This is a genomic window from Streptomyces sp. NBC_01214 (assembly GCF_026340975.1).
Classification (GTDB): domain Bacteria; phylum Actinomycetota; class Actinomycetes; order Streptomycetales; family Streptomycetaceae; genus Streptomyces.
In genome coordinates this window covers 1,722,388-1,780,058 of the sequence record NZ_JAPEOS010000001.1, presented here as the reverse complement: position 1 = coordinate 1,780,058, position 57,671 = coordinate 1,722,388, and the positions used below count along the sequence as shown (strand labels likewise).

Below are 57,671 nucleotides of genomic sequence, written 5' to 3'. Positions count from 1 at the left end.
GAGGCCCTGCTGGACCTGGTCGCCCCCGAACTGGCCGCCGCCGGCGACCTCGACCACGCCGCGAAGACCCTGGCGGGCCTCCTGCGCGACGGCTCGGGCGCCCACCGCCAGCGGGTGGTGTTCGCCCGTCGGCAGGACCTGACGGACGTACTGCGCCACCTCACGGACGAGACGGAGGACTTCTGACCCACCCGGCTCCGGCTCCCGTACCCCCGGCACCCCTCGGCCGGGGGTACGGGTCCGCGGGCCCACGGGGGCACGGGGTCACGAGCCGTACCGCGGCACGTCCGGAGCCGCGAGCGCCACCCGCTCCCACCGAGCGCGACGGCAAAAACACCGAACGCAACAACAAAACAGTCATTCTCATGGCCCGAACCATCGGGTCGGCACACAATGGGCCAGCAGGAGGCATCTCCAGGCATCTCCGCCGAAAACGAACAGTGATTCGAGGGGTCCCGTACATGACGTTACCTATGGGGGGCGGCGGATCCGCTCAACGGCCGGGGCACGGTCACTGGCCAGCGGCGAGTCTTCTCGGCCGGCTCTCCGAGGAACCCCGCGAACAGCTGGTCCGGCTCGGTCGGGAAGTGCGTTTCGAGCGGGGCGAACGATTACTGCGGGAGGGCGAGTACGGCTCGTACGTGTTCCTCCTGCTCAGCGGCTGGTACAAGGTGCTGGCCCGGACGCAGGACGATCGCGAGGGGCTGTTGGCGGTCCGGGCCGGTGGGGACCTCGTCGGCGAGCTGGCCTGTTTCGATGCCCAGCCCCGGGTCGCCACGGTCGTGGCCGCCGGTACGGGCAGCGCGAAACTGATAGCCCGGCAGCCGTTCCTGGACCTCCTCGCGACGTACGAGGAGGCGGCGCAGGCCGTGATGTGCACGGTGGCCGGGAAGCTGCGCTGGGCGACACGGCGACGGCAGGATTTCGGCGGTTGCCCGGTGGGGACACGGGTGGCCCGGGTCCTGCTCGAGTTGGCCCGGGCGTACGGGCACCCCTGCGCGACCGGTGTCTCGATCGGGGTGTCGCTCACGCAGCCCGAGTTGGCGGAGCTCGTCGGCGCCTCCGAACCGAGTGTGCACCGGGAACTGCGTTCCCTGCGCGAGCGGGGCGTCGTCGAGACCGGCTACCGTCGGGTCCTGGTCAGAGACCTTTCGGTCCTGACGGTCGTCGCCGACGGGGACGCCCCTCAACGGAACGTCCCCGCGGGCATCGGCCACGGGCTCGCCGCGGCGACCACCGCACCCACCCGCCCGACGCCGCGGCCGGTGTAGACGCACTTCAGCCCGGCTCTCGGACAGCCGGGGCGCGTTCGGCCGTCAGTCAGTGCCCGCCGTGGTGGAAGTGGTGCCCGAGGTCGTGGTGACCGGGGTCGTGGTGACCGGGGTCGTGGTGGCCCGGATCGTCGTGATGTCCGTCCTGGTGGTACGGATCCTGGTGGTACGGATCGTCGTGATGCGGGTCCTGGTGGTACGGATCCGCATGGTGCGGGTCCTGGTGGTAAGGATCCGCATGGTGCGGGTCCTGGTGGTAAGGATCCGCATGGTGCGGGTCCTGGTGGTAAGGATCCGCGTGATGCGGATCGGCGTGATGCGGATCGGCGTGATGCGGATCGGCGTGATGCGGGTCCTGGTGGTGCGGGTCCTGGTGGTGCGGATCGGCGTGGTGCCCGTCCTGGTGGTGCGGATCGGCGTGATGGGGATCGTGGTGGTGCGGATCTCCGTGGTGCGCAGGGGCGTGGTGCGGGCCCGGGGGCCGGGGGGCTCCGGCGTGGCCGCTCGCGTGAGGCCCGCTCCCGTGGTGGGCGCCCGACCGGTGCCGCCCCGGGTGATGTCCTTCGGCCCGAACGTCATCGCGCACGTCCGTACCGTCCGTGCTGTCCGTGCCGTCCGTGCCGTCCGTGTCCTCGAAGTCCCGGTCCCCGCCCCCGTACGAGACGCCGGTGTCGGAGCCCCCCAGCACCCACTCCCGCAGCGCCGGACCGTGCGAAAACACCGTGGCCGCCAAGTGGGCGGCGCCCAGCGCCGGGACGACGAACTCGCGCATCGCCGTACGGGTCGGGGAATGTCCCCAGATCACCGGCTCCGGCCGGGGATCCCGGACGGGAGCCGAGGGCGGCACGTGGAGCCAGGCGCCGCTGGCGAATTCCTTCTTCTCGATGGCCACCTCGATCCGGCGGAACTCGGCGGCCAGCCCCCGCCCGTCGGGCAGGATCACGTCCCGGTACATGTCGTCCGGCACGGCCAGCGCCAGGTCGCTCCCCTCTTCGTCCTCGAGGGCGCCGCGCAGTCCGTCGGAGTCGACCAGCCGGTTGACCAGGACGACGGAGTCGCCCAGGTACCCGCGGTCGGCCCGGGAGACCGATCCCATCGCGAGGGCGGCCCGCATCCGCATCCGGCCGAAGGCGCCGGGCGTGCGGTTCGCTTGGTAGAGACCGTCCCGCAGGCCGTGGACCAGCGCGGGGACCACGCGTACAGCATCGATCCTGGCGGGGAAGAGGACGAGTTGGCCGTCTCCCTGCACCTGCTGCTGGGCACGGACGCGCAGCACCCGGGACCGGCGCAGCGCGTGCTCGACCACGAGTCGGAGCCGGTGCTGCGCGTCCTCCTGCGCGCGGTAGCCGTGACGGCTGTACTGGCGCAGGTCCACGGCCAGGCACAACCGCCTGCGGTACCGGGCCATCACATCCTCGTCAACTCGGCGATGAGGTCACCGGTCTCTTCGTCGACCCGGCTCAGGCGGTCATCCAGCCGGCTCAGTTCGGTGCGGCGCTGTTCGACTGCATCCTCGCCCTTGTCCAGGGCCGCCCGGGCGGAGACCACGCTGCGGGTGAGTTCCTCGATCCGGGAGGACATGGCGTGGCTGATCTGCCTCTCCAAGGGCTCCATCGTCTTCGCTGCGAAGGCCCGTGCGGCCTCCCGCGCCTGCGTGGGTGCCGCAATCCGCAGCTGGGTGGCCATCGCGCAACCGATCTCCTCCCGCATCTTCTTCTCCACGCGGTCACCGGCGAAATTGACCTGGAAGAAGCCTTGAGCGATCCAGGCCGCAACCAACGTCGGCAATCCGAACGGGGTGAACAACCAGGCCAGGGCGACGCCAAGAGAGGGCAGGACCGTACGCAACGCCTCCTTCGCCCCGAACTGTGTCCCGACCAGAACACCCGCCGGCCCGCCGATCGCCCACCCGCCCACGCCCGCCAGGAACCGGGTCAGGGGTTGGGCTTCCAGATCTCCCCCGACGGCCGCGCCGGACGCCCCCTGCAGTTCGATCCGCAGCTTGGCCAGTGACTCGTCGAAAGCGACGAGTTCGGCGTTCAGCCGCTTGGCGAGCCGCTCCCGCTCCTGCTCGATCACCAGTTTCAGCGACCCGGTCACCCAGAGGGCGACCTTCTCCTCCATGGCCTTCACCGTGCCGTTGGCGATCTCGTCCGCCACCTGCCCGGCGCGTTCCTTGGCCTTCAGGGGGTTCATGCCGAGCTTGGTCGTGATGTCGACGCTCTGTGCGATGGGGAGCGCCTCGTCGGCGATGCCCGTGAGGAAGCCCCCGAGCAGGCTCTCCACCCGGTCCTGCAGCTCACGGGTCTGGTTGCGGATGTCCAAGGAGATCTGGCGGGCCAGCGCCTCCAGCTCCTTGACGGGCTGCTGGGCCGCGGTCCAGTTCCGTTCGAGGTCAGCTTTCTCCGACTCGAGCATCTTCAGCTCGGAGGGGATGTTGTGGCGCAGTTCCTGGGCGACGTCGCGCAGGGTACGGGCCGGGGCGAGCAACTTGACCTTGTGGCGATCGGTCACGAGGTAACGCTCCAGCTGCCTCTCCACCGCGTCCACGCCGGTGCGGCGGAACGCCCCGTCGTCCTCGGCCATGCGGGCGCGCAGCGCCGACTTGGCGTCGACGAAGAAGAACCGGCCCTCGTCCCTGTCCTCGCCCCGCAGCGTGGTGATGCGTCGCCGGGCCGAGTGGACGACGTCGTCGCGCTCGTGATCGTCGATGGCGTCGAAGTAGGTGAACACGAAGAACGGGTCGTACGCACTCAGGTACTTCTCCAAAAAATCGGACTCGCTGATGCTCATCGGGGCGATCGCATGCTGCAGGAAGATCACCGCATCCGCTTTGCTGAGGTGAGTGAGGGTGATGCCGTCGTGGGTCGCGTACGCGTTGAGGCCGGGCGAGTCGATCAGTACGACGTTGTGGCGGCACAGCTCCAGCGGCCAGGACACTTCGGCCATGACGTACGGGCTGCGCTCGGCGCCCGTCGCGTTGTTCACCGTGATGAGTTCGATGAGCCGGGCCGGGTCGACCGCCTCGGGCTCGTCCGTGTCCTCGGTCCACAGCAGTGCGGCCGGCGATTCGCCGAACCTGACCTCGGTGATCACGGCCGTGGCGGGCACCGCCTTGACCGGCAGCACCCGGTCTCCCAGCAGGGCGTTGACGAAGGTGGACTTCCCCCGGTTGAAGTCCCCGACCACCATCACGTGGAAGACCTGGTTCTCGATCCGTTCGAGCAGCGCCGCCACGTCGTTGACGGCACCGTTGTTGCCGATCTGCTCGGCGGCCTTCTGCGCCCCGCGGCACATCTCGGCCAGCCGCTCCCGCTGTGCGTCGGCGGCAGCGTACCTGCCTTCTTCGGTCGTCATGGGCAAGCCGTCCTCTCCTTGGTTCATTCGTTTTCCTCCCCGACCCGCACGCCGCTGGCGAGTGCGGAACGGATGCGGCCGGCCAGCTCCGTCGCGGCGCTCGCCAGGCGCGGCCAGTCCGTACCGGATGCCGATGGTGCTTCGGCCGCCGCCCGCCGGGCGTCCGCCCAGGCCTCGTGGGACTCGCGGAGTCGGGCGAACACGTCCGCGTAGACCTCACCGAGTGCGTCGACGGCCCGCCGCTGGAAGGCTCCCGCACTCTCGTCGACCGCCCGCACGAGGACGGCGTCGACCTGGCGGCGCCGCTCCTCGGTGGCGTTCCTGATGTGCGTCTCGGCCAGCAGACCGCCGACCAGGCTCAGGACGCCGCTGTAGAGCATCGGCGGCGCTCCGGACCGGCCGGAGCCTGATCGCTGGCGCTGGCGGGCGTAGGCGATCAGAAAGCCGAGGATCGAACCGCCCTGGGCACCCAACCGGGTGGCCAAGCGGGTCTTGGACAGGCTGGAGACCTCGCCGGCGACGTCCGCCTCGGCGGACAGCTCCAACGCCCCGGGCAGTGGGCTGCGCGCCGCACCCGGCAGCCTGTGCGCCACTTCCCGGTCCAGCCAGTCGGTGTCCGCGGCCATGGCCGGCAGCAGGACCGTGCGTTCGGAGCTTCGGGCCAGCAGCGACAGTTCGTGCCCCAGCCGGACCGGCAGGTCGCGTTCCCACCAGGTGCCCGGGTCGGAGGCCCGCTCCAGGTCCCAGCGCAGCCGTTCGATGATGCCGTCACGCCCCTTCTGGACGTGTTCACGCAGACGGGTACCGAGCTGGAGTTGACGTGCCGTCAAATTGCCTTGGATACGGGCCCACTCCCCGTCTTCGCTCTCCCGCAGCGTTTGCGCCAGCCCGGCCCGCTCCGCAACCTCTTCTTTCGACAGCCGACCCGCCGCGTCGGCCTCGGCGGCGATCTGGGCCATCACCTCGCAGTGGTCCGCCACTTGGGCGGCGATCGCCCGGTCACGCCACAGCGCCCGTTCGCTGTCCCGCGCGAACCCCTCCAACAGCGAGCGCAGGGAGGCGAGCTCGGACTCGCCTCCGCCGGGCGCCGGGGCGATCAGCACGGGCAGGCCGGACAGCCGTGCCCTGAGGTCTCGCACGGCCTCCTCGCGGTCGTCATCGTCCACCAGGTCCAGCATGGTCACGACGACGGCCACGAAGGGTACGTGTCGGCACAGGACCTCCTCCTCGAGGAGGCGCCGCTCGGTGATGCTCACCGGGGAGAGGGCCGAGACGACGAACAGCACGGCGTCGCTGCCGGCCGTGGTTCGGCGCACCTGCTCGAACTGCTCCTCCGTACCGGAGTTGACCCCCGGCGTGTCGACCAGTTCGGCGTCCAGACCCGCGAGCCAGTCGTGGGCCACCGCCACGGTCATGGCAGGTTCCGGGGGCGCTGCGGGAGCACCCGGCTCCCGTTCCGCCGGGGGGCCGGTCAGCCCGTCCCAGAGGGTGTCGTCGTCGAGCTTGCGCAGTTCACGGCGGCCGTCCGGCCAGCCGAGGGTCAGTCCCTCCTCGTCGCAGGCCCGGATCACCACCGGTGCCCGCGAGGTTGGAAGGGGACCCGTAGGCAGCAGGTCGCGGTCCAGGAGCCGGTTGATCACCGTGGACTTGCCTCGGTTGAACTCGCCCACCACCGCGATCCGGAACGCGGGCCGGCCGCGCCCGGCGGCCAGCAGGTCCAGCGCCTCCCGGATGGAGTCCTGCCCGTGGTCCTCGGCGAGCTGACGGGCCTGCCGCAGCCAGCCGGGGGCGGCGCTGGCGACATCGGCCAAGCGGCTGGTGGGTTCGTCCTCCGGCGGGGAGCCCGCCGGAGGAGGGGGTGTACTGGTCACTGGTCACGGCTCCTCGGGGTTGGGGACGTTCCGGCTGGTGTGCCGGCGCAGGGCAGCGATTTCGTCGCGCCGTCGTCGGGCGGTCGCCGCGGTCTCCTCGGCGTGAGCGATGCCGGCGGCCAGTTCGGCCCGCCGCCCTTCATGGGCCGCGGTGAGCCGGGCGATCTCCTCGCGCCACTCGTCGTCGTACTGCCGCCGGATCGCGGCGACGCTCTCGGTGAGGCTCTCCTCGACGCGCGGCAGGCAGGCGGCGAGGGCGCCGATCTCTTCGTGCGCGGCAGCGATGACCGGGCTGACCTGCTGCAGGAACTGCTCCCGGGTCGCATCGGGGCCGCGGCGCCCGATGAGCGCGCCGAGCACGCCACCGACGACGGCGCCGATGCCCGGGACGACCAGACCGCCGGCCAGGGCACCGGCCATCGCCCCGCCGCCGGTGCGCCATTTGCCGCTGGTGGTCAGCTGGGTGCCGATCGCGCTGAGCGCACGGTCGATGCCGGACATGTCCGGGGCGGGCGGGTCCGGCCACACCACGGGTGGCACGGGGGCAGCCGTCCTGGTCTCGCCGGCCAGGTCGACCAGCGCGCTGTACTGGGCCGCGAAGTCACGGGCGAGTTCCGCGGCGGCGGTGGTCAGCACCTCGCCGGCCCGCTTCGCCGCCCTGCGGACGGCTTGCTGGGCATCTTGCCGCAGGTGGTTCCGGACCAGACGGGACACCTCTTCCGCGGCGCCGGCCAAGTCGTTGATCTTCTCGCCCGCCACCGCGTTGCCGACCTTCACCTCGAGCGTCGTACGGGACTGCGGTGACGTCCGGCTCAGGGCGGGATTCAGCTCGGTCGCGGCCCGGCGCCGCGTGCGCGCGGCCCAGGTGTCGAGGAAGGCGGGAAAGTCCGGCAGCGTCAGGGTCGCCAGCTCGCGCTCTCCCCGGCCGAGCGCGGTGCGCCGGGCCTCGGCCGTCGCCTCCACCGCCGACAGCAGTTCCGAGAGCAGCCCGAGCGTCGTGGCGGCGACGGCCGACCGGCGGCTGTCCGCGGCGAGCTGCGCGATCCTCGCCTCCACCTCGAGGAACGACGCGAGATGGCCCGACCCGCCCGGCCCGCCCAGCTCGCCCGGCCCACCCGGCCCGCGGACGCCGCCGGCCTCGACCTCGCCCAACGCCTTGCCCGGGGAGCAGGGCAGCAGCAGTGGATCCGCGCAGCCCAGATCCCGAAGCCGGCGCTCGACCACCGCAACGGCTTCGGACCGCTCGTCTTCGTCGAGCAGGTCGAGCTTGGTGAGGACGAACGCACACCGGTCGTGGTGGTCGCTCAGCGGACCGGTGAGGAAGTCCACCAGGGTCAGCGATAGCGCCGCGACGGCGGGCACCACCACGAGCGCCACGTCCGCCTGCCGCGCCGCGGCCTCGGCCAGCTCCCGGTGTCCCCGCTCGGTCACGTTGAACCCCGGGGTGTCGATCACCGTGACTCCGCCGCCCAGCAGCCGGACCGGCGAGAACACCCGCAAACTGGCCACCTCGTCGGCCAGTGTCGTGGTCAGCACGCGCTGTAGCGCCCGCTCCAACGTGTCCGGCCCGGACTCCCGCCTCCGCCCCGCCCACGTGGCGAACGGCACGGACGGCCACTCCAGCAAGGGGCCGTCCGCGGTTCTCACCATCAGCCCTTCGCCGCCCTCGCGGTATTCCAGCACCGTAGTCGTACGCGTCGTCACGAGGGCGGAGGAGGGCAGCAACCGGCGCCGCAGGAAGGCGTTGAGCAGCGTGCTCTTGCCACTGGACGCCTCGCCGAAGACGGCCACCCGCAACCGCGGGTCGGCTGCCCGTACCTGGACCGCAAGGAGCCGGGCCCTCAGCTCGTCGGAGCGTTCGGTCGGAAGACCGAGACCATCGAGCTGCCCCTCGATCCACCGCAGATGCCCGCTGACCACAGAGGTCCAGCCCGCTCCGGGACCGTCAACCACCAGCTGTTCCGTCACGGCGTCAGCGTATGAACGACTGGATGCTCAGCTCCTCGTCACATGATGGGATCGGCGGTGGCAGTTCCCGGTGCGACAAGAGCGTGCGTACGACCGCCCGTCCGCCGCGGCCCACGGCAGCAACCTCGTCCGGATTCCGCCGGAGATCGGCGCCATGACCAACCTGGAGGAGTTCAGCCCGTACGCCTCCCACCGGCCGCACTGGTTCCCGTACAAGATCACCCGGTGCTCGCAGCTGGTGCGGAGCGCGGTCAGCACCCGCGCACTGTTCGGCAACGTCAAGTACCGCCCGCCCTTCCCCCGGCTGCGGCGCCGGACGGGGCGCCGTCCGGCACGCCCTGCTGCCTCACTCGGGCGGACGTGCACCGGCCGAGCCGCCGGCCGAGGGGACCTGACGCCTTCCCTGCCCCTCCCGGCCCGAAGCGCGGGCGCAGGCACCTCCCACCGCAGACCCCCGTCCCGGCACCCCTCGTCACCATCGGATGAGTCCAAGGTGTCGGAGTTGCTGCACGCCAGCCCTTGCCGCCCAGTCCAACAATCACCAAGCCCAGTTCCCCAAGTGACCCAAACCGATTGTGTAACAAGCTACTTGAGGTCACCATTGATGGCACGCATGATGCTCTGCATCACAAGCCCAAACATCTCGATCAGGAGCCCCATTCCATGCCGCAAGCGCCCGATCCGGGTAGCAGAGACCTGCCTTCCCCTCTCCCGTGGGCAACCCGAGCCGGAGGGGCTCCGTATATCCCGGGGCACCACTCCGAGCTCCTGAACAACCTCACGGCACTGTTGAAGGACATCAACGCCAACCCCCTGGTCGACCGATCGTTCACGTGGCCGGGAGCCGCCTCGCCCGTCCCGATGCGCCAGGTGCTCCATTTCGTGGGCAGTTGCGGCCTGTTCACCCGGGAGGGCCGCCCGTCGCGTGTCCTTCTGACACCTGAAGCCAGGCACTTCCTCGAGACAGGTGACACCGACTACCTCATCGCCCTGCTACACGCCCATGTCCGCTTCTTCGGGGAGACGCTGGAGTCGATCGGCGAGGGGCTCACCTACAACGAGCTGCACCAGGTCGCCATCGCCGCCTACGGGTTGAACTGGAAGTCGCTCGACCAAGTCCGTCGACGGGTCCACTGGATGCGCGGCACGGGCCTGGTCGAGTGCTGGACCAACGGAAAGATCGTCCCGACGGACGACGGGCAGGCGCTGCTGCCCCGGCTGAGTCTTGTCCGTCCAAGCGACCTGGAGTCGCAGAGACAGGCCGCCGCGAACCTGCCCGCAGAGCTTCCGGAAGCACCACGTCTACTTGCCGAGCGTCTCGACTCGGTCACCGAGGAGGAGCTGCAGGCACGCAAGCGAGTGTTGGGATACCTCGCGGGTGGAGCGAGCATGGCAGCCCTCAGCCGCCTGGTCGATGCTGCGGCGGCCGGCCTGTCGCGCAACGAGATCATCCAGTTCTCCGCGGAGACGTTCGAGGTCAGCAAGTCGTCCGCCGAGCAGTCGCTCAACACCCTCCAGGGGCTAGATCTGTTGGCCCAGGTGGGGCAGGACCGGTTCGCGGCGACCGACCTCGCGGTGGAGTGGCTCACCTCCGGTGAGGCCGTGGACCTCATCCGCCACCTTCACCTCAGTCTCGCCCTACTCGGAGAGACTCTGGACGCTCTGGAATCCGAATCCGACTCGGGCACGTTGACCGCCGTCCTGGCCGAGAAGTACCCCACGTCGGATCTCACCCGGAAGGACGTGACGGCGCGCGTCGCCCTTCTCGTGGAGACGGGGCTTGCCGAGCGCCTCGGAAACGTGACGCGCAGAACCGCACTCGGTACGACGCTTGCCCGTTCACTGCCCCTTCAGAAGGGCCGGGACGTCCGACGAGACAGCGTGCAGGGTGGGGGGAGGGCGGCCGCGGCGGAGGTCGGCCAGGGCCATCCGCTACCCGGGCAACTGGCAGCTGAGGTAGTCAGCGCGTCCACGGACAGCGCCAACTATCAACGGTTCGAGTGCGCCCTGGCGGAGGCGTTCCGCTACCTCGCCATGGACGTCGAGGTGCACAGCGGCCCGGCCAAGACGGACCTGGTCGTCACCCTGTGGCTCTCTCCGACAAGCCGACGGCGCATTGCGGTGGAGGCCAAGACGGACGGTGCCGGTCTGGTGACCGACCAGGATGTGCGGTTCATGCGGCTCAGCGAACATCGCGCTCGCCATCAAGCCGACCACAGCGTGTTGATCGGCCCCGGGTTCGACGGCCGGGTATTTCGGGAGGCGAGCAAGGAGGACGTGGCCGTGCTGACGGCCAAGCAGCTCGCGGAGACGATCGTCCGCCACTCCGAGACTCCGCTGTATCCGCACGAACTCGCTGCTCTGCTGCTCACGGGCCACGCCGATGCGCTCGAGCAGACTTGGAGCGAGACGGAACGGCGGACCGAAGCACTCGCGCTCGTGGTGAACGCCATGTGGAACAGTGCGAACGATCCGGTCGACATCGAATTCGGTGCCGGCGCACTGGACGTGCGGGACATCTGGCGCGAGACGAAGGCGTTGGTGGAAACCCCGCTCGACAAGAAGGAGATCGAAGAGTCGCTGGCCTTCCTCAGCAGTCCATGCGTCGCAGGCGTGGTCAAACGGGGCACCGATCACACGATCACGGCACCACCGACACTGATCGCTTCACGGCTGCGCTCACTGGCTGCGGCGATCGAGGCGAAGGCGTTCGGCACAGAATCCCGCGGCGACGACGCGCCCGGTCCGATCGCAGGGCCCTCCGGCCCGTCGCATGCCGGCCCGCAGAAGACCGACCCGCCCTCGAACGACATCGAGCCGGCACAAGTACGCACCTGGGCCAAAGCCGAAGGGCGACCGGTGAACACTCGGGGGCGTCTCCCGGAGTCACTGATCAGACAGTACAAGCGGGCTCATGGCCTGCCAGCCGACTGAGCCGGCCGGGGCGGCGCAGGCTTCGTGGTGCGCATGGGGCGGGGCCTGCGGAGAGCGGGGGAGCCCGTAGCCGCCACCCGCGCCGCGCTTCCGCGATCGGGTGAGGCCTGCGGCAACGGCATGGCGGATGGCTCGAATTTCGACCGTGCGGGCGGCTGTGTCGCCAGAGTCTGCCTTCCGGACGGGGTCCATGCGCCGCTGGAGAAGCTCGGCGCGGCGTGAGGGCCGGGTGCTGACTGTGGTCGCCCACACACGCGACACGTGCCCAGGCGATACCCGCCCGCCGGACAGCACAACAGGCACACGGACGTCCCCGCAGCACCCTCGGAACGCGAAAGGCGGCCCCGAGGGGCCGCCAGGGTCACCGTAGTGACTCGCGCCGCCAGCAAAAGACGCTGGTAGATCGTTTCTGCACACCTGGTGTGCAGTGGGGCGGGTGGGACTCGAACCCACGGCCGACGGATTATGAGTCCGCTGCTCTAACCGGCTGAGCTACCGCCCCTTCACGGCGTGGCGCGTACACGTGTGCGCGCCGTCTGCCGCAGCATAGCCGCTCATACGATCTCCTGCCTCGGATGCCTCGCATGATCGGCTTCGCCTGCTCAGAGAGACCGCTCTGAGGGCTGTCCGGTTCCCGGACGCGGTGACAAAGAAAAGAAGAGGACCCCTCGGGGTCCTCTTCTTCTTCCTTGCTCCCCCGGCTGGACTCGAACCAGCAACCCTCCGGTTAACAGCCGAATGCTCTGCCAATTGAGCTACAGGGGACCGCGCTCCCCCGACTGGACTCGAACCAGTAACCTGCCGGTTAACAGCCGGCTGCTCTGCCAATTGAGCTACAGGGGATTGCTGCGGTGCATCGAACAGCCCACCTCCGGCGTTGCCGGGGGGCGAGTGCCCGTTGCGAGTCATAGATTAGCGCAAGCAGGGGGGTGCTCCGCCAATCGGTATCGACAGCGGGCCGGGCACCACACGACGAAGGGTGACAGGCATGCGGTACAAGGTCACGTTCGTGGTCGGACTGGCCCTCGGGTACGTGCTCGGAACCCGGGCCGGACGCGAGCGCTACGAGCAGCTGCGCAAGTCCGCACGGCAGCTCGCGCAGAACCCCGCGGTGCGCAATGCCGCCGAGACCGCGGGTCAGACCGGGCGCGAGTTCGCCGGGAAGGCCTTCACCGCGGTGAGCCAGAAGGTCGGCGACGCCGTCCCGGACTCGCTCTCCGGGCGGGTGCGCGGGCTGCGCGGCCGGGCCGGCGGCGCCGGCGAGGACGACTGGGGCACCAGCAACACCTGAGCGGCGCGGGTCCGCACGCTGGGGCCCACGGGATCCATGAGGTTCCGGGGGCTCCGGACCGGTCGACTCCGGCCCCGCGTGCGGCAGAATTCACCGCATGGGGATAGTCGCCGGGCTGGACAGCTCTTCCGCGTTCACACGCATCGTCGTCTGTGACACCGAGACCGGCGCCGTGCTGCGCCAGGGGTACGCACCCCATCCACAGCCCACGGGTGAACCGGACGGCGCGAATCCCCACGAGACCGACCCGCAGGCCTGGCTGCTCTCGCTCGGCGAGGCCGCCGGCGGCGGGCTCCTCGAAGGGGTCCAGGCCATAGGTGTCTCCGCGCAGCAGCACGGCCTGCTGCCGCTGGACCCGCAGGGCGCCCTGGTACGTCCCGCGCTCGTCGGCAACGACAAGCGCGGCCAGGTCGCCGCCGCCGACCTCATCGACGCCTACGGCGGCCGGCACGCCTGGGTCGAGGCGGTGGGCTCGGTCCCGCACTCCGCCCAGCCGGTCGCGAAGCTGGCCTGGCTGGCCCGCAACGAGCCCGAGGCCGCCCGCCGGATCGCCGTGCTGATGTCCCCGCACGACTGGCTCGTGTGGCAGCTGCTGGGCCGCCCGGCCCGGCGGACCACCGACCGCGGCGGTGCCTCCGGTACCGGGTACTGGTCGGCGGCCACCGGGACCTGGCGCCCCGACCTGGTCGAGCTGGCGCTCGGGCACCGGGCCCTGCTGCCCGAGGTGCTCGGCCCCGCCGATGCCGCCGGGACCACGCCCGAGGGGCTGCTGATCTCCGCCGGCACCGGCGAGACGATGGCCGCCGCGCTCGGGCTGGGGCTGGGCCCCGGCGACGCGGTGGTCTCCCTCGGCGCCTCCGGTTCGGTGATGGCGGTGCACCACGAGGCGGTGTCGGAGCCGGGCGGGCTGGTCACCTCGCTGGCCGACGCCAGCGGCATGCACCTGCCCGTGGTGAACACCTCCAATGCCGTACGGGCGCTGCGCGGCACCGCCGAACTGCTCGGCACCGATCTGGAGGGGCTGTCCGAGCTCGCGCTGAAGTCGACGCCGGGCGCGCACGGCCTCGTGCTCCTGCCGTACCTGGAGGGTGAGCGGACCCCGAACCTGCCGCACGCCGCCGGCACCCTGTCCGGGCTGCGCCGCGACTCGATGAAGCCCGAGCACCTGGCCCGGGCCGCCTTCGAGGGCATGCTGTGCGGGCTGGTGGACGCACTGGACGTGCTGCGCTCGCGCGGGGTCGAGATCCGCCGGGTGTTCCTGCTGGGCGCGGCGGCCGAGCTGCCCGCCGTGCAGGCCGCGGCTCCCGGATTGTTCGGGACGCAGGTCGTCGTACCGGCGCCGGCCGACTACGCGGCGCTGGGCGCGGCGCGCCAGGCGGCCTGGGCGCTCGGTGTGGCGCAGGGCACCCTGGCCCCGCACACCCCGCCGGTCTGGCCGGCCCCCGCGGCCCAGGTCTTCGAGCCGGGCGAGGAGTTCCCGGCGTGGCAGGGAGTGCGCCAGCAGTACCTCGCGACGCGGGAGCAGATCCACCCCGGGGCGTTCCCCGGGGCCTTCCCCGGGGCGTTCTAGCCGGGGCCCGGAGGTGTCCTAGGTACGCGGGTCGGGGGGCGCTGGTCCTTTTGACCGGCCTTTGCGAAATCCGGTGGGGATCACGGGGCCGGTTGGCCCAAGATGGGTTGAACCCCTCGATCTTGCCGACCGGAGCCTGCGCGTGCTCATACGACTTCTGCGGACCCATCTGGGTGCGTACCGGAAACCCATCGTGGTGCTGGTCCTGCTGCAACTGCTGCAGACCAGCGCCAGCCTCTACCTGCCCACACTCAACGCCGACATCATCGACAACGGTGTCGTCAACGGTGACACCGGCTACATCCTGCGCTTCGGCGCACTGATGCTCGGTGTCTCCCTCGTCCAGCTCGTCTGCAACGTCGGAGCCGTCTACTACGGCGCCCGTACGGCCGCGGCCTTCGGCCGGGACCTGCGCGCCGCGATCTTCGACCGCGTGCAGAGCTTCTCGGCGCGGGAGCTGGGCCAGTTCGGCGCCCCGTCGCTGATCACCCGTACGACGAACGACGTCCAGCAGGTCCAGATGCTGGTGCTGATGACCTTCACCCTGATGGTCTCGGCCCCGATCATGTGCGTCGGCGGCATCGCCATGGCGCTCTCGCTCGACGTGCAGCTGTCGGGCGTGCTGCTCGCCGTCGTCCCGGTGCTCGGGATCTCGGTCGGCGCGATCGTCTTCAAGACGCGGCCGCTGTTCCGCCAGATGCAGGTGCGCCTGGACACCGTGAACCGGGTCCTGCGCGAGCAGATCACCGGCAACCGGGTGATCCGCGCCTTCGTCCGCGACGACTACGAGAAGGACCGCTTCCGCGAGGCCAACGCCGACCTGACCGGCGTCTCGCTGTCCGCCGGCAAGCTCCTCGCCTACATGTTCCCCACGGTCATCGTGGTCGTGAACATCTCCAGCGTCGCCGTCATCTGGTTCGGTGCGATGCGCGTCGACAGCGGCGGCATGGAGATCGGGCAGCTGACGGCCTTCCTCGCCTACCTGATGCAGATCGTCATGGCCGTGATGATGGCCACCTTCATGTTCATGATGGTGCCGCGCGCCGAGGTCTGCGGGGAGCGCATCCAGGAGGTCCTGGACACCGAGTCCAGCGTGGTCCCGCCCAAGGACCCGGTGCGCGAACTCGCCCGCCGCGGCCGCCTGGAGCTGCGCGGCGCCGACTTCCGCTACCCGGGCGCCGAGGCCCCGGTCCTGCGCGGCGTGGACCTGGTGGCCCGGCCCGGCGAGACCACGGCGGTCATCGGCTCCACCGGAAGCGGCAAGTCCACACTGCTGGGCCTGGTACCGCGCCTGTTCGACGCGACCGGCGGCGAGGTCCTCGTCGACGGGGAGGACGTCCGCGTGCTCGACCCGGACCTGCTGGCCAAGACGGTCGGCATGGTGCCGCAGAAGCCGTACCTGTTCTCCGGGACCATCGCCTCCAACCTGCGCTACGGGCGCCCGGACGCGAGCGACGAAGAGCTCTGGCAGGCGTTGGAGGTGGCCCAGGCCAAGGAGTTCGTCTCCGCGCTGGAGGGTGGCCTTCAGGCGCCCGTCAGTCAGGGCGGGACCAATGTCTCCGGCGGCCAGCGCCAGCGTCTGGCCATCGCCCGCACGCTCGTGCAGCGCCCGGAGATCTACCTCTTCGACGACTCCTTCTCGGCCCTGGACTACGCGACGGACGCGGCGCTGCGCGCGGCGCTCGCCCGCGAGACGGAGGACGCGACTGTGGTGATCGTCGCCCAGCGGGTCTCCACGATCCGCGACGCCGACCGGATCATCGTTCTGGACGAGGGCCAGGTCGTGGGCGAGGGACGCCACCACGAGCTGATGGCCGGCAACGAGACCTACCGGGAGATCGTGCTCTCCCAGCTGACGGAGGCGGAGGCCGCATGAGCGGGCCCGGAGGACGGATGATGATGGGGCCGGCCCAGCGGTCCATGGACTTCAAGGGTTCGGGCAAGCGGCTGCTGCGCCAGCTCGCGTACGACCGGGCCAAGATCTGGGGCATGGTCGCGGCCGTCGTCGGCAGCGTCGGCTGCGCGGTGGTGGGCCCGAAGATCCTGGGTGAGGCCACCGACCTGGTGTTCGCGGGGATCGTCGGCCGGGAGATGCCGGCCGGGACCACCAAGCAGCAGGCGCTGGACGGGCTGCGCGCCCGGGGCCAGGACGGCATGGCGGACATGCTCGCCGGTACCGACTTCACCCCGGGGCAGGGCATCGACTTCGGTGCCGTCGGGGTCGTCGCGATCTGGGCGCTGGTGGTCTTCACCCTGGCCGGCCTGCTGATGCTGGTCGCGACGCGGCTGTCGAACCACGTCATGAACGGCACCGTCTACCGGATGCGCGAGGAGCTCCAGGCGAAGCTGTCGCGTTTGCCGCTGTCGTACTTCGACCAGCAGAAGCGCGGCGAGGTGCTGAGCCGGGCCACGAACGACATCGACAACATCGGCCAGACGCTCCAGCAGACGATGGGCCAGTTGCTGAATTCGCTGCTGACCATCGTCGGCGTGCTGGTGATGATGTTCTGGATCTCGCCCCTGTTGGCGCTGGTCGCGCTGGTGACCGTACCGCTGTCGGTCTTCGTCGCCGCGAAGATCGGCAAGAAGTCGCAGCCGCAGTTCGTGGCGCAGTGGAAGGCGACCGGCGCGCTCAACGCCCACATCGAGGAGATGTACTCGGGCCACGGCCTGGTCAAGGTCTTCGGCCGGCAGAAGGAGTCCGCGGCCGTCTTCGCCGAGCAGAACGAGGCGCTGTACCGGGCCTCCTTCAAGTCGCAGCTGGTCAGCGGCATCATGCAGCCGGTGATGTTCTTCATCTCGAACATCAACTACGTGCTGATAGCCGTCGTCGGCGGGCTCCGGGTCGCCTCCGGCACCCTGTCGATCGGTGACGTGCAGGCCTTCATCCAGTACTCGCGGCAGTTCTCGATGCCGCTGACGCAGGTCGCCTCGATGGCGAACCTCGTGCAGTCCGGCGTCGCCTCGGCGGAGCGGGTGTACGAGCTGCTGGACGCGCCGGAGCAGGAGCCGGACGCCGTGGTTCCGGAGCGGCCGGAGGAGCTGCGCGGTCAGGTCACCTTCGACAAGGTGGCCTTCCGCTACGAGCCGGACAAGCCGCTGATCGAGAACCTCTCGCTCACGGTCGAGCCGGGCCACACGGTCGCGATCGTCGGCCCGACCGGCGCCGGCAAGACCACGCTGGTCAACCTGCTGATGCGGTTCTACGAGGTCACGGGCGGGGAGATCGCCCTCGACGGGGTGGACATCGCGAAGATGACCCGCGAGGAACTGCGCGACGGCATCGGCATGGTGCTTCAGGACACCTGGCTGTTCGGCGGCACCATCGCGGAGAACATCGCCTACGGTGCTTCGCGCGAGGTCACGCGCGCCAAGATCGAAGGGGCGGCGCGGGCCGCCCACGCGGACCGGTTCATCCGCACCCTGCCGGACGGCTACGACACCGTGCTGGACGACGAGGGCGCGGGCGTCAGCGCGGGCGAGAAGCAGCTGATCACCATCGCCCGGGCGTTCCTGTCGGAGCCGGTGATCCTGGTGCTCGACGAGGCGACGAGCTCGGTGGACACCCGTACCGAGGTACTGATCCAGAAGGCGATGGCGCGCCTCGCGCGCGGCCGTACGTCCTTCGTGATCGCGCACCGGCTCTCCACGATCCGCGACGCGGACGTGATCCTGGTGATGGAGAGCGGATCGATCGTGGAGCAGGGCACGCACGAGGAGCTGCTGGCCTCGGGCGGCGCGTACGCACGGCTGTACGCGGCGCAGTTCGCGCAGGCGGTGGCCGAGGTCGACTAGTGCGCGGCGCAGGGGCACTCGCGTGCGGGACGCGCTCGGGTGCCCCTTTGCCGTCGTTAGCATGACGGCATGGCATCGGACGTGGTGGTACGCCCTGCTCGGGCGGAGGACGAAGGCGAAATACTGGAGCTGCTCCGCTCGGTGTGGTCGCGCGTGAGCGAACCCGGCCCCGAGCGCGCGGCCGACGCGGCCCTCTTCGACGAGCGGCATCCCGTGGAGGGCTTCCTCGTCGCGGAGCGTGGACAGCGGATCGTCGGGTACGTCACCCAGGCCCCGGCGAGCCCCCTCGAAACCAATCGGCACGTCCGTCACATCCAGGGACTGGCGGTCCTCGAATCCGCCCGCGGCAGCGGAGTCGGGCAGGCCCTCATCGAGGCCGCCTGCGCCGCCGCGCGGGCCGGTGGTGCCCGCCGGATGAACCTGCGCGTCCTCGGCCACAACGGGCCGGCGCAGCAGCTCTACCGCCGGTGCGGCTTCGCGGTGGTCGGTGTCCTGCCCGAGGAGTTCCTGCTGGACGGGGCCTATGTCGACGACGTCTGGATGAGCCGGAGCCTGTCCGACCTCCACGAGCCCGCGCGGCCGTAGCCGTAGCCGTAGCCGTAGCCGGGGCCGGGGCAACGGGTGGGGGCGCCTGGCGGGGCGCCCCCTCTTTTCCGTTGGTCCGTCAGTCCAGGTAGCCGCGGAGCTGGTCGGCGAAGGCGTGGTCGCGGAGTTTGTTGAGGGTCTTGGACTCGATCTGGCGGATGCGCTCGCGCGTCACGCCGAAGATCCGTCCGATCTCCTCCAGGGTGCGGGGCCGCCCGTCGGCGAGTCCGTACCGCAGCTGGACGACCTTGCGCTCGCGCTCGCCGAGGGTCGACAGGACGGCTTCCAGGTGCTCGCGCAGCAGGAAGAAGGCGGCCGACTCCACGGGCGAGGCGGCGTCCCCGTCCTCGATGAGGTCGCCGAGCGCGACGTCGTCCTCCTCGCCCACCGGGGCGTGCAGGGAGACCGGTTCCTGGGCGAGGCGGAGCACCTCCAGGACCCGCTCGGGGGTCAACTCCAGGTGGACGGCCACCTCTTCGGCCGTGGGCTCGTACCCGCGCTCCTGGAGCATCCGGCGCTGTACGCGGACGACCCGGTTGATCAGTTCGACGACGTGGACGGGCACCCGGATGGTCCGGGCCTGGTCGGCGAGGGCCCGTGACATCGCCTGCCGTATCCACCAGGTGGCGTAGGTGGAGAACTTGTACCCGCGGGCGTAGTCGAACTTCTCGACGGCGCGGATCAGCCCGAGGTTCCCCTCCTGCACGAGGTCGAGCATGGTGAGTCCGCGGCCCACGTACCGCTTGGCGACGGAGACGACGAGCCGCAGGTTCGACTCGATGAGCCGGCGTTTGGCCATCCGCCCCATGACGACGAGCTTGTCGAGGTCGAGGGCGAGCTGGGAGTCGAGGTCGGGGGTGCTGCCGAGCTTCTCCTCGGCGAACAGGCCGGCTTCGACGCGGCGCGCGAGGTCCACCTCCTCGGCGGCGGTGAGCAGCGGGATCCTGCCTATCTCGCGGAGGTACTGGCGGAACAGGTCGGCGGACGGGCCCGCTCCGCCTCCGCTGTCGCCGCTGCTGCGCCTGCGCGGCACGGGCACCGGCTCGATCAGCTCCAGTACCTCGGGCTCTTCGTCCACGGCCTTGGCCTCCGAGGACTCGCTCACGTTCACGTTCACGGTCAGGGTCCGGGTCTGCACGGGGGCGACCTCCAGGGCTCCGAGGACGGGGGCACCGAACCTCAGTGTGGGGTACGACACATCGCGGCCACGAGGGGCGTGCGAGCACTTTCTGAGTCCGGTGCGTGACCGGATGGTTACCCCCCGGCGGGAACCCCGATGCGGATCGGACGCATGTCCGAGATGATCGACTCCATGGCGGAGTACGAAACCCATGTGACGGTGCGCTGCACGGACGCGGCGGAGCTGGCGCGCCTCGACGCGTGGGCCGGGGCACGGGAGTTGAAGGTCACGCACATCCTGCTGGCCCGCGGCCGGATGGTGTCCCAGCCGATGCTGACCCTGCCGGACCGCACGGGCCACGAGCGGCTGGTGCCGCGGCTGCGGGCGGCCGGCTTCGACCCGGTCCGGGTCAAGGTGGAGACGGTCCCGTGGACCACGGACTCCCCCGGCCCGGGCGGCGGCTACTTCGAGCACCACCTGAAGCTGCTGCTGCCCGTGGACTTCGACCGCGCGGCCCTGGAGGCCCTGGTCGTCCCGCACGGGGCCCACCTGTCCTGGAACGCCCGCCGGGTCCTGGCCGGGGGCGCGCACGAGCGGTTCGTGACCCAGCGGTGGCGCGGTACGGCGGCGCAGGCGGGGGCGGCCTGCGACGCGCTGGTCGCCGCGCTCGGCGCGGCGGGGTACGGGATCCGTTCGCAGGAACGGGAGTTCGTGCTGTACGACAGCGACCTGTCGGTGGACGACGGGTGGATCGGCGAAGGGGTGACGGCATGATCGGAGAGCGGGAGGTCCGGAACCCGGTGCCGCCGACACCGGCCGGACGCCGGTACGAGGGCCGGGTGCCGGCGCTGTGGTCGAAGGCCCCCCAGGAGGAGGCGCGATGAGCTCGTGGCGGCAGTTCGGCATCGACAGCACGCACGTGCCGAGTGAGCCCCTGGACGAGGAGACGCGTGCGGCCCGGCACCTGCCGCGGACGCTGCGTCCGGTCGTCGGGGACGACGTACGTCAGCGGGCGGTCTTCGACCCGTCGCTGCGGCACAACTTCCAGGGCTACCGGGCCGGTGACCCGGTCTTCGACGCCCCGGAGCGAACCGTCGCCTGGGTGCGGGCGCGGCGGGCGGCGATGGACGCGGTCCTGCTGGCGGTCTCGGAGTCCGAGTGGGCGGGCTCGCTGGTGCTGCGGGGCAGCGTGCTGCTCGCCGACTGGTTCGGGGACACGGCCCGGGAACCCGGCGACCTGGACTTCGTGGTGGTCCCCGAGACGTGGCGGATGGAGGACGGCCGGACCGGCCGGATGCTGGACGGCATCGCGGCGGCGGCCGACGGGCGGGCCGGGATCAAGGCCTCGGGGGCGGTGTCGGAGGACATCTGGACGTACGACCGGGTGCCGGGGCGGCGCATGGTGCTGCCGTGGTCCGTGCCCGGCCTGCCGGACGGGCAGGTCCAGCTGGACTTCGTCTTCAACGAGCGTCTCCCGGTCCCGCCGGAGCCGGCCGAACTCGCCTGCGGGGCGGTGGTCCTCGCCGCGACTGCGGCGCTGTCGCTGGCCTGGAAGGTGCTGTGGCTCATCAGCGACCGGCACCCGCAGGGCAAGGACCTGTACGACGCGGTCCTGCTCGCCGAACGGCACCGGCTGCCGAACGCCCTGCTCCAGGAGGTGTTCCGGCAGGCGGGCGAGGCCCCGCAGCCGAACCGGGACGTGGAGCTGCTGGACATCGTGCACATCGCCCCCGAGGGCTACGTGGGCGCCGAGTGGGAGCACTTCGAGGCGGAGTACCCGGAGCTGGCCGTCCCGGGGGACGAGGCCTTCCTCGCCCGCCTGGTGGCGGCCCTGGCCCCGACCTTCGCGGAGGGCACCCGAGACCCCTAGGCCGGCTCGACGCGGACCGCGCAGACCTTGAATTCCGGCATGCGGGACGTGGGGTCCAGGGCCGGGTTGGTGAGGGTGTTGGCGCGGCCCTCGCCCGGCCAGTGGAACGGCATGAAGACCGTGTCCGCGCGGATGGTGTCGGTGATGCGGGCCGGGGCGACGGCCCGGCCGCGGCGGGAGGTCACGGCGAGGGGGCTGCCCTCGACCGCGCCGATCCGGGCGGCCAGCCGCGGGTGGAGTTCCACGAAGGGGCCGGGGGCCGCCGCGTTGAGCTCGTCCACCCGGCGGGTCTGGGCTCCGGACTGGTACTGGGCGACGACCCGGCCGGTGGTGAGCAGCAGCGGGTAGTCCGCGTCGGGGACCTCGGCGGCGTCCCGGTGGGAGACGGGGACGAAGCGGGCCCGGCCGTCGTCGGTGGCGAAGCGGTCCAGGAAGAGGCGTTCGGTGCCCGGGGAGCCCTCGGGGTCTGCGGAGCCTTCGGGGTCTGCGGGGTCTGCGGGGCAGGGCCAGAAGACGCCCTGTTCGGCTTCGATCCGGGCGTAGGTGATGCCCGAGTAGTCCGCGGGGCCGCCGGCCGAGGCGCGGCGCAGTTCCTCGAAGACCTCCTCCGGCTCGGTGGGGAAGCCCTTCTCGACGCCCAGGCGGGCGGCGAGTCCGTGCAGGACGTCCAGGTCGCTGCGGACCCCCGGCGGCGGGGTCAGCGCCCGGCGGCGCAGCAGGACGCGGCCCTCCAGGTTGGTGGTGGTGCCGGTCTCCTCCGCCCACTGGGTGACGGGGAGGACCACGTCCGCGAGGGCCGCGGTCTCGGAGAGGACGACGTCGGCGACCGCGAGGAAGTCCAGGGAGCGGATGCGGTCCTCGACGTGGGCGGCGCGCGGGGCGGACACCACCGGGTTCGAGCCCATCAGGAGCAGGGCCTTCACGTCCGTACCGAGGGCGTCGAGGAGTTCGTAGGCGCTGCGGCCCGGGCCGGGGAGGCTGTCGGGGTCGACGCCCCAGACGCCTGCGACGTGGGCGCGGGCCGCCGGGTCGGTGAGCTTGCGGTAGCCCGGGAGCTGGTCGGCCTTCTGCCCGTGCTCGCGGCCGCCCTGGCCGTTGCCCTGCCCGGTGAGGCAGCCGTAGCCGGACAGCGGTCGGCCGGCCCGGCCGGTGGCCAGGCACAGGTTGATCCAGGCGCCGACGGTGTCGGTGCCCTTGGACTGCTGCTCGGGGCCCCGGGCGGTGAGGACCATGGCGGACTCCGGGGCGCAGAACATCGCCACGGCCTCGCGGAGCCTGGGGACCGGGATCCCGGTGATGCGCTCCACCAGCTCCGGCCAGTGGGCCATCGCGGCGGCCCGGGCCTCCTGCCAGCCGGTGGTGCGGGCGGCGATGAACTCCTCGTCGGTCCGGCCTTCGGCGACGATCAGGTGCAGCAGGCCGAGCGCGAGGGCCAGGTCGGTGCCGGGGCGCGGGGCGAGGTGCAGGTCGGCCTGTTCGGCGGTGCGGGTGCGGCGCGGGTCGATGACGATGAGGGTGCCGCCGTTGGCCTTGAGCTCGGTGAGGTAGCGCAGGGCGGGCGGCATGGTCTCCGCCAGGTTCGAGCCGACGAGGATCACGCAGCCGGTGCGCGGGACGTCCGCCAGCGGGAAGGGCAGCCCGCGGTCGAGCCCGAAGGCCCGCTGGTGGGCGGCGGCGGCCGAGGACATGCAGAAGCGGCCGTTGTAGTCGATCTGTGAGGTGCGCAGGGCGACACGGGCGAACTTGCCGAGCGCGTAGGCCTTCTCGTTGGTGAGCCCGCCGCCGCCGAAGACCCCGACGGCGTCGGGGCCGTGCGCGCGGCCGGTGCGGGCGAGGCCCTCGGCGACGGCGTCGAGGGCCTCCTCCCAGGTGGCCGGCTCCAGCCGCCCGGCGTGGGTGCGGACGAGCGGCTCGGTCAGGCGCACCCGGGAGGAGAGCACGGCGGGCGCGGTGCGGCCCTTGCCGCACAGCGCACCCCGGTTGACGGGGAAGTCGGTCCGTTCCTCCACCACCACGGTGGCGCCGCCCGGTTCGGGGCGCAGCCTCATCCCGCACTGCAGGGCGCAGTACGGGCAGTGCGTGTCGGTGGCGGAATCGGAGGTGTGCATGCCCCCAGCGTGCGCCGCCGGTGTTACACGGGCCGCCGCCGCGCGTTACGGCCCGGAGTGCGACGCCTCAGCGCCGCCCACCACCCCCGGTGAGGCAGCGCCCCGCGCCGCGGTGGAAGGGGCGAAGGCCGCGTCGAGGGCCGGCCGGAGCTCGGGCCGGTCGAGGACCTCCACGAACATGATCCGTCCGTGGACGACGTCGAGGATCAGGTAGCCGCGCTCCGGGAAGAGCTGCACGTTGCGGTGGCCCGGGCCGTACGCGGTGCCGGGCGGGCGGGACTCGGTGGAGAAGCTCTGGCAGAAGTCGTCGCCGCAGCCGCAGTCCGCGACGATGCGGAGGTCGCGTGCGCAGACGGCGAGGTCCCGCTCGCCCTCCTCCTCCAGCAGCCGCACGAGCTCGGCCGCCAGGGCGGGGAGGACATCGCGTACGAGGGGTGCGGCGCGTCCCCGGTCGTCCCGCTCCTCCGGCTGCTGCTCCTGCTCTTGCTCCGGTTCTTCCTGTTCCACAGGTCGGACCGTAGCCCGGCGGCCCGCCCGCGGCACCCGAATATGAGGGCCGCCGGAGCGGGGCGCCGGGGGCTACTGGCCCGTCAGGTACTTCACCGTCAGGCCCGCGGTCCAGCCGCCGTCGACGGCGAGTTCGGCGCCCGTCACGTAGCCGGCCGCGTCGGAGAGCAGGAAGGCGATCGCGGCCGCGATCTCCTCGGGGACGCCGACGCGGCCGAGCGGGGCGCCGGGGTAGTTGCCCTCGCCCGCCCGGATGCCGATCGGGGCGGTCATCGGGGTCAGGGTCATGCCGGGGTGGACGGAGTTGACGCGGATCCCCGCCTCGGCGAGTTCCACCGCGCCGATCTTCGACAGGCCGCGCACGCCCCACTTGGAGGCCCCGTACCCGGCGGTGAGTGCGAGGCCGGTCAGGCCGGCGGCGGAGGAGATGTTGACGATGGACCCGCCGCCGTGCGCGCGCAGCAGCGGGATCGCGGTCTTGATGCCGATGAACACGCCGACCAGGTTGATCTCGATGACCTGGCGGAAGTGCTCGACGCTCTCGTGCTCCAGGAACTGGCCGGTGGAGATGCCCGCGTTGTTCACGAGGCCGTCGATGCGGCCGAACTCGGCGACCGCGTGGTCCAGGGCCGCCTGCCAGTCGGCCTCGCTGGTCACGTCGTGCCGCAGGAATCGCGCCGCGCCGCCGAGCTTCGCGGCCGTTTCGGCGCCCTCCGCCTCCAGCACGTCGGTGATCAGCACCCGGCCGCCGCCGTCCACGACGGCCTGCGCGGCCGCGGCGCCCAGGCCCCGGGCTCCACCGGTGATGACGACGACCTTGCCGCTCAGATCCACAACAGTCACGGTTCCACACCCCTGACGCTCTCGTACGGACTGACCGGCATATGACTAATCGGCATATCCGGCGCGGCCGTCAGTCTGCCAGAGCGGCCAGGGCCTGCGACACCCCTTCCTCCTTCGGCCCCAGGAAGCGCGGTGCGGGCTTGAAGGCCGCGTCCAGCGCGGCCTTGCCCGCCGCGAAGACCTCGCGGGCCTCGCCGTAGTACCAGGTGGCGTCGTGCACGTCGGCGACCCCGACGCCGTACGACTCCAGGCCCGCCGCCTGGCACAGGGCGACGGCCCGGCGGATGTGGAAGCCCTGGGTGACCAGCACGGCCCGCTCCACGCCGAAGATCTCCTTGGCCCGCACGCAGGAGTCCCAGGTGTCGAAGCCCGCGTAGTCACTGACGATCCGCCCGTCCGGCACCCCGTGCGCGGTGAGGTACCTGCGCATCGCGTCGGGCTCGTCGTAGTCGTGCCGGCCGTTGTCCCCGGTGACGAGGACGACCTTGACCTTGCCGGTGCGGTACAGCTCGGCGGCGGCGTCGAGCCGGTCGGCCAGGTAGGGCGTGGGCCGGCTCCCCAGCAGGCCCGCACCGAACACCACGGCCACCTCGGCGGCGGGTGCGTCGGCCGTGGTCCGCAGCCGGTCCGCGGCCACCGCGTGCATCCACGCCGAGGGCAGCAGCACCAGTACGCAGCCCGCCATGACGGCCTGCACCGCCCGCCGGCGGGTCCGTACGCTGCGCAGCGCCGCCACCGCCCGGCTCCACTCGACTCTCGGCAGGCGCGGTCGGCGCATCATCCATCCCCTGGTGTCTCGGCTGCTCGTCCGCTGGTCAGGACGCGTACCGGGGCCGCGCGGTTCGCCCGGACCCGACCTCCGGCGGATGCGCAGCCGGCCGGGCCGGCTCCGAACAGCCGCGCCGACCGCCCTGTGAGCACACGGCAAAGACCCGTCATCCCCGCGCAACGCACCGGCAACCTCCGGAGCGGAGGATCGGTTCATGACGGAGCCGGTGCACCCTCCCGAGTTTCCCGCCCTCCCCTTCGACAGCACGGCCGAGCTGCTCGGCCGCATCACCCTCCAGCTGGGCACCCAGCTCAGCGGCCTGCGCCGACCCGGAGTCCGCCCATGCAGCCCACCCTCGTCGCCGTGGCCCACGGCAGTCGTGACCCGCGCGCCCTGCACACCGCCCTCGCCCTCCTCGAACGGGTCCGCGAACTCCGCCCCCGGCTCGAGGTCCGGCTCGGCCACGTCGAGCTGAACGAGCCGCTGCTCGACGACACCCTGGACGGGCTGTCCGGCTCGGCCGTGCTCGTCCCGCTGCTGCTCGGCCGCGGGTACCACGTCAAGCGCGACCTCCCCGCGGCCGCCGCCCGGGCCGGCCACCTGCTCACCCACGTCGCCGCCCCGCTGGGCCCGCACCCGCTGCTCGTCGAGGCCCTGTACGAGCGGCTCCTGGAGACCGGCTGGACCCCGGCCCCCGGTTCGGCCGTCGTGCTGGCCGCCGCCGGTTCCCGCGACCCCGACTCGGCGGCCGACACCCGCCGCACCGCCGCCCTGCTCTCCGAACGCCTCGGCGGCGTCCCGGTGACCCCCGCCTACGCCTCCGCCGCCGCGCCGAGCACGCCCGAGGCGGTCCGGTCCCTCGCCGCCCGCGGTCACCACCGGATCGCCGTGGCCTCGTACTTCGCCGCGCCCGGCCGGTTCGCCACCCAGACCGCCGCGGCGGCGCCCGGCCCCGCCGCCGCCCCACTGGGCGATCACCCGGCGCTGGCCCGGCTGCTGCTGCACCGGTACGACGAGGCCCGCGCACTGCCCGTAGGGGGCATCGACCTGGTGCGGCCGGAACTCGTCTCCGCCTGATCCCGGTTTGTCAGTTGTTCCGGTTACCGTCTCTCCATGGAAGGCACCACGCACGCCCTCACCGACGACCACTGCGGCCGCTACGACGCGGCCGACACCGAACGCTGGGCCGCCGAGCCCGACAAACGGCCCGGCCGGACCGCCTTCCAGCGCGACCGCGCCCGCGTACTGCACTCGGCCGCGCTGCGCCGCCTCGCCGGCAAGACCCAGGTCGTCACCCCCGGCAGCCGCTCCTACGACTGGGACGCGAGCCCCCGCACCCGCCTGACCCACTCGCTGGAGTGCGCCCAGGTCGGGCGGGAGCTCGGCGCCGCGCTCGGCTGTGACCCCGACCTCGTCGAAGCCGCCTGCCTCTCCCACGACATGGGCCACCCGCCCTTCGGCCACAACGGCGAGGAGGCGCTCAACGAGTTCGCCAAGGACTGCGGCGGCTTCGAGGGCAACGCCCAGTCGCTGCGCCTGCTGACCCGTCTGGAGCCCAAGCGGTTCGTGCCCGATCCGGTGAGCGGGGAGCTCGTCAGCGTCGGCCTCAACCTCACCCGGGCCTGCCTGGACGCCGCCACCAAGTACCCGTGGGCCCGCGGGGACCACCCCACCGACCCCGACTCGGTGAAGTTCGGCGCGTACGAGGACGACCTGCCGGTCTTCGCCTGGCTGCGCCGCGGCGCGCCCGCGGACCGCAAGTGCTTCGAGGCCCAGGTCATGGACTGGGCGGACGACGTCGCGTACTCCGTCCACGACTTCGAGGACGGCCTGCACGCCGGCCACCTCGACCCCAACATGCTCTACGCCGAACCCGAGCGGACGGCGATCTGGCAGGTGGCCATCGGCCGGTACGTCCCCGCCGACACCGCGCCCGAGGAGCTGCGGGCCGCCCTCGACCGGCTGATGGAGCAGGAGTGGTGGCCGCACGGGTACGACGGTTCGGCCCTCGCCCAGTCCCGGCTGAAGGACGCGACGAGCCAGCTGATCGGCCGGTTCTGCCTGGCCGCCGAGGGAGCCACCCGTGAGGCGTACGGCTCCGGCCGCCTCACCCGGTACGGTGCCGAACTGGTGGTCCCGCGCGAGGCGCGCAACGAGTGCGCGGTCCTCAAGGCCGTCGCCGACCTGTACGTGATGCAGCGCGACGAGCAGGAGCGGATCCGCGCCGACCAGCGCATCGTCCTGGCCGAACTCGCGGAGGCGCTGAGCGCCCGCGCCCCCGAGGGGCTGGACCCGCAGTTCCGGGCGATCTTCGACGCGGCCCCGGACGACAAGGCCAGGAAGAGGGCGGTCATCGACCAGATCGCGTGCCTCACCGATGCATCCGCCCGTTCCCTTCACGCACGCCTCACCCGGCGCGGCCGACGCGCCGAAAGGTGAGCTGATCGAGCCACTCCCCCTTCACGCGGCAGGCTCGGTGCGGGACGCTCGCATGTGCTCGCATGTGGCGGAGAGGTTATGAGGAGGCATCAGGTGGTCGACGCACACCGGACGTTCGTCATCGTCGGCGCGGGGCTCGCCGGGGCGAAGGCGGCCGAAACGCTGAGGTCCGAGGGGTTCACGGGGCGGGTGATCCTGATCGGCGACGAGCGCGACCACCCCTACGAACGCCCCCCGCTGTCCAAGGGGTATCTGACCGGCAAGGACGACCGGGAGAGCGTCTTCGTCCACGAGCCGTCCTGGTACGCGGCCTCCGACATCGAGCTGCACCTCGGCCAGCCCGCCGTGCACCTCGACCGGGACGCCAAGAAGGTGGTCCTCGGCGACGGCACCGTCCTGTTCTACGACAAGCTGCTGCTGGCCACCGGGGCCGAGCCGCGCCGCCTGGACGTCCCCGGCACCGACCTGGCCGGAGTGCACCACCTGCGGCGCCTCGCGCACGCCGAACGGCTGAAGGGCGTACTGGCCGGACTCGGCCGGGACAACGGGCACCTGCTCATCGCCGGCGCCGGGTGGATCGGGCTGGAGGTGGCCGCCGCGGCCCGCGGCTACGGCGCCGAGGTCACCGTCGTCGAGCCGGAGGCCACGCCGTTGCACGCGGTGCTCGGCCCGGAGATCGGCCGGCTCTTCGCGGACCTGCACGCCGATCACGGGGTGCGGTTCCACTTCGGGGCGCGGCTGACCGAGATCGTGGGCCACGACGGCATGGTGCTGGCCGCCCGGACCGACGACGGGGAGGAGCACCCGGCGCACGCGGTGCTCTCCGCGATCGGGGCCGCCCCGCGGACCGCGCTCGCCGAGACCGCCGGGCTGGCCCTGGTCGACCGGGAGCACGGCGGCGGGATCGCGGTGGACTCCTCCCTGCGCACCTCCGATCCGGACGTCTACGCGGTCGGGGACGTGGCCGCCGCCCACCACCCGGTGCTCGGGACCCGGCTGCGGGTGGAGCACTGGGCCAACGCGTTGAACGGCGGGCCGGCCGCCGCGCGGGCCATGCTGGGCCAGGAGGTCGGCTACGACCGGGTGCCGTACTTCTTCTCGGACCAGTACGACGTGGGCCTGGAGTACTCGGGGTACGCGCCGGCCGGCGGCTACGACCAGGTGCTGATCCGCGGGGACGCGGGCAAGCGGGAGTTCATCGCCTTCTGGCTGTCGGAGGGGCGGGTCCTGGCCGGGATGAACGTGAACGTGTGGGACGTCACCGAACACATCCAGGCCCTGATCAGGTCGAAGACCCCGGTCAACCGCGAGGCGCTGGCGGACCCATCCATTCCGCTTGACTCCCTGGTGCAGGCCGAGGGGGCCTGACCGGATTGCCGGCGCCCGGCCGTAGACTTCACGGGTGGCAGGACGGATCAACGACGACGACGTGAAGGCGGTACGGGACGCGGTCCCGATCGACGCCGTGGTCTCCGAGTACCTCCAGTTGCGCAACGCGGGCGGCGGCAACCTCAAGGGCCTCTGTCCCTTCCACGACGAGAAGTCCCCTTCCTTCCAGGTCAGCCCCAGCAAGGGGCTCTACCACTGCTTCGGCTGCCAGGCGGGCGGGGACACCCTCGACTTCGTCATGAAGATCGACCACCTCTCCTTCTCGGAGGCGGTCGAACGCCTGGCCGGCCTGGCCGGCATCACCCTGCGGTACGAGGAGGGCGGCTACACCGCGGGCACCAGCGGCCGCGGTGACCGCATCCGGCTGGTCGAGGCGCACAAGGCCGCCGCCCAGTTCTACGTGGACCAGCTGGGCAGCCCCGAGGCCGAGATCGGCCGCAAGTTCCTGGCGGAGCGCGGCTTCGACCAGGCCGCGGCCGCGCACTTCAGCGTGGGATACAGCCCGGCCGGGTGGGACCACCTGACCCGCTTCCTGCGCGGCAAGGGCTTCACCGACAAGGAGCTGATCACCTCCGGGCTCGCCCAGGACAGCCGCAGCGGCAAGCCGATCGACCGCTTCCGCGGCCGGCTGATGTGGCCGATCCGCGACATCAGCGGCGAGGTGGTCGGCTTCGGCGCGCGCAAGCTGCGCGACGACGACAACGGCCCGAAGTACCTGAACACCCCCGAGACCGCGATCTACAAGAAGTCCCAGGTGCTGTACGGCATCGACCTGGCGAAGAAGGAGATCGCGAAGACCTCCCGGGCCGTGGTCGTCGAGGGCTACACGGACGTGATGGCCTGCCACATGGCCGGGGTCACCACCGCGATCGCGACCTGTGGCACCGCCTTCGGCGGGGACCACATCAAGATCCTGCGCCGGCTGTTGATGGACAACGCCACCGCCGAGGTGATCTTCACCTTCGACGGCGACGCGGCGGGCCAGAAGGCCGCCCTGCGGGCGTTCGAGGACGACCAGAAGTTCGCCGCGGAGACCTCGATCACCATCGCCCCCGGCGGCATGGACCCCTGCGACCTGCGCCTCGCGCAGGGCGACGCGGCCGTGGCCGGCCTGGTGGAGGCCCGCACGCCGCTGTTCGAGTTCGCGCTGCGACACATCGTCGCCCGGCACAACCTGGAGAACCCGGCGGGCCGGGCGGCCGCCCTGGACGAGGCCGCGCCCGTCGTCGCCCACATCAAGAACATCGCGATCCAGCACGAGTCGGCGGTCCAGCTGGCGGGCATGCTGGGCATCCGCGACGAGCAGTTCGTGGTCAAGCGGGTCGCACAGCTGGCGCGCTGGGCCCGCGAGCGCGGCCAGGGCGACGGACCGCAGGGCGGCCGGCCCGGCGGGAAGCCGCAGCGGGGCCGCCCGTCCTACGAGGACGCCCCCGCGGCCCCCGCCCAGCCGGCCGGGGGCCCCGCGCTGAACCTGCGGAGCCCGGCCCACCGCACCGAGCGCGAGCTGCTGAAGCTCGCCCTCCAGCGGCCCGCCCTGGTCTCCCCGGCCTTCGACGCGTACGGGATGGACGAGTTCACCGCCCCGCCCTACGCGGCCGTGCGCCAGGCGATCCTGGACGCGGGCGGCGCCTCGCTCGGCACGGAGGACTACCTGGCCCGCGTCCGCGGGGCCGCCCCGAACGACACCGTGCGCGCGCTCGTCACGGAGCTGGCGGTCGAGGCCATCCACGCGAAGACGGTGGACGAGATGTACGCGGGGGTCCAGCTGGTCCAGGTGCGGCTGCGCGCCGTCGACCGCCGGGTCCACGAGATCCAGGGCACGCTGTCGCGGCTGGGCCCGCAGGCCCCGCCGGAACAACTGGCGGCCGTCCAGGAGGAGCTGTGGGTGCTCCAGCAGTACGGCCAGCGGTTGCGCAACCGCGGCGCCGAGGGCCTGTAGGCCGCGGTTCAGCGACGCTTGAACCAGTCGCCGCCGGGGATCTCGGTGCCCGATTCCCGCAGGTCGCGGGCGATCAGCGGGGCCGCCAGGTAGACCCAGGCGCGGACCGTGGTGCCGTCGGGGCGTAGGGCCGGGCGGGCGATCCGGTCGTAGACGTTCCCCGGGCGGCCCGGGCCCCCGTACTCCTCCAGCTGGTCCAGCGCGGCCAGCAGCTTCCCGTAGGCGCCCGGCACCGCCGTGATCAGCTCGCCGACGACCGCCGTGCCGGGATGGTGGACCGCGTACGGATATCCGGGACCGTCGTAGAGCGCCGCGTCCGGGAGGACGGCCGGCTCCTCCGAGGCCGTGCGGCCGCGCAGGAAGAGGTCGTGGTTGACCTCGCCCGGGCGCAGGGTCCCGTAGACGAAGAACGGGAGCGGATCGCTCGGGTCCGGTAGCCGTTCGACCGATGTCACGGGGCCCTCCCTCGGCAATGGCGCGGCGGTGCGCGGGCCGGCCGAAGGTCCCGGCCTCCCCGCGCCCCACAACCGTACGCACCGCCGGAGTCACCCGGACGGCGCGGGGTGCACCGATGGCCGCCATACACGTGTTGACCTGCGAGGACGACCCCCGGTCGGGCCACAGGCAGGCACACCTGACGGAACATCAGCAGGCGCACGGCGGGCGGGCCGGGTTTCCTCGGAAGCACGACCCCGTGTCTCCAGGAGAGTCCCATGCGCCGACGTACCGCACACCTGTTGACCGCGACCGCGCTGACCGCCGCCGCGTTCACCGGGCCGGTCGCCGGCGCGGTCGCCGCCGCTGACCTCGGCGTGGTGGGCTTCGCACCCGGGGACTTCGCGCCGCTGGAGGTGTGGCCCAAGTCCGCCGCCCCCGGCGCCACCGTCACCGCGAACACCACGGCCTGCGGCAGTGGCAGCCACGCGGACGGCGATGCGACCACCGTGGGCGGCGGCCGGTTCAAGCTGGTCCCCGGCACCCACAAGGAGGTGGTCGTGGGGCAGTTCCAGATCGCCCGCGGCACCCGTGGCGGCACCTACGCCATCGGCGCGACCTGCGCGAACGGCAAGTTCGCCACCGGCAATCTGATCGTCACCGAGCGCGGCCCGCAGGGCCACGTCAACACCGGGGTGGGCGGTGGCACGACCACCACCACCGACCCCGCCAAGATCGCGGCGGGGGCGGCCGTTCTGGCCGCTGCCGCCGTCGGCGGTACCTGGCTCCTGCGTCGCCGGGCGAGCGGCACGCGGAGCTGACGGACGCCCACCGCGGCTCCGGCCGCGGTCCGACCGGTACCGTCCCCTGTCGCCCGCCCCGCGAGGTCCCCCCGTTCGCGGGGCCGGGCGACGGCCAGTCACCCCGAAACGGAAGCCGAGGGGGTACGCATGGGTGGCGATTTCGGTGGCGCGCGGAACCGTTTCCCCCGCACCCCCACCGCCCGCCACGGTGGACTCGTCGCGCTCGCCGCCTGCGTCGGCATCTGGCTCGTGACCAGCGGTTCGCGCGAGCCCGTCGGACCGCCGCTGCCCTCCCCCGCCGAGTCCCTGACCGCCGCCGGCGTGGTGGGTCCGGGGATCGCCCCGCTCCCCGGTTCCCCGCCGGCCCGGATCCGGATCCCCTCCATCCGGGTCGACGCCCCGCTGACCGGGCTCGGCCTGGATCCGCGCGGCAGCCTCGAAGTGCCGCCGCCGGACCGGCGCGACCTGGCCGGCTGGTACCGCGACGGCACCACCCCGGGCGCCACCGGCACCGCCGTCATCGCCGGGCACGTGGACGACGCCGCCGGGCCGGGGGTCTTCTACCACCTGGGCGCACTGCGCCGCGGGGCCTCCATCGAGATCCCGCGCGCGGACGGCCGTACGGCGGTGTTCACGGTGCACGCGGTCGAGGTCTACGACGCCAAGGCCTTCCCCGACACCCGCGTGTACGGGCCTTCGGCGCGCGCCGAACTGCGGGTGATCACCTGCGGCGGCGGCTTCTCGCCGCGCACGGGCTACCGCGGCAACGTGGTGGTCTTCGCGCACCTCACCGGGACGTACTAGGTCCTGTCAGGGCCTAGCGGCCTCCTGGGCCGTCTAGCCCCACTGCTCGAGGCCGAGCTTGAGCACCAGCGCGCCCACCACCGTCAGCAGCACGCCGCGGACGAAGCCGCTGCCCTTCTTGAGCGCCATACCGGCCCCGATCATGCCGCCGGCCAGGTTGAACACCGCCATGAGCGCGGCCAGCTGCCACAGCACCATGCCCTGGTAGGCGAACATCGCGAGCGCCCCGGCGTTGGTGCAGCAGTTCACGATCTTGGCGGTGGCGGAGGCGGTGACCAGGTCGAGGTGGAGCAGTGCCGTGAGCGCGAGTACCAGGAAGGTGCCGGTGCCGGGCCCGATGAGGCCGTCGTAGAAGCCGATGCCCAGGCCCGCGAGTCCGATGGCGAGCAGCACCCGCTGCCGGCTGACGGGCGCGGTCGAGGGGGCGGTGCCGAAGCCCGGCTTGAAGATCACGACGCCCGCAACGATCACGAGGACCACCATGATCAGCGGGCGGAGGGCGTCCTTGCTGATGCCGCCCGCCAGCGCCGCGCCGCCCATCGAGCCGGCGAGCGCGGCCAGGCCGATGCGGACGGCCAGCTTCACGTTCACCGGGGCCTTGCGGGCGTAGGTCACGGCCGCCCCGGCTGTGCCGACGATGGCCACGGCCTTGTTGGTACCGAGGACGGTGGCGGGGTGGGCGTTCGGCAGACCGAGGAGGAGCGCGGGCAGAAGCAGCAGGCCGCCGCCGCCCACCACCGCATCGATCCAGCCGGCCGCAGCCGCGGCCACGCACAACACGATGATCATGGTCGTTGATATGTCAGGCACGAACCGACCTTATGGAGCTGTCGGTGCAGCGACCATTCAATTCCCTGAAACTTGCGCAAAGGTTGAGCTTTGCCGGGCCGGGACCCGGTCCGGGGCCACCGGAGCGGCCGGGTCCACGGCCGTCGTCAGCACGGTCGCGGCCAACACGCTGACCGCCCCCAGCCCCGCCGCCAGCCGCTGCGCGGGCGGTACGGAGGCCAGCGCGGCCAGTACGGCCCGCACCGGCGAGGGGCGCCGCGGCTTGCGGTGCCGGGCCGCGGCCACGGCCGCCGCGGGAGCCTCGGCGCCGACGGGTACGGAGAGGGCGACGTGCAGCGGGTGACGCATGGGGCGGTGACTCCTCGGGGGAACGCGGGAACGCAGGGATCGCAGGACGCAGGGACGGCAGGGACGCAGGACGCGGTACGCAGGGACGCGAGGATCGCGGGGATCGCGGGCAGTGGCGCGCGGCTCAGAAGCTGAAGCACTCCGAATGGATACGGCCGGCCGGCACCCCGGCCCGCAGCAGCGCGGTCCGGGTCGCCCCGGCCATCCCCGGCGGCCCGCACAGGTACACGTCGTGCTCGGCCAGGTCGGGCACCAGCGCGGCCAGCGCCTGCGGGGCCAGCGGGTCGTAGGCCGCGCCGGACGGCCCGAGCAGGTAGTGCAGACCGGCCCGCCGCTCGGCGGCGATGGACTCCAGCTCGGCCCGCAGCACGAGGTGCTCCTCGGCCCCGGCCCGGTAGAGCAGGGTGATGTCCCCGGGGCCCCCGGGCAGCGTCTCGAACAGGGCCCGCATCGGGGTGATCCCGACCCCGCCCGCGATCAGCAGCACCTTGGGCCGGGTCCGCCGGGCGGCGGTGAGCGCGCCGAACGGCCCGGTGGCCAGCACCCGCGTCCCGGGGCGCAGCCGGCGGATCCGGCGGGAGTGGCCGCCGAGCCCCTTCACGGTGATCCGCAGGGCGTTCCCCCGGACGGGCGCGGACAGCGAGAACGGCAGGGCGGTGTGCCACAGCCGCCGCTGGAGGAACCGCCAGCGCAGGAACTGGCCCGGCTCCGCGCGCAGTTCCGCGAGGTGCTGTCCGTAGACGACGACGGAGACCACCCCGGGGCCCTCGACCCGGACGTCCGCGACCCGCAGCGCGTGCCGCAGGGCCTGCCGTACGGGAACCACGGCGCGGTACCAGAGCAGCAGGACGGCGACCACGGTGTGGGCGAGCGCCCAGAACCAGGCGGCCGCGGCCAGATCGGGCCCGGCGAGCTGGTGCCCGAAGGCCAGGGCGGCGGCGAGGTAGACGAGCAGGTGCACCCCGCGCCAGGTTTCGTGCGGCACCCGGCGGCGTACCGCCCGGGCGGAGGTCACGCCGACCGCGGCCAGGAGGACGGTCCCGGCCGCGGCGGCGGCGAGCGCGGGGTAGCCGAGCAGCTCCGAGGCGGCGGAGACCACGTCGATTCCCTCGTGCACGGCGTACCCGAGCAGGGCGAAGAGCCCGTGCCCGAAGACGAGCAGCAGGACGTACCGGCCGCCGAACGCGTGCCAGCGCGCGAGCCGGTCGGCGCCGACCCCGTGCTCGACGGCGGGTACCCGGGCCATCAGGAACAGCAGCACGAGCACCCCGTACCCGGCGAGCAGACCGGACAGGTGCGCGGCGGTGGCGAACAGCGCGTCGGGCCGGGCCGAGGGCCGCACCTGCGCCGCCCAGAGCAGGGTCACCACCCCCGTACCGCCCAGCATCCCGCCCCTCACCCGCACCACCGCATTCCGCATACGGATCACGCTAAGGGCGCAGGTGGCGGCCCTGATGGTGCTTAAGCCGGCCTTGAGGAAGGCCTCACCGACCCTTAACCCCGGCGCTGAGGTCGGCGTTCCGTCCGGGTAACAGGGGCGATGCCGTGGGGAAACAGCGGCCGCGCACGCTCATGGCATGACCTCGGACCAGCGTGTGGTGGTGATCGGCGGCGGCCTCGCGGGCCTGCGGCTCGCGCAGCGGCTCGGCCCGGCCGCGGCCGTGACCGTCCTCGGCGAGGAGACCCACGTGCCGTACAACCGGGTCCTGCTCGCCGAGGTCCTCGCGGGCCGGTACGCGCCGGAAGTGACGGCCCTGCCGGCACCCGGCCCGGCGCTGCGGCGCGGGGTGCGGGCGGTGCGCGTGGACCGCGCGGAGCAGGCCGTGCACTGCGACGACGGCACGGTGGCCCGGTACGACACGCTGGTGCTGGCCACCGGTTCGAACGCGGTGCTCCCGCCGCTGCGCGGGCTGTTCGAACCCGAAGGGCGGGACCTCCCGGACGGGGTGCACGCCTTCCGCACGATGGACGACTGCCTGGCGCTCTCGGCGGCCGTGCGGCCCGGGGTCCGCGTGGTGGTGATCGGCGGGGGCCTGCTGGGCGTCTCGGCGGCCCGTGCGCTGGCCGCCCGGGGGGCGCAGGTGGTCCTCGCCCAGCAGGGCGAGCGGCTGATGGAGCGCCAGCTGGACGCGGACGCCTCCGCCCTGCTGCACGCGCACCTGACCTCGCTCGGCGTCGAGATCCACACGGAATGCCGGGTCCGCGGCCTGCTCACGACGGGGTCGCCCGCGGCTCCGCTGCCGGGTCTCCGCCCCGGGCCCCGCGCCTCAAACGACGGCGGGGCCGATTCTTCAGCCCGTCCGGCGTTCGAGGACCGGGTCCGGGCGGAGCCCGGGAAACGGCGGGGCGGAACGGAAACTCCGCGCAAGGTGACCGGGGTCGAGCTCGCCGACGGCTACCGGCTCGACGCCGATGTCGTCGTGCTCGCCTGCGGCGTACGCCCCCGCACCGGCCTGGCCCGGGCCGCCGGACTGGAAGTCCGCACCGGCATCGTGGTCGACGACCACCTCCGCACCACCGACCCCCGCATCCACGCCATCGGCGACTGCGCCGAACACGCCGGCCAGGTGTACGGCCTCGCGGGCGCCGCCCTGGAGCAAGCCGACGCCCTGGCCGCGCTCCTCACCGGCGTCACCGGCGTCACCGGCGAGCCCGCGCAGTACACCGGCACCCGCGCCCTCACCCGCCTCACCCTCACCACCGACGGGGACCGCTCCCTCGATCTCGCCGCCTTCGGCGAGACCACCCCCCTGCCCGGCGACGACGTGGTCCGCCTCGCCGACGCCACCCGCCGCACCTACCGCAAGGTCGTCCTGCGGGGCGACCGCCTCGTCGGCGGCGTCCTGCTCGGCGAGCTCTCCACCGTGGGGGCCCTCGCCCGCACCTGGGAGGGCGAGGAAGCACCGCACGACCTGTTCCACCTGCTCACCGACGACGGAGGCCACTGACATGACCGAGCCCCTGCCCACGATCGTGCTCATCGGGCACGGCATGGTCGGCCAGCGCTACCTCGAAGCACTCGCCGAGCGCGGGGTCACCGCCACGCACCGGATCACCGTGCTCTGCGAGGAGCCCCGGCCCGCCTACGACCGCGTGCACCTGACCTCGTACTTCTCCGGCAGCACCGCCGAGGACCTGTCCATGACGCCCGCCGGGTTCATGGAGGAGCACGGCATCGCCCTCCACCTCGGCGACCCCGCCGAGCACATCGACCGGGCCGCCCGCAGGGTCACCTCCCGGTCCGGGCAGGTGTTCCCGTACGACGTCCTGGTGCTGGCCACCGGCAGCTATCCCTTCGTGCCGCCGGTCCCCGGCAAGGACGCCCCCGGCTGCTTCGTCTACCGCACGATCGAGGACCTCCTCGCGATCGAGGAGTACGCGAAGGGCCGCGTCTGCGGCGCCGTCGTCGGCGGCGGTCTCCTCGGCCTGGAGGCCGCCGGCGCACTCCAGGGGCTGGGCCTGGCCACCCGCATCGTCGAGTTCGCCCCGCGCCTGATGCCCGTACAGGTCGACGAGGGCGGCGGCGCGGCCCTGCTGCGCACCATCGAGTCCATGGGGCTGACCGTCCACACCGGCGTCGGCACCCAGGAGGTGGTGACCGGCGAGGACGGCCACGTCAGCGGAATGCGGCTCTCCGACGGCTCCACCGTCGACACCGACCTCGTCGTCTTCTCCGCCGGCGTCCGTCCCCGCGACCAGCTGGCCCGCGACTCGGGCCTGGACGTCGGCGAGCGCGGCGGCATCGCGGTCGACGCCCGCTGCCGCACCTCCGACGCGCACGTCTACGCCATCGGCGAGTGCGCCCTCGCCGTCGACGGCCGGGTCTACGGACTGGTCGCCCCCGGCTACGAGATGGCCGAGACGGCCGCCGACGACCTGCTGGGCCGCGCGAAGGAGTTCACCGGGGCCGACCTCTCCACCAAGCTCAAGCTCCTCGGCGTGGACGTGGCCTCCTTCGGCGACGCCCACGGCGCCACCCCGGACAGCCTCGACGTCGTCTGGTCGGACTCCCGCTCCGGGGTCTACAAGAAGCTGGTCGTCTCCCCCGACGGCGTCCTCCTCGGCGGGGTGCTGGTCGGCGACGCGGACTCCTACGGGCTGCTGCGCCCGCTCACCGGAAGCGTCCCGCCCGTGGCCCCCGAGCAGCTGGTGCTGCCGGCAGGAGTCGGCGCCCCGGTGGCGCTCGGTCCGTCCGCGCTCCCCGACCACGCGGTGATCTGCTCCTGCCACAACGTCACCAAGAAGGCCATCGCCGCCTGTGACACCCTCGCCGAGGTCAAGAAGTGCACCAAGGCGGGCACCGGCTGCGGCAGCTGCGTCAAGGTGATCGGACAGCTGCTGCCCGCCGCCACCGACAAGGGGCTGTGCGGCTGCTTCTCCTTCACCCGGGCCGAGCTCTACGAGATCGTCCGCACCCGCCGGCTGACCTCGTACGAAGAGATCCTCGACGGCCACGGCCGCCCGGAGGCCCGCGGCGGCGACGGCTGCGAGGTCTGCAAGCCCACCGTCGGCTCGATCATCGCCTCGCTCGCCCCGACCCTCGGCGCGAGCGGCTACGTCCTGGACGGGGAACAGGCCGCCCTCCAGGACACCAACGACCACTTCCTCGCGAACATGCAGCGCAACGGCTCCTACTCGGTCGTCCCGCGCATCCCCGGCGGTGAGATCACCCCCGACAAGCTGATCGTGATCGGCGAGGTGGCCCGTGACTTCGGGCTCTACACGAAGATCACCGGTGGTCAGCGGATCGACCTCTTCGGCGCGAGCGTGGACCAGCTCCCGCGGATCTGGGCGCGGCTCGTCGACGCCGGGTTCGAGTCCGGGCACGCGTACGGGAAGGCCCTGCGCACGGTGAAGTCCTGCGTGGGGCAGACCTGGTGCCGCTACGGGGTCCAGGACAGCGTGCGGATGGCCATCGACCTGGAGCTCCGCTACCGGGGACTGCGCGCGCCGCACAAGCTCAAGTCGGCGGTCTCCGGCTGCGCCCGCGAGTGCGCGGAGGCACAGAGCAAGGACTTCGGCGTCATCGCGACGGCGAGTGGCTGGAACCTGTACGTGGGCGGCAACGGCGGGGCCACCCCGCGCCACGCCGACCTGCTGGCCCAGGACCTGTCGGACGCGGAACTGGTCCGGCTGATCGACCGGTTCCTGATGTTCTACATCCGCACCGCCGACCGGCTGGAGCGGACCTCCACCTGGCTCGAGCGGCTGGAGGGGGGCCTGGACCACCTGCGGGACGTGGTCGTGCACGACTCGCTGGGACTGTGCGCGGAGCTGGAGGCCCTGATGGCCGACCACGTGGCGCACTACCGCGACGAATGGGCCGAGACGCTCCAGGACCCGGAGCGGCTGCGCCGGTTCGTGTCCTTCGTCAACGCGCCCGGCGCCCCCGACCCGACCGTGAAGTTCGTTCCCGAGCGCGACCAGGTCAAGCCCGACCTGGCCGTCCTGACCATAGGAGGACCCGTCCGATGACCGTGGAACTGCAGGTTGCGCAGGGCTGGCTGACGGTGTGCGAGCTGTCCTCGCTCATCCCCGGGCGCGGGGTGGCGGCGCTGCTGCCCGACGGGAGCCAGGCCGCGGTGTTCGTCGACCGCGCGGGGCGCCCGTACGCCATCGGCAACCAGGACCCCTTCACCGGGGCGCAGGTGCTCTCGCGCGGGCTGGTGGGGACGGCGGGGGGCCGGCCCTTCGTGGCTTCGCCGCTGCTCAAGCAGCGCTTCGACCTGGAGTCGGGGCGCTGTCTGGACGACGAGGAGACGGTGGTCCGGACCTACCCGGTGCGGACCGCCGTGACCTCGTGAGCGCCTGACCTCGTGACCGTGGGGTGGGAGGTGGCCGGGGAGGTGCTCGGGAAGGTGGTCAGCCCTGGACCATCGACGGGTCCATCCACATGATCTCCCAGGTGTGACCGTCGAGGTCGTCGAAGGCACGGCCGTACATGACGCCGTGGTCCTGGGCCGGCCGGGGCTCGGTGGCGCCGGCCGCCAGGGCCCCGTCCACGAGCTCGTCGACCGCGGTGCGGCTCTCGGCGCTCAGACAGAGCAGCACCTCGGACGTCTTCGTGGCGTCCGCGATCTCCTTGTGGGTGAAGTCCTTGTAGCGGGCCTCGGTCAGGAGCATCGCGACGATGGTGTCGCTGATGACCATCGAGGCGCAGTTCTCGTCGGTGAACTGGGCGTTGAAGGAGTAGCCCAGCTTGCTCCAGAAGGCCTTGCTGGCGTCCAGGTCCTTGACCGGCAGGTTGACGAAGATCATGGTGGCGGACATCGAGGTCCCTCTTCTCTCGTGTGTGGTGCTCGGCGCTTTCGAAAGGTAGACCTCGGGTCCCCGGGAAACTCATCGCTCCCCGCGAAGTTTCTTCGAATTTTCTTACCGGGCCTGCGAAATCGCAGGTCAGGCCACTGCTACGAGGCGCAGCTCGAGCACCGCCAGCGGGACGAACCCGGCGGCGTCCTCGCCCTGCAGCGAGGCCCCGGGCCCGGCGAGGCGCTGGTGGAGGGTCAGCGCGATCCGCTCCCCCTGCACCTTGGCCCGCTCCGCGTTCGGCCCCCGGTGCAGTCCGTCGATCGCGGCCCTCCACAGCTGCACCCAGCGGCCGAAGTCGGCGGCGGTCAGCTCGCGCACCGCGTGCAGGGCGGCGTGCGGGGCGAAGGCGTCGCGCCGGTAGTCCGCGGTGCGGAAGAGGGCCCGCTCCCAGAAATCGGTGATCCGGGGCAGGTGGGCGTCCAGGTCCGTACCCGCGAGTTCGGTGAAGAAGGGCCCTATCCTCCGGTCGGCGAAGGCGGCCGTGTAGAAGCGGCGCAGCACGACGTCGAGGTCGGCACGGCCCGAGATGTCGGCGGCGGCGAAGTAGTCCATTGCTGCACCATCCTCCCCCACCGGGAGCCCACCCGGGGCGGAAAGTCCCGCGGCGCGCCGCGCCGCGCAGGGGCCGGCGGAATGCACGTCGGGCGGTCGCTCGTGCGTCACGGGGAGTTGGCGCCACGGCAACGGGCACGTCCTAGGTTCCTCCACGCGTGCGACCCCGTGTCCGACCGGCCGCGGGGCCTTCCTCCCACAGGAGTGACCGTGGAACGTCGTACCTTCCTGCGCGGCGCAGTGATCGGTTCGTCGGCCGCCGCCTTCGGCGGCACGTTGATGCACGGGGCCGCCTACGCCGCCCCCGCCCAGCCCGGTGCCGGACCCTACGGGGCGCTCGGCGCGGCCGACGCCAACGGCATCATGCTCCCCAGCGGCTTCACCAGCCGGGTCGTCGCCCGCTCGGGCCAGACCGTCAGCGGCACCTCGTACACCTGGCACAGCGCCCCCGACGGCGGCGCCTGCTACACCGACGGCTCGGGCTGGATCTACGTGTCCAACTCGGAGATCAACCCCTCCGGCGGCGCGAGCGCAGTGAAGTTCAACTCCTCCGGCACCGTCACCGGCGCCTACCGGATCCTCTCCAACACCCGGCAGAACTGCGCGGGCGGCAAGACCCCCTGGAACACCTGGCTGTCCTGCGAGGAGGTCGACCGCGGCTTCGTCTACGAGACCGACCCGTACGGGGTGAACGCGGCCGTGCAGCGTCCTGCGATGGGCCGGTTCAAGCACGAGGCGGCCGCCGCCGACCCGGTGCGCCAGGTGATCTACCTGACCGAGGACGAGACCAACGGCTGTTTCTACCGCTTCATCCCGACCACCTGGGGCAACCTCTCCTCCGGCACCCTCCAGGTCCTGAAGGCCGGCACTGCCACCTCCGGCTCCTTCACCTGGCAGAACGTCCCGGACCCGGACGGCTCGCCGACCGCGACCCGCAGCCAGGTCTCGGGCTCGAAGAAGTTCAACGGCGGCGAGGGCTGCCACTACGCCAACAACACGGTCTGGTTCACCACCAAGGGCGACAACCGGGTCTGGCAGCTGAACCTCACGAACAACACGTACGAGCTGGCCTACGACGACTCGCTCGTGCCCGGCGGAGCGGCCCCGCTGACCGGTGTCGACAACGTCACCGGGTCCTCGTACGGCGACCTGTACGTCGCGGAGGACGGCGGCAACATGGAGATCTGCGTGATCACCCCGGACGACGTGGTGGCGCCCTTCCTGCGGATCACCGGCCAGTCCTCCTCCGAGATCACCGGCCCGGCCTTCTCGCCCGCCGGCAACCGGCTCTACTTCTCCAGCCAGCGCGGTACGAGCGGCAGCTCGTCCGGCGGCATCACCTACGAGGTCACGGGCCCCTTCCGCATCTAAGCCCCGCCAGCACCCCCTCCCAACCCCGCCGGCACCCCTCCCAGCCCCGCCAGCGCTCCCTCCCAGCCCCGCCGGCGTTTGAGGCGCGGGGGCTCGGGGGCAGCGCCCCCGCAACGGCGCCGCACCCGCACGACCGGCCGCACCCCGACGGGTTCACCCCGCCGAGGTGCGGCCACCGTCAAGACGCCACCGCCCCACCCTTCAGCAGCGCAGCCCCCAACGGCGTCACCGTGTGCAGCACCGCGTTCCCCCGCCGCAGCGTGGTCACCAGCCCCGCCTCCCGCATCACGCAGGCGTGCTGGCTCGCGGAGGCCAGCGAGACCCCGGCCCGGCGGGCCAGCTCGCTGGTGGTCGCTCCGTCCCCTATGGCCCGCAGCACCACCGAGCGGGTGTGCCCGACCAGCTTGCCCAGGGTGCGCTGGCGCTGCTCCTCCACGGGCCGGGCCGCCTCGCCCCCCGCCGGCGCCGAGGCCAACTGCGCCGCGGCCGGGTAGACGAGCACGGGCGGTAGCTCCGGATCGTGCAGGGTCACCGCGGTGCGCCGGCAGAAGAAGGACGGCTGGAGCAGCAGCCCGCGCCCCCGCAGCCGTACGTCACGGTCCACCGGGTAGTCGCACTCCAGCACCGGAGCCCGCCAGCGCAGCATCGGCGGCAGCGAGTCCAGCAGTTCGTCCGCGCCGCCGTCCAGCAGGGCCCGGCCGCGCGCCGCGCGCTCGGCTTCTATCTGGGCCTGTATGTGCGTCCAGTACGGCTCCACGGCGGCCCGGTGGTACGCGCGGAGCTCGCCCATGAGCCGCGGCAGCTGCTTGTCACCGCCGTCCATGAACTCCCGTAGCCGCGGCGTCATCGGCGCACCGGCGGCCAGCAGTTGCAGCTCGCTCCGCATGCGCTCGGGACGGATCCCGCGCAACGCGTCGAGGCCCACGTCCCACCCGTACTGCCCCTCCACAGGGGTCAAGAAATCGGGGAAATAGCCACGACTCGGTATGAGCATACCGAGCGTGCGTGTTTCACTATTCAACCTGCTCCGGGTTTCCGTACGCCATTCACCGAACAACCGGGCATCACGCCGGTCCCTTAAGCGGTGAAAGCTCAGAATCGTTTCCCACAACGCATCGGGACGCCCTGCCATCCGTACGCGTGCCAGGTCCACTCCAGTGAAATGGATACGCAGCACCGAACCCCCACCTGTGCAACCGCAATCCCCCCGCTCCATGAGTATGCATGCCGTCACACGTTGTCACCACGCCCTTTCGGCCACAGTTGAAACCCCTTTCGGCGGGGGCGTGACAACCGAAATCCTGTACTCCGCCGGGCACACTCCGGTGCGACCGAAACGCTCCGCGAAGGCCGTGGGGGGCTTTGCGGGGCCTGGCGGTCGGTCGCACCGGGAAGCGCCGACGTGCCCGGCAGAATGACAGCGGCGGTGGACGGGTGGGGATCCGTCCACCGCCTGCTGGCGTAAAGATTTGTGTTGAACAACAAAAATAGGCGCGCCCGCCCCCGGGCAGTCAGGGAACCCGGGGACAGGCGCGGTCTATGGGGCCCTTGGCGGCCCGTGGGTCAGCGGCTGTCGCTGCCCTTCGCCTCGGCGGCCGCACGGCCGGCCTCAAGGCGCGCCACCGGGATCCGGAAGGGCGAGCAGGAGACGTAGTCGAGGCCGACCTCGTGGAAGAAGTGGACGGACTCGGGGTCGCCGCCGTGCTCACCGCAGACGCCGAGCTTGAGGTCGGGGCGGGTGGCCCGGCCCTGCTTGACCGCGTGGCGGACGAGGGAGCCGACGCCGTCCTTGTCGATGGTCTCGAAGGGCGAGACCCCGAAGATGCCCTTCTCCAGGTAGGCCGTGAAGAAGCTGGCCTCGACGTCGTCGCGGGAGAAGCCCCACACCGTCTGGGTCAGGTCGTTCGTGCCGAAGGAGAAGAACTGCGCGGCCTCGGCGATCTGGGCGGCCGTCAGGGCGGCGCGCGGCAGCTCGATCATCGTGCCGATGCTCAGCTTGAGGTTGGTGCCGGTCGCGGCCTCGACCTCGGCGATGACCTGGACGGCCTCGTCGCGGACGATCTCCAGCTCCTGGACGGTGCCGACGAGCGGGACCATGATCTCGGCGCGCGGGTCGCCCTTGGCGTTCTTGCGCTCGGCGGCGGCCTCGGCGATCGCCCGGACCTGCATCTTGAACAGGCCGGGGATGACCAGGCCGAGGCGGACGCCGCGCAGACCCAGCATCGGGTTCTGCTCGTGCAGCTTGTGCACGGCCTGGAGCAGGCGCAGGTCGTTCTCGTTGTGGTCCTTGCGGGACTCGGCGAGGGCGACGCGCACCGACAGCTCGGTGATGTCGGGCAGGAACTCGTGCAGCGGCGGGTCCAGGAGGCGGACGGTGACGGGCAGGCCGTCCATCGCCTCGAACAGCTCGACGAAGTCCTTCTTCTGCAGCGGCAGGAGGGCACTGAGTGCCTCCTCGCGCTCTCCGTCGGTGTCCGCGAGGATCAGTCGCTCCACGAGTTCACGGCGCTCGCCGAGGAACATGTGCTCGGTGCGGCACAGGCCGATGCCCTGGGCGCCGAAGCGGCGGGCGCGCAGCGCGTCCTCGGCGTTGTCGGCGTTGGCGCGCACGCGCAGGCGGCGGACGCGGTCCGCGTAGGCCATGATCCGGTGCACGGCGGCGACGAGCTCGTCGGCGTCGTCGGCGCCGGCGTGCATGCGGCCCTCGAAGTACTCGACGACCGGGGACGGTACGACGGGTACCTCACCGAGGTAGACCTTGCCGGTGGAGCCGTCGATGGAGACGACGTCGCCCTCTTCGATGACCGTGTCGCCGACCGTCATGCGGCGGCGCTTGGTGTCGACGTCGAGCTCCTCGGCGCCGCAGACACAGGTCTTGCCCATGCCGCGGGCGACGACGGCGGCGTGGGAGGTCTTGCCGCCGCGCGAGGTCAGGATGCCCTCGGAGGCGATCATGCCGTCCAGGTCGTCCGGGTTGGTCTCGCGGCGGATCAGGATGACCTTCTCGCCGGAGCGGGACCACTTGACGGCCGTGTACGAGTCGAAGACGGCCTTGCCGACCGCCGCGCCCGGGGAGGCGGCGATGCCGCGGCCGAGCAGGGTGGTCTTGGCGCCCTCGTCGAAGCGCGGGAACATCAGCTGGGCCAGCTGGTGGCCGCTGACGCGCTGGAGGGCCTCGGCCTCGTCGATCAGGCCCTGGTCCACGAGCTGCGTGGCGATGCGGAAGGCCGCGCCCGCGGTGCGCTTGCCGACGCGGGTCTGGAGCATCCACAGCTGGCCGCGCTCGATGGTGAACTCGATGTCGCAGAGATCCTTGTAGTGGGTCTCCAGCGTCGTCATGATCGTCATGAGCTGGTCGTACGAGGCCTTGTCGATGGCCTCCAGGTCCGCGAGCGGCACGGTGTTGCGGATGCCCGCGACGACGTCCTCGCCCTGGGCGTTCTGCAGGTAGTCGCCGTAGACGCCCGCGTGGCCGCTGGCGGGGTCACGGGTGAAGGCGACGCCGGTGCCGGAGTCGGGGCCGAGGTTGCCGAAGACCATGGAGCAGATGTTGACCGCGGTGCCCAGGTCGCTCGGGATGCGCTCCTGGCGGCGGTAGAGCTTGGCGCGGTCGGTGTTCCACGAGTTGAAGACGGCCTCGACGGCGAGGTCGAGCTGCTCGCGGGCGTCCTGCGGGAACTCGCGGCCGGCCTGCTTGGCGACGATCTTCTTGAAGCGGGTGACCAGCTTCTTCAGGTCGGCGGCGTCGAGGTCGGTGTCGACGGTGACCTTCTTGGCGGCCTTGGCCTCGTCGAGGGCTTCCTCGAAGAGCTCGCCGTCCACGCCCAGCACGGTCTTGCCGAACATCTGGATGAGGCGGCGGTACGAGTCCCACGCGAAGCGGTCGTTACCGGCCTGGGAGGCGAGGCCGGTCACGGACTCGTCGGAGAGGCCGATGTTCAGGACGGTGTCCATCATGCCGGGCATCGAGAACTTCGCACCGGAACGCACGGAGACCAGCAGCGGGTCGTCCGACTGTCCGAGCTTCTTGCCCATCTTCGCCTCGAGGGCGGCAAGGTGGGCGCTGACCTCTTCGCGCAGCTCGGCCGGGGCCGTGCCGCTCTCGAGGTAGACCTTGCAGGCCTCGGTGGTGATGGTGAAGCCGGGAGGGACCGGCAGACCCAGGTTGGTCATCTCGGCGAGGTTGGCACCCTTGCCGCCGAGAAGGTCCTTGAGGTCGCGGTTGCCCTCGGTGAAGTCGTAGACGAACTTCTGATCTTTGTTTTCCGACACGGGTCTCGACTCCTCGAGGCTCGGTGGCTGCCCTGACGGCCAGGAACATACCCAGATCGAAGGCTTCTGGGTACGTCCACTTGGTCGTCATACGGCTGTAACCACCCGTGCGCCAGCAGATCGAAAGTAACTCATGGGTAATCAGAAAGTAGGAAGAGCGTTCACATGCCGAAGGGTGAGGGGGATCCTGAGGCCTGATCACGCTCGGATGAGCGATCATCGATACATTTGCCTTCAAGTGTTGAACGCACAAAGGGTGGCACCCAGTGCCACCCTTTGAAAGTCTTACCCGTGACTTCTGTGCTCATCTGAGCGAAACCCTTCCCATGCGTGGCGTATATCACGCACCACGGAGGGCGATTTGTCAGCCTCCGGAGGTGTCCAGTTCAGCGTCCTCGCTCACACCCGCGCAGTCGTACGGGTCCTTCAGCCAGCCGTCCGGCAGGACAACTCGGTTGTTTCCGGACGTCCGACCGCGAGGCCCGTCCGCGCTCTCCGGCCATGCTTGATCCAGATCGAGCTCGCTCAGATGAGCGTCGAGCTCGGCCAGGGAAGAGGTGACCGCGAGCTTCTTGCGCATCTCGGAGCCCACCGAGAAGCCCTTGAGGTACCAAGCCACGTGCTTACGGAAGTCGATCACCCCGCGCGCCTCGTCGCCGATCCACTCCCCCAGCAGTTGCGCGTGCCGGTGCATGGTGGTCGCCACCTCGCGCAGGGTGGGCTTGTGGAAGTCCTCGGGGCGCCCTTCGAAGGCCGCCACCAGGTCGTTGAACAGCCACGGCCGCCCCAGGCAGCCGCGTCCCACGACCACCCCGTCGCAGCCGGTCTCGCGGACCATGCGCAGCGCGTCCTCCGCGCACCAGATGTCGCCGTTGCCGAGCACCGGGATCTCCGGCACGTGTTCCTTCAGCCGCGCGATGGCGTCCCAGTCGGCGGTGCCTCCGTAGTGCTGGGCGGTGGTCCGGCCGTGCAGGGCTATGGCGGTGACCCCCTCCTCGACGGCGATCCGGCCCGCGTCGAGGTAGGTGAGGTGCTCGTCGTTGATGCCCTTGCGCATCTTCATGGTGACCGGCAGGTCGCCGGCGCCGGCGACGGCCTCGCGCAGGATCGCGCGCAGCAGGTTGCGCTTGTACGGGAGGGCCGAGCCGCCGCCCTTGCGGGTCACCTTGGGGACCGGGCAGCCGAAGTTGAGGTCGATGTGGTCGGCGCGGTCCTCTTCGACGATCATGCGGACCGCCTTGCCGACCGTGGCCGGGTCCACCCCGTACAGCTGAATCGAGCGGGGCTTCTCGGTCTCGTCGAAGTGGATCAGCTGCATGGTCTTCTCGTTGCGCTCGACCAGGGCCCGGGTCGTGATCATCTCGCTCACGAACAGCCCCTTGCCGCCCGAGAACTCCCGGCAGAGGGTGCGGAACGGGGCGTTGGTGATACCGGCCATGGGTGCGAGCACCACCGGGGGCTGCACGGTGTGCGGGCCGATCGCGAGGGGCGGAGGGAGCGTGGTCATCCGCCCATTGTCCCGCATGCCGAGGGGGTGGGGGGGACGTAGCATCGGCGCATGATCGAGCCGAGTCCCCGGCAGCGCACGCTCGTCCTCGCGATCTGCTGCATGAGCCTGCTGATCGTGAGCCTCGACAACACCGTGCTCAACGTCGCTCTGCCCTCGATGCGCCGTGACCTGGACGCCTCGGTCTCGGGGCTGCAGTGGAGCATCGACGCCTACACCCTCGTGCTGGCCTCGCTGCTGATGCTCGCGGGGTCCACGGCCGACCGGATCGGGCGCCGGAAGGTGTTCGTGGCCGGTCTGGTGGCCTTCACGGGCGGCTCGCTGCTCTGCTCGCTCGCTCCCAGCCTCGACTGGCTCATCGTCTTCCGGATGGTGCAGGCGGTGGGCGGCGCGATGCTCAACCCGGTGGCGATGTCGATCATCACCAACACCTTCACCGATCCCGCCGAGCGGGCCCGGGCCATCGGTGTGTGGGGTGCGGTCGGGGGCGTCTCCATGGCGGCGGGGCCCCTGATCGGCGGGGTGCTGGTGGACTCCGTGGGCTGGCGCTCGATCTTCCTGATCAATCTGCCGATCGGGCTGGCGGCGTTCGCGCTGACCCTGCGGCACATCCCCGAGTCCCGGGCGGCCCGGCCGCGCCGCCCGGATCCGCTGGGACAGGTGCTGGTCATCGCCCTGCTGGGCAGTCTGACGTACGGGATCATCGAAGCGCCGGCCGCCGGCTGGCGCTCGCCGCTGATCATGGGGTGTGCGGTGGTGGCCGTCGCCTCGTTCGTGGGGCTGCTGATCCACGAGCCCCGCCGCGAGGAGCCGCTGATCGATCTCCGGTTCTTCCGGAGCGCGCCCTTCAGCGGGTCGACCGTGATCGCGATCAGCGCCTTCGCCGGGCTGGCCGGTTTCCTCTTCCTGAACACGCTGTACCTACAGGACGTACGGGGGCTCAGCGCCCTGCACGCGGGGCTCTACATGCTGCCGATGGCCGGCCTGACCGTCCTGTTCGCGCCGCTGGCCGGGCGGCTGGTGGGCAGCCGTGGGCCGCGGCTCTGCCTGCTGATCGCGGGGGTGGCGATGGCGTCGAGCGGGCTGCTGTTCGCCCTGTTCGAGGCCGAGACGTCCAACCCGCTGCTGTTCACCGGATACATGCTGTTCGGGCTCGGCTTCGGCATGGTGAACGCGCCGATCACCAATACGGCGGTGTCCGGGATGCCGCGCTCCCAGGCCGGGGTCGCGGCCGCCATCGCCTCCACCAGCCGGCAGACCGGCGGCACCCTGGGCGTCGCGGTGATCGGCTCGGTGCTGGCGGCCGGGCTGGCGAACGGCTCGGACTTCTCGGCCGCGGCCCAGCCGGCCTGGTGGATCATCACGGTCTGCGGGCTGCTCGTCCTGGTCGTGGGCGCGGCGACGAGCGGTGCGTGGGCCCGGGCGACGGCGGAACGGACCGCCCGCACCCTGGAGGACGCGGTCGGCGCCGCTGCCGTGACGGGTTCCCCGCGGGCCTGAGGGTGCTCCGCCCGGCGGCTACTCGCCGCAGTTGAAGTCCTCGGCCGAGGTGTTGACCCGGTCGAGGAGGCCGCGCAGGAGCTCGCGCTCCGCGGCCGACAGGCCCGCGAAGATGCCGCTCTCGACCTCGTCGAGGGCGGCGTTCGTCTTGTGGAGGGCCGCTCCGCCGGCTTCGGTGATGGCCACGTTGTGACGGCGGCGGTCGGCTGGGTCCCGGCGGCGTTCGGCCAGGCCCTCGCCCTCCAGGTCGTTCAGGATCCCGACGAGCACGCTCGGGTCCACCTCCAGCCGCTCGGCGAGCGCCCGCTGGCTGATGGGGCCGCCCTCCAGGTGCATCAGCGTCATCGCGTGCCGGGGGGTGAGCCCGGCCGCGCCGAGCGCCCGCTTCATCCGCGTCTGGGTGACCGATCCGTGCCAGGCCAGCAGCAGGCCCAGCCGCTGCGGAGGGTGCGGTCCGTCCTGATCTGCCGTCATGGTCCACATCGTAGCAACCGGGAAATGATTGCGTTCAAGATATCGTTGATGCTATTCAATGGTTTCACATCACCGACCGTTGGAGATCTTCATGTTCATCGCCTACGCCGTCGTCGGCGTCCTGCTCGCCCTCGTCCTCACCGCATCCGCCACCTTCACCCTCCAGCGCAACGATCAGATCGTGGCGAGCATGCAGAAGGTCCAGGTCCCGGACTCGTGGCTGCCGCGCCTCGCCACCCTCAAGGCCGCGGGCGCGATCGGCCTGGTGGCGGGCCTTTGGGTGACTCCGCTCGGCGTGGCGGCGGCGGCCGGCGTGACCCTCTACTTCATCGGCGCGGTCATCAGCCACCTCCGGGTCAAGGACTACGAGCTGACGCCGGCGGCCGTCTTGACCCTGGTCGCGGCGGCCGCCCTGGCGCTGCGGATCCTCGCCTGACACTGACGAGTGACAGATATTGAAATCTGTCACTCGTCATGCCATTCTCGTTCCATGACGACGAACGAGAGCACCCACACGACCCCCGACCACCGCACTCTCGGCAGCACCGGCCCCACCGTCTTCCCGTTGGGGCTGGGCTGCATGGGGATGTCCGCCCTCTACGGGGAGGCGGACCGCGCCGAGTCCATCGCGACCATCCACGCCTATCTCGACGCCGCCCCCGACGGCACGCACACGCTGCTGGACACCGGCGACTTCTACGGCATGGGGCACAACGAACTGCTGATCGCCGAGGCCTTGAGCACGGCGCCCGCCGAGGCCCGGGAGCGGGCGCTGACCAGCGTCAAGTTCGGCGCGCTGCGCACGGTCGAGGGCGGCTTCACCGGATACGACGGCCGGCCGGAGGCCGTCAAGAACTTCCTGGCCTACTCGATCCAGCGGCTCGGCCGGGACCACATCGACATCTACCGGATCGCGCGGGTGGACCCGGACGTACCGATCGAGGAGACCGTCGGGGCCATCGCCGAGGCGGTCGAGGCCGGACACGTGCGCCACATCGGCCTCTCGGAGGTCGGCGCGGACACCCTGCGCCGGGCCGCTGCCGTCGCCCCGATCTCCGACCTCCAGATCGAGTACTCGCTGATCTCCCGCGGCATCGAGGCCGAGATCCTGCCGACCGCCCGCGAGCTCGGCATAGGGATCACGGCGTACGGGGTACTGTCCCGCGGGCTCATCAGCGGCCACTTCACCCGCGACCGCGCACTGGCCCCGGGCGACTTCCGCGGCATGAGCCCCCGCTTCCAGGGCGACAACCTGCACCGGAACCTCGACCTGGTGGAGGCGCTGCGCAAGGTGGCCGAGGGCAAGGGCGTGAGCGTCGCCCAGACCGCGATCGCCTGGGTGCTCGCGCAGGGGCCGCGGCACGGGGTCGACATCGTGCCGCTGGTGGGCGCCCGCCGCCGGGACCGACTCGCCGAGGCACTGGGTGCCATGGATGTCTCCCTCGACGCCGCCGACCTGGCCGCCGTCGAGGAGGCCGTCCCCGCGGGCGCCGCGGCCGGCGAGAGGTACCCGGCGGCCCAGATGGCCCACCTCGACAGTGAGCACTGAGCTGACGGTACGGTCGTACCCATGCCTCCCGCTGCTGCCGAGCCCCTGACTCCCGAGCGCATCCTCGCGACCACCGAGGAGGTGCTGCGCCGCTTCGGTCCCACCAAGGCGACCGTGGTGGACGTGGCCCGCGCCCTGGGTGTCAGCCACGGCAGCGTGTACCGGCACTTCCCGTCGAAGGCGGCGCTGCGCGAAGCCGTTACGGACCGCTGGCTCGCCAGGAGCGTGGTCATGCTGGAGGAGATCACCTCCGCTCCCACCGGGAGCGCCCCCTCCAAGTTGGAGGCGTGGCTGGAGGCCCTCTTCGAGGCCAAGCGCCACAAGGCGGGCGACGACCCGGAACTGTTCGCCACCTACACCGTGCTGCTCGCGGAAAACAGCGGCGTGGTGGACGCGCACCTGAGCGAGCTCATCGACCAGCTGGGCCGGATCATCGCCGAGGGCGTGGCCGCGGGCTCGCTCGCCGCCGAGGACGTGCCGGCGGCGGCCCGCGCGGTCTTCGACGCCACCGGCCGCTTCCACGACCCGCAGTACGCGGCCGACTGGCTCTCGCCGACGATCATCACCGAGTTCGAGGCGGTCACCGCCCTCGTGATCCGGGGCCTGCGCGCCTGACGCAGCGGCGGCCGCCGACCGGAATCAGTCAGTCCGGACAACTTGATGATCATTTTGGGCGCGTTCGAGTTGTTCGCGTCCCGTCAATCTCCTTACGGTCCCCCTACCGCACGTCATCAGGCTCGTTCCAGGGGGAACCTTGTCCACTCCAGCAACTCACGACGCACGACCGGCACCTCCGAAGCGCTCGGGCGGCGCCGCCGCCCTCGGCTGGATCCTGACCATCGGGCTCAACGTGGTCGCGCCGATCATCACGTACAACATGCTCACCGAGGACCACGGCTGGAGCGCGTTCTCCGCGCTGCTGGTGAGCAGCGCCTGGCCGGTGCTCGACAGCGTCATCAGCCTGGCCTGGCGGCGCAAGCTCGACGAGTTCGCCGTCGTCACCCTGGTGTTCCTGGTGATCACCGCCGTCGTCTCGCTCGTCGGCGCGCACTCGGCCCGCGCCCTGCTCATCAAGGACTCGGGGGTCACCGGGCTCTTCGGGCTGCTCTGCCTGGGGACGCTGCTCGCGCCGCGCCCGCTGATGTTCTACTTCGGCCGCAAGTTCGCCACCGACGGCACCCCGGAGAGCACCGCCTGGTGGAACGGCCTGTGGCAGTTCGAGGGCTTCCGCACCACCATGAACCGGATGACGCTGGTCTGGGGCATCGCGTACGTCACCGAGGCCCTCGTCCGCGTCTTCCTGGCCTACACGCTGGACACCAAGACCATGGTGGCGGTCAGCCCGATCATGATCTACGGCGTGCTGGGCGCACTCGGCGTATGGACCGCCCTGTACGGGAAGCGCTCCCAGGCCGAAGGGGAGCGCCGCGCGGCCGAGGCGGCGGCCCAGGCGGCAGCGGCCCCCTGATCCGGGCCCGCCCCGCGAAAAGACCGGTGGCCCGGTGCGCTGCGAGCGCACCGGGCCACCGGTCTTCGTGCGGCAGGACCTAGCAGCCGAGCAGACGGCTGCCGAGGTAGGCCTGGATCTGGTCCAGGGAGACGCGCTCCTGCTTCATGGTGTCGCGCTCGCGCACGGTCACCGCGTTGTCGTCCAGGGTGTCGAAGTCGACGGTGACGCAGAACGGCGTACCGATCTCGTCCTGGCGGCGGTAGCGGCGGCCGATGGCGCCCGCGTCGTCGAACTCGATGTTCCAGTTCTTGCGCAGGTCGGCGGCGAGGCCCTTGGCCTTCGGCGACAGCTGCGCGTTGCGGGACAGCGGCAGGACGGCGACCTTGATCGGGGCCAGGCGCGGGTCGAGGCGCATCACGGTGCGCTTCTCCATGACGCCCTTGGCGTTCGGGGCCTCGTCCTCGTTGTACGCGTCGAGCATGAAGGCGAGCATGGCGCGGTTCACGCCGGCGGCCGGCTCGATGACGTACGGGGTGTAGCGCTCGCCCGTCTCCTGGTCGTGGTAGGTGAGGTTCGCACCCGAGGCGGCGGAGTGGGCCTTGAGGTCGAAGTCGGTCCGGTTGGCGACGCCCTCGAGCTCAGAGAACTCGTTGCCACCGAAGTTGAAGCGGTACTCGATGTCGGCGGTGCGCTTCGAGTAGTGGGACAGCTTCTCCTTCGGGTGGTCGTACCAGCGGATGTTCTCCTCGCGGATGCCGAGGTCGCGGTACCAGTTCCACCGCTCCTGCATCCAGTACTCCTGCCACTGCTCGTCCTCGCCCGGCTTGACGAAGAACTCCATCTCCATCTGCTCGAACTCGCGGGTGCGGAAGATGAAGTTGCCCGGAGTGATCTCGTTCCGGAAGGACTTGCCCATCTGCGCGATGCCGAAGGGCGGCCTCTTGCGCGAAGTGGTCTGCACCACGGCGAAGTTGGTGAAGATGCCCTGGGCGGTCTCGGGGCGCAGGTACGCCTTCGAGCCGGTGTCCTGGGTCGGGCCGAGGTGGGTCTCCAGCATGCCGGAGAACTGCTTGGGCTCGGTGAACTGGCCCTTCACACCACAGTTGGGGCAGTTGATGTCGGCGAGACCATTGGCGGGCATACGGCCGTGCTTGGCCTCGTACGCCTCTTCAAGGTGGTCCGCGCGGTGGCGCTTGTGGCAGGAGGTGCACTCGGTCAGCGGGTCCGAGAAGGTGGCGACGTGGCCGGAGGCCACCCACACCTCGGGGGCCAGGATCACGGAGGAGTCGATACCGACGATGTCCTCACGCCCGGTGACCATCGCCTTCCACCACTGGCGCTTGATGTTCTCCTTGAGCTCGACACCGAGCGGGCCGTAGTCCCAGGCGGCCTTGGAGCCGCCGTAGATCTCACTGCACGGGAAAACGAAGCCACGGCGCTTGCTCAGGCTGACGATGGTTTCGATCTTGTCGGCGGCCACGGTGCTCTCTTCATTACGAGGACGAACGGCGAAGTCTTTAGATTACCGGCGCCCGCACCCCCCCTTTCAAATCGGTTCCCCTTCCACGCCCGCCCGCCCGGGCCCCCCACCTGGGTTTTTGACAATCGTTTCCATCTTTGATGAAAATGGATGTCATGAACGTACGACGCCTCATACCCACCGCCGCCCTCGCCGGAGCCGTCGCCCTCGGCGCCACGGCCCTGACCGCCTGCTCCGGAGCCGCCGCCGGCGCCGGTGGCAGCAAGGACGGCAAGGTCGGCGTGACGGCGTCGTTCTATCCCATGGCGTTCCTCGCCGAGCAGATCGGCAAGGACCACGTGAAGGTCGACAGCCTGACCAAGCCGGGCGTCGAACCGCACGACCTGGAGATCACCCCCAAGCAGACCGCGCAGCTCGGTGAGTCCGACGTGGCCCTCTACATCAAGAGCCTGCAGCCCGCCGTCGACAAGGCCGTCGCCCAGTCCGGCGTGAAGAACGTCGTCGACGCCGCGACCCTCACCGAGCTGGAGGTCCACGGCTCGGCCGGCCACGACCACGGCGCCGAGGAGGCCCACGCCGAGGGCGAGGGGCACGACCACGACCACGAGGGCGGCAAGGACCCGCACGTCTGGCTCGACCCCGTCAAGTACGCGGAGATCGCCAAGGGCGTCGGCGCCGCGCTGGAGAAGGCAGACCCCGACCACGCCGCGGACTACAAGAAGAACACCGACGAGCTCGTCGGCAAACTGACCGCGCTGGACACGGAGTTCAAGGACGGCCTGCAGAACACCGCCTCCAAGACCTTCATCACCACCCACTCCGCCTTCGGCTACCTCGCCGAGCGCTACGGCCTCGACCAGGAGGCCATCGCCGGCGTCGACCCCGAGTCCGAGCCGAGCCCGGCCCGCATGAAGGAGCTCCAGGGCCTCGCGAAGCAGGAGAATGTCTCCACCGTGTTCTTCGAGACGCTGGCCAGCGACAAGACGGCCAGGACCCTCGCGGCGGACACCGGCCTGAAGACCGACGTCCTGGACCCGCTCGAAGGAATCACCGACAAGTCCCAGGGCGCTGACTACTTCGAGGTCATGCGGTCGAACCTGAAGAACCTCCAGAAGGCGCTCGGAGCCAAGTAGATGACAGCAGCAACGGAGGCGCGAGCCATGCAGTCGACGCCGGCACAGGCAGCGGACCAGCCCGTCATATCCCTGCGCGGGGCCACGGCCTCGCTCGGCTCGCGCCCCGTGCTACGCGGGGTCGACCTCACCGTCCGACGCGGCGAGGTCGTCGCCCTGCTCGGCGCCAACGGCTCCGGCAAGTCCACGGCCGTGCGCGCCGTGGTCGGCCAGGTCCCGCTGACCGACGGCGAGCTGCGCCTCTTCGGCACCGACTTCAAGAGCTTCCGCGCGTGGTCGCGCATCGGGTACGTCCCGCAGCGCACCACGGCGGCCAGCGGGGTCCCCGCCACCGTCCGTGAGGTCGTCTCCGCCGGCCGCCTCGCCCGCTCCCGCTTCGGGATCCTGCGCAAGGCCGACAAGGCGGCGGTCGAGCGTGCGCTCACCCTGCTCGGCATGGAGCAGTACGGCTCCTCCTCGGTCAACACCCTCTCCGGCGGCCAGCACCAGCGGGTGCTCATCGCCCGGGCGCTCGCCATCGAACCCGAACTGCTGATCATGGACGAGCCGATGGCGGGCGTCGACCTCGCCAACCAGGAGGTCCTGGCGAACGCCCTGCGCGAGCAGAAGGCCCTCGGCACCACCCTCCTCCTGGTCCTGCACGAGCTGGGCCCGCTGGAGCCCCTGATCGACCGGGCCGTCGTCCTGCGCGACGGCTGCGTGGTCCACGACGGGCCGCCTCCGGAGGCCGTGGGCCAGCACGCGCTGCCCGGCCACGACCACGTACACCCCCACGCGGCGCACGACGCCGAGCCCCTGCGGACGGGACTGCTGAGCTGATGGACCTCCTCGAATACGCCTTCATGCAGCGGGCCCTGATCGCGGCCGCCATCGTCGGCCTCACCGCTCCCGCGATCGGCACGTACCTCGTCCAGCGCCGCCAGGCGGTCATGGGCGACGGCATCGGCCACGTGGCGACCACCGGTGTCGGCCTCGGCTTCCTGCTCAACACCAGCCCGGTGTGGATGGCCTCCCTCGTCGCCGTCGTCGGTGCGGTGGGCATGGAGCACATCCGCTCCCGCGGGAAGACCAGCGGCGACATCGCGCTCGCCATGCTCTTCTACGGCGGCCTGGCCGGCGGTGTCATGATCATCAACGTGGCCGGAGGCTCCACCGCCACCCTGAGCAGCTACCTCTTCGGCGGCATCACCACGGTCGCACCGGAGGACGTCTGGGCCGCGGTGATCCTCGCCGTCTTCGTGCTGGCCGTCACCGTCGGACTGCGCCGCC

48 protein-coding genes and 3 tRNA genes (2 of these 51 only partly in view) are annotated in these 57,671 nt (G+C 71.5%); 28 read left to right on the top strand and 23 right to left on the bottom strand.

The window, feature by feature from the left end; all coding sequences use genetic code 11:
• Both OG594_RS08330 and OG594_RS08325 read left to right on the top strand, forming a co-directional pair.
• Positions 1–186, top strand: partial view of a glutamate--cysteine ligase gene (locus OG594_RS08330; RefSeq protein ID WP_266596715.1) — the final stretch only. Its footprint begins 972 nt before the window's first position; 186 of the gene's 1,158 nt are visible here — the last part of the coding sequence; its start codon lies beyond the left edge, outside the window; its stop codon occupies positions 184–186.
• Between the two features lie 401 nt (positions 187–587).
• Positions 588–1,271, top strand: coding sequence for a Crp/Fnr family transcriptional regulator (locus OG594_RS08325; protein ID WP_266596713.1), 684 nt, complete (start codon positions 588–590; stop codon positions 1,269–1,271).
• 49 nt (positions 1,272–1,320) lie between these two features.
• Here the strand turns inward: OG594_RS08325 and OG594_RS08320 are convergent, their stop codons facing one another.
• Genes OG594_RS08320 through OG594_RS08305 form a run of 4 tightly spaced genes read right to left on the bottom strand, consistent with a single transcriptional unit; the run spans position 1,321 to position 8,467 of the window.
• Positions 1,321–2,679 (bottom strand): hypothetical protein, encoded by a 1,359-nt coding sequence (locus tag OG594_RS08320; protein ID WP_266596711.1) that lies wholly within the window; start codon positions 2,677–2,679, stop codon positions 1,321–1,323.
• Complete coding sequence (locus OG594_RS08315) at positions 2,679–4,628, bottom strand: dynamin family protein (RefSeq protein ID WP_266596709.1); 1,950 nt, start codon at positions 4,626–4,628, stop codon at positions 2,679–2,681. Before OG594_RS08315 ends, OG594_RS08320 begins: the two co-directional genes overlap by 1 nt.
• Before the next feature lie 23 nt (positions 4,629–4,651).
• A complete protein-coding gene (locus OG594_RS08310) occupies positions 4,652–6,499 on the bottom strand; it encodes a dynamin family protein (protein WP_266596707.1) in 1,848 nt (615 codons plus the stop codon).
• 3 nt (positions 6,500–6,502) lie between these two features.
• Entirely contained in the window at positions 6,503–8,467 is a 1,965-nt protein-coding gene (locus OG594_RS08305; RefSeq protein ID WP_266596705.1) for a dynamin family protein, read from the bottom strand.
• Positions 8,468–9,256: 789 nt separating this feature from the next.
• Here OG594_RS08305 and OG594_RS08300 point away from each other — a divergent pair.
• Complete coding sequence (locus OG594_RS08300) at positions 9,257–11,401, top strand: hypothetical protein (protein ID WP_266596703.1); 2,145 nt, start codon at positions 9,257–9,259, stop codon at positions 11,399–11,401.
• 428 nt (positions 11,402–11,829) lie between these two features.
• On the opposite strand, the gene OG594_RS08295 is transcribed toward OG594_RS08300, so the two are convergent.
• From OG594_RS08295 to OG594_RS08285, 3 genes are all read right to left on the bottom strand, one after another.
• A tRNA-Ile gene (locus tag OG594_RS08295) sits at positions 11,830–11,903 on the bottom strand.
• 190 nt (positions 11,904–12,093) lie between these two features.
• Positions 12,094–12,166, bottom strand: a tRNA-Asn gene (locus OG594_RS08290).
• A 5-nt stretch (positions 12,167–12,171) separates the two neighbouring features.
• Positions 12,172–12,244: transfer RNA gene (locus OG594_RS08285), tRNA-Asn, on the bottom strand.
• A 145-nt stretch (positions 12,245–12,389) separates the two neighbouring features.
• Here OG594_RS08285 and OG594_RS08280 point away from each other — a divergent pair.
• From OG594_RS08280 to OG594_RS08260, 5 genes are all read left to right on the top strand, one after another.
• Entirely contained in the window at positions 12,390–12,692 is a 303-nt protein-coding gene (locus tag OG594_RS08280) for a hypothetical protein (RefSeq protein ID WP_030012123.1), read from the top strand.
• A gap of 97 nt (positions 12,693–12,789) precedes the next feature.
• A complete protein-coding gene (locus tag OG594_RS08275; protein ID WP_266596700.1) occupies positions 12,790–14,262 on the top strand; it encodes an FGGY family carbohydrate kinase in 1,473 nt (490 codons plus the stop codon).
• Positions 14,263–14,404: 142 nt separating this feature from the next.
• Positions 14,405–16,138 carry an ABC transporter ATP-binding protein gene (locus OG594_RS08270; protein ID WP_266596698.1) on the top strand — a complete coding sequence of 578 codons (1,734 nt, stop codon included), beginning with the start codon at positions 14,405–14,407 and terminating at the stop codon, positions 16,136–16,138.
• Complete coding sequence (locus OG594_RS08265) at positions 16,135–18,057, top strand: ABC transporter ATP-binding protein (RefSeq protein WP_266596696.1); 1,923 nt, start codon at positions 16,135–16,137, stop codon at positions 18,055–18,057. Before OG594_RS08270 ends, OG594_RS08265 begins: the two co-directional genes overlap by 4 nt.
• Positions 18,058–18,126: 69 nt before the next feature.
• Positions 18,127–18,642 carry a GNAT family N-acetyltransferase gene (locus tag OG594_RS08260; protein WP_266596694.1) on the top strand — a complete coding sequence of 172 codons (516 nt, stop codon included), beginning with the start codon at positions 18,127–18,129 and terminating at the stop codon, positions 18,640–18,642.
• Between the two features lie 79 nt (positions 18,643–18,721).
• On the opposite strand, the gene OG594_RS08255 is transcribed toward OG594_RS08260, so the two are convergent.
• Positions 18,722–19,765, bottom strand: coding sequence for an RNA polymerase sigma factor (locus tag OG594_RS08255; RefSeq protein WP_266602720.1), 1,044 nt, complete (start codon positions 19,763–19,765; stop codon positions 18,722–18,724).
• Between the two features lie 168 nt (positions 19,766–19,933).
• On the opposite strand from OG594_RS08255, the gene OG594_RS08250 reads away from it, so the two are divergent.
• Complete coding sequence (locus tag OG594_RS08250; RefSeq protein WP_266596692.1) at positions 19,934–20,536, top strand: hypothetical protein; 603 nt, start codon at positions 19,934–19,936, stop codon at positions 20,534–20,536.
• Positions 20,537–20,642: 106 nt separating this feature from the next.
• Entirely contained in the window at positions 20,643–21,632 is a 990-nt protein-coding gene (locus OG594_RS08245) for a nucleotidyl transferase AbiEii/AbiGii toxin family protein (protein WP_266596690.1), read from the top strand.
• Here OG594_RS08245 and OG594_RS08240 read toward each other — a convergent pair.
• The 4 genes from OG594_RS08240 to OG594_RS08225 all read right to left on the bottom strand — a co-directional run bounded on the left by OG594_RS08240 (position 21,629) and on the right by OG594_RS08225 (position 25,871).
• Positions 21,629–23,740 (bottom strand): molybdopterin oxidoreductase family protein, encoded by a 2,112-nt coding sequence (locus tag OG594_RS08240; protein WP_266596688.1) that lies wholly within the window; start codon positions 23,738–23,740, stop codon positions 21,629–21,631. The two genes, OG594_RS08245 and OG594_RS08240, sit on opposite strands and share 4 nt — an antisense overlap.
• A 45-nt stretch (positions 23,741–23,785) precedes the next feature.
• Positions 23,786–24,247 carry a hypothetical protein gene (locus OG594_RS08235; protein ID WP_266596686.1) on the bottom strand — a complete coding sequence of 154 codons (462 nt, stop codon included), beginning with the start codon at positions 24,245–24,247 and terminating at the stop codon, positions 23,786–23,788.
• Between the two features lie 72 nt (positions 24,248–24,319).
• Entirely contained in the window at positions 24,320–25,090 is a 771-nt protein-coding gene (locus OG594_RS08230) for a glucose 1-dehydrogenase (RefSeq protein WP_266596684.1), read from the bottom strand.
• A 70-nt stretch (positions 25,091–25,160) separates the two neighbouring features.
• Positions 25,161–25,871, bottom strand: coding sequence for a vancomycin high temperature exclusion protein (locus tag OG594_RS08225; RefSeq protein ID WP_266596682.1), 711 nt, complete (start codon positions 25,869–25,871; stop codon positions 25,161–25,163).
• Between the two features lie 330 nt (positions 25,872–26,201).
• On the opposite strand from OG594_RS08225, the gene OG594_RS08220 reads away from it, so the two are divergent.
• The 4 genes from OG594_RS08220 (at position 26,202) to dnaG (ending at position 31,626) form a co-directional block, all read left to right on the top strand.
• Complete coding sequence (locus tag OG594_RS08220) at positions 26,202–26,936, top strand: sirohydrochlorin chelatase (protein ID WP_266596680.1); 735 nt, start codon at positions 26,202–26,204, stop codon at positions 26,934–26,936.
• A gap of 36 nt (positions 26,937–26,972) precedes the next feature.
• Positions 26,973–28,298 (top strand): deoxyguanosinetriphosphate triphosphohydrolase, encoded by a 1,326-nt coding sequence (locus OG594_RS08215; RefSeq protein WP_266596678.1) that lies wholly within the window; start codon positions 26,973–26,975, stop codon positions 28,296–28,298.
• A gap of 93 nt (positions 28,299–28,391) precedes the next feature.
• The gene (locus OG594_RS08210; RefSeq protein ID WP_266596676.1) at positions 28,392–29,666 is read left to right on the top strand and encodes an NAD(P)/FAD-dependent oxidoreductase; all 1,275 of its coding nucleotides are present in this window, start codon (positions 28,392–28,394) and stop codon (positions 29,664–29,666) included.
• A gap of 34 nt (positions 29,667–29,700) precedes the next feature.
• Positions 29,701–31,626 (top strand): DNA primase, encoded by a 1,926-nt coding sequence (dnaG, locus tag OG594_RS08205; RefSeq protein ID WP_266596674.1) that lies wholly within the window; start codon positions 29,701–29,703, stop codon positions 31,624–31,626.
• An 8-nt stretch (positions 31,627–31,634) separates the two neighbouring features.
• Here the strand turns inward: dnaG and OG594_RS08200 are convergent, their stop codons facing one another.
• A complete protein-coding gene (locus OG594_RS08200) occupies positions 31,635–32,081 on the bottom strand; it encodes a gamma-glutamylcyclotransferase family protein (protein WP_266596672.1) in 447 nt (148 codons plus the stop codon).
• A 258-nt stretch (positions 32,082–32,339) separates the two neighbouring features.
• Between OG594_RS08200 and OG594_RS08195 the strand changes: the two genes are divergently transcribed.
• On the top strand, positions 32,340–32,882 hold the full coding sequence (locus OG594_RS08195; RefSeq protein ID WP_266596670.1) for a hypothetical protein: 543 nt from the start codon (positions 32,340–32,342) through the stop codon (positions 32,880–32,882).
• A 129-nt stretch (positions 32,883–33,011) separates the two neighbouring features.
• Positions 33,012–33,668 carry a class F sortase gene (locus tag OG594_RS08190; protein ID WP_030012033.1) on the top strand — a complete coding sequence of 219 codons (657 nt, stop codon included), beginning with the start codon at positions 33,012–33,014 and terminating at the stop codon, positions 33,666–33,668.
• 33 nt (positions 33,669–33,701) lie between these two features.
• Here OG594_RS08190 and OG594_RS08185 read toward each other — a convergent pair whose 3' ends face one another.
• The 3 genes from OG594_RS08185 to OG594_RS08175 form a co-directional block, all read right to left on the bottom strand.
• Positions 33,702–34,478: a TSUP family transporter gene (locus OG594_RS08185; RefSeq protein WP_266596667.1), complete on the bottom strand. Its 777-nt coding sequence runs from the start codon at positions 34,476–34,478 to the stop codon at positions 33,702–33,704.
• 36 nt (positions 34,479–34,514) lie between these two features.
• Entirely contained in the window at positions 34,515–34,805 is a 291-nt protein-coding gene (locus OG594_RS08180; RefSeq protein WP_266596665.1) for a hypothetical protein, read from the bottom strand.
• A 124-nt stretch (positions 34,806–34,929) separates the two neighbouring features.
• A complete protein-coding gene (locus OG594_RS08175; protein ID WP_266596663.1) occupies positions 34,930–36,225 on the bottom strand; it encodes a ferric reductase-like transmembrane domain-containing protein in 1,296 nt (431 codons plus the stop codon).
• A 157-nt stretch (positions 36,226–36,382) separates the two neighbouring features.
• On the opposite strand from OG594_RS08175, the gene OG594_RS08170 reads away from it, so the two are divergent.
• Genes OG594_RS08170 through nirD form a run of 3 tightly spaced genes read left to right on the top strand, consistent with a single transcriptional unit; the run spans position 36,383 to position 40,609 of the window.
• Positions 36,383–37,753, top strand: coding sequence for an NAD(P)/FAD-dependent oxidoreductase (locus OG594_RS08170; protein WP_266596661.1), 1,371 nt, complete (start codon positions 36,383–36,385; stop codon positions 37,751–37,753).
• Between the two features lies 1 nt (position 37,754).
• Positions 37,755–40,280 carry a nitrite reductase large subunit NirB gene (gene nirB / locus OG594_RS08165; RefSeq protein ID WP_266596659.1) on the top strand — a complete coding sequence of 842 codons (2,526 nt, stop codon included), beginning with the start codon at positions 37,755–37,757 and terminating at the stop codon, positions 40,278–40,280.
• Entirely contained in the window at positions 40,277–40,609 is a 333-nt protein-coding gene (nirD, locus tag OG594_RS08160; RefSeq protein WP_266596657.1) for a nitrite reductase small subunit NirD, read from the top strand. Before nirB ends, nirD begins: the two co-directional genes overlap by 4 nt.
• 58 nt (positions 40,610–40,667) lie before the next feature.
• On the opposite strand, the gene OG594_RS08155 is transcribed toward nirD, so the two are convergent.
• Both OG594_RS08155 and OG594_RS08150 read right to left on the bottom strand, forming a co-directional pair.
• Positions 40,668–41,075 (bottom strand): VOC family protein, encoded by a 408-nt coding sequence (locus tag OG594_RS08155; RefSeq protein ID WP_030010766.1) that lies wholly within the window; start codon positions 41,073–41,075, stop codon positions 40,668–40,670.
• Between the two features lie 126 nt (positions 41,076–41,201).
• Positions 41,202–41,666: a group III truncated hemoglobin gene (locus tag OG594_RS08150; protein WP_266596655.1), complete on the bottom strand. Its 465-nt coding sequence runs from the start codon at positions 41,664–41,666 to the stop codon at positions 41,202–41,204.
• Positions 41,667–41,876: 210 nt separating this feature from the next.
• Here OG594_RS08150 and OG594_RS08145 point away from each other — a divergent pair, with 210 nt between their 5' ends.
• Positions 41,877–43,037 (top strand): alkaline phosphatase PhoX, encoded by a 1,161-nt coding sequence (locus OG594_RS08145; protein ID WP_266596653.1) that lies wholly within the window; start codon positions 41,877–41,879, stop codon positions 43,035–43,037.
• Between the two features lie 178 nt (positions 43,038–43,215).
• Here the strand turns inward: OG594_RS08145 and OG594_RS08140 are convergent, their stop codons facing one another.
• From OG594_RS08140 to dusB, 3 genes are all read right to left on the bottom strand, one after another.
• Positions 43,216–44,214: a helix-turn-helix transcriptional regulator gene (locus OG594_RS08140; protein WP_266596651.1), complete on the bottom strand. Its 999-nt coding sequence runs from the start codon at positions 44,212–44,214 to the stop codon at positions 43,216–43,218.
• Between the two features lie 386 nt (positions 44,215–44,600).
• A complete protein-coding gene (ppdK, locus tag OG594_RS08135; protein WP_266596649.1) occupies positions 44,601–47,309 on the bottom strand; it encodes a pyruvate, phosphate dikinase in 2,709 nt (902 codons plus the stop codon).
• Positions 47,310–47,673: 364 nt separating this feature from the next.
• A complete protein-coding gene (dusB, locus tag OG594_RS08130) occupies positions 47,674–48,834 on the bottom strand; it encodes a tRNA dihydrouridine synthase DusB (RefSeq protein ID WP_266602718.1) in 1,161 nt (386 codons plus the stop codon).
• A gap of 33 nt (positions 48,835–48,867) precedes the next feature.
• On the opposite strand from dusB, the gene OG594_RS08125 reads away from it, so the two are divergent.
• The gene (locus OG594_RS08125; protein ID WP_266596647.1) at positions 48,868–50,316 is read left to right on the top strand and encodes an MFS transporter; all 1,449 of its coding nucleotides are present in this window, start codon (positions 48,868–48,870) and stop codon (positions 50,314–50,316) included.
• Between the two features lie 18 nt (positions 50,317–50,334).
• Here OG594_RS08125 and OG594_RS08120 read toward each other — a convergent pair whose 3' ends face one another.
• A complete protein-coding gene (locus OG594_RS08120) occupies positions 50,335–50,790 on the bottom strand; it encodes a MarR family winged helix-turn-helix transcriptional regulator (protein ID WP_266596645.1) in 456 nt (151 codons plus the stop codon).
• 79 nt (positions 50,791–50,869) lie between these two features.
• Here OG594_RS08120 and OG594_RS08115 point away from each other — a divergent pair, with 79 nt between their 5' ends.
• From OG594_RS08115 to OG594_RS08100, 4 genes are all read left to right on the top strand, one after another.
• The gene (locus OG594_RS08115; RefSeq protein WP_266596643.1) at positions 50,870–51,226 is read left to right on the top strand and encodes a DoxX family protein; all 357 of its coding nucleotides are present in this window, start codon (positions 50,870–50,872) and stop codon (positions 51,224–51,226) included.
• A 54-nt stretch (positions 51,227–51,280) separates the two neighbouring features.
• Positions 51,281–52,339, top strand: coding sequence for an aldo/keto reductase (locus OG594_RS08110; protein ID WP_266596641.1), 1,059 nt, complete (start codon positions 51,281–51,283; stop codon positions 52,337–52,339).
• Between the two features lie 21 nt (positions 52,340–52,360).
• On the top strand, positions 52,361–52,954 hold the full coding sequence (locus OG594_RS08105; protein WP_266596639.1) for a TetR family transcriptional regulator: 594 nt from the start codon (positions 52,361–52,363) through the stop codon (positions 52,952–52,954).
• Positions 52,955–53,093: 139 nt separating this feature from the next.
• A complete protein-coding gene (locus tag OG594_RS08100) occupies positions 53,094–53,807 on the top strand; it encodes a VC0807 family protein (RefSeq protein WP_266596637.1) in 714 nt (237 codons plus the stop codon).
• 79 nt (positions 53,808–53,886) lie between these two features.
• On the opposite strand, the gene OG594_RS08095 is transcribed toward OG594_RS08100, so the two are convergent.
• A complete protein-coding gene (locus OG594_RS08095; protein ID WP_266596635.1) occupies positions 53,887–55,269 on the bottom strand; it encodes a glycine--tRNA ligase in 1,383 nt (460 codons plus the stop codon).
• A 155-nt stretch (positions 55,270–55,424) separates the two neighbouring features.
• Between OG594_RS08095 and OG594_RS08090 the strand changes: the two genes are divergently transcribed.
• The 3 genes in view from OG594_RS08090 to OG594_RS08080 are tightly spaced (at most 27 nt apart) and all read left to right on the top strand, a layout consistent with a single transcriptional unit that may run on beyond the window.
• Entirely contained in the window at positions 55,425–56,402 is a 978-nt protein-coding gene (locus OG594_RS08090; protein ID WP_266596633.1) for a metal ABC transporter substrate-binding protein, read from the top strand.
• 27 nt (positions 56,403–56,429) lie between these two features.
• Complete coding sequence (locus tag OG594_RS08085) at positions 56,430–57,221, top strand: metal ABC transporter ATP-binding protein (RefSeq protein ID WP_266596631.1); 792 nt, start codon at positions 56,430–56,432, stop codon at positions 57,219–57,221.
• Positions 57,221–57,671, top strand: the 5' portion of a protein-coding gene (locus OG594_RS08080; RefSeq protein ID WP_266596630.1) for a metal ABC transporter permease. 416 nt of this gene lie beyond the right edge of the window; the window shows 451 of its 867 coding nt (coding positions 1–451); the start codon lies at positions 57,221–57,223; its stop codon lies beyond the right edge, outside the window. Before OG594_RS08085 ends, OG594_RS08080 begins: the two co-directional genes overlap by 1 nt.

What these genes read in the sequence shown, in the direction of transcription:
- OG594_RS08320 (WP_266596711.1), bottom strand. Translation starts at nt 2,679, where the DNA reads ATGGCCCGGTACCGCAGGCGGTTGTGCCTGGCCGTGGACCTGCGCCAG.
- OG594_RS08315 (WP_266596709.1), bottom strand. Translation starts at nt 4,628, where the DNA reads ATGACGACCGAAGAAGGCAGGTACGCTGCCGCCGACGCACAGCGGGAG.
- OG594_RS08280 (WP_030012123.1), top strand. Translation starts at nt 12,390, where the DNA reads ATGCGGTACAAGGTCACGTTCGTGGTCGGACTGGCCCTCGGGTACGTG.
- OG594_RS08275 (WP_266596700.1), top strand. Translation starts at nt 12,790, where the DNA reads ATGGGGATAGTCGCCGGGCTGGACAGCTCTTCCGCGTTCACACGCATC.
- OG594_RS08265 (WP_266596696.1), top strand. Translation starts at nt 16,135, where the DNA reads ATGAGCGGGCCCGGAGGACGGATGATGATGGGGCCGGCCCAGCGGTCC.
- OG594_RS08260 (WP_266596694.1), top strand. Translation starts at nt 18,127, where the DNA reads ATGGCATCGGACGTGGTGGTACGCCCTGCTCGGGCGGAGGACGAAGGC.
- OG594_RS08250 (WP_266596692.1), top strand. Translation starts at nt 19,934, where the DNA reads ATGTCCGAGATGATCGACTCCATGGCGGAGTACGAAACCCATGTGACG.
- OG594_RS08245 (WP_266596690.1), top strand. Translation starts at nt 20,643, where the DNA reads ATGAGCTCGTGGCGGCAGTTCGGCATCGACAGCACGCACGTGCCGAGT.
- OG594_RS08240 (WP_266596688.1), bottom strand. Translation starts at nt 23,740, where the DNA reads ATGCACACCTCCGATTCCGCCACCGACACGCACTGCCCGTACTGCGCC.
- OG594_RS08225 (WP_266596682.1), bottom strand. Translation starts at nt 25,871, where the DNA reads ATGATGCGCCGACCGCGCCTGCCGAGAGTCGAGTGGAGCCGGGCGGTG.
- OG594_RS08220 (WP_266596680.1), top strand. Translation starts at nt 26,202, where the DNA reads ATGCAGCCCACCCTCGTCGCCGTGGCCCACGGCAGTCGTGACCCGCGC.
- OG594_RS08215 (WP_266596678.1), top strand. Translation starts at nt 26,973, where the DNA reads ATGGAAGGCACCACGCACGCCCTCACCGACGACCACTGCGGCCGCTAC.
- OG594_RS08195 (WP_266596670.1), top strand. Translation starts at nt 32,340, where the DNA reads ATGCGCCGACGTACCGCACACCTGTTGACCGCGACCGCGCTGACCGCC.
- OG594_RS08190 (WP_030012033.1), top strand. Translation starts at nt 33,012, where the DNA reads ATGGGTGGCGATTTCGGTGGCGCGCGGAACCGTTTCCCCCGCACCCCC.
- OG594_RS08180 (WP_266596665.1), bottom strand. Translation starts at nt 34,805, where the DNA reads ATGCGTCACCCGCTGCACGTCGCCCTCTCCGTACCCGTCGGCGCCGAG.
- OG594_RS08175 (WP_266596663.1), bottom strand. Translation starts at nt 36,225, where the DNA reads ATGCGGAATGCGGTGGTGCGGGTGAGGGGCGGGATGCTGGGCGGTACG.
- OG594_RS08170 (WP_266596661.1), top strand. Translation starts at nt 36,383, where the DNA reads ATGACCTCGGACCAGCGTGTGGTGGTGATCGGCGGCGGCCTCGCGGGC.
- nirB (WP_266596659.1), top strand. Translation starts at nt 37,755, where the DNA reads ATGACCGAGCCCCTGCCCACGATCGTGCTCATCGGGCACGGCATGGTC.
- nirD (WP_266596657.1), top strand. Translation starts at nt 40,277, where the DNA reads ATGACCGTGGAACTGCAGGTTGCGCAGGGCTGGCTGACGGTGTGCGAG.
- OG594_RS08155 (WP_030010766.1), bottom strand. Translation starts at nt 41,075, where the DNA reads ATGTCCGCCACCATGATCTTCGTCAACCTGCCGGTCAAGGACCTGGAC.
- OG594_RS08150 (WP_266596655.1), bottom strand. Translation starts at nt 41,666, where the DNA reads ATGGACTACTTCGCCGCCGCCGACATCTCGGGCCGTGCCGACCTCGAC.
- dusB (WP_266602718.1), bottom strand. Translation starts at nt 48,834, where the DNA reads ATGCGGGACAATGGGCGGATGACCACGCTCCCTCCGCCCCTCGCGATC.
- OG594_RS08125 (WP_266596647.1), top strand. Translation starts at nt 48,868, where the DNA reads ATGATCGAGCCGAGTCCCCGGCAGCGCACGCTCGTCCTCGCGATCTGC.
- OG594_RS08120 (WP_266596645.1), bottom strand. Translation starts at nt 50,790, where the DNA reads ATGACGGCAGATCAGGACGGACCGCACCCTCCGCAGCGGCTGGGCCTG.
- OG594_RS08110 (WP_266596641.1), top strand. Translation starts at nt 51,281, where the DNA reads ATGACGACGAACGAGAGCACCCACACGACCCCCGACCACCGCACTCTC.
- OG594_RS08105 (WP_266596639.1), top strand. Translation starts at nt 52,361, where the DNA reads ATGCCTCCCGCTGCTGCCGAGCCCCTGACTCCCGAGCGCATCCTCGCG.
- OG594_RS08090 (WP_266596633.1), top strand. Translation starts at nt 55,425, where the DNA reads ATGAACGTACGACGCCTCATACCCACCGCCGCCCTCGCCGGAGCCGTC.
- OG594_RS08085 (WP_266596631.1), top strand. Translation starts at nt 56,430, where the DNA reads ATGCAGTCGACGCCGGCACAGGCAGCGGACCAGCCCGTCATATCCCTG.